General features: G+C 68.1%; 54 protein-coding genes (2 of these 54 cut by a window edge). 38 read left to right on the top strand and 16 right to left on the bottom strand.

Features of this window, described 5'->3' with window-relative positions; all coding sequences use genetic code 11:
* Positions 1-864 carry the 5' portion of a recombination directionality factor gene (locus tag C1704_RS06835; RefSeq protein ID WP_104301962.1) on the bottom strand. It extends 450 nt beyond the left edge of the window, so the window shows 864 of its 1,314 coding nt (coding positions 1-864); the start codon lies at positions 862-864; its stop codon lies beyond the left edge, outside the window.
* Positions 865-1,458: 594 nt separating this feature from the next.
* Between C1704_RS06835 and C1704_RS17560 the strand changes: the two genes are divergently transcribed.
* Positions 1,459-1,821, top strand: coding sequence for a hypothetical protein (locus tag C1704_RS17560; protein WP_170064641.1), 363 nt, complete (start codon positions 1,459-1,461; stop codon positions 1,819-1,821).
* A gap of 753 nt (positions 1,822-2,574) precedes the next feature.
* Here the strand turns inward: C1704_RS17560 and C1704_RS06825 are convergent.
* Positions 2,575-2,907, bottom strand: a complete 333-nt coding sequence (locus tag C1704_RS06825) for a DUF4148 domain-containing protein (RefSeq protein ID WP_104301961.1) — start codon at positions 2,905-2,907, stop codon at positions 2,575-2,577.
* A 149-nt stretch (positions 2,908-3,056) separates the two neighbouring features.
* Here C1704_RS06825 and C1704_RS06820 point away from each other — a divergent pair, with 149 nt between their 5' ends.
* Positions 3,057-3,743: a heavy metal response regulator transcription factor gene (locus tag C1704_RS06820; RefSeq protein ID WP_104301960.1), complete on the top strand. Its 687-nt coding sequence runs from the start codon at positions 3,057-3,059 to the stop codon at positions 3,741-3,743.
* Positions 3,740-5,068 (top strand): heavy metal sensor histidine kinase, encoded by a 1,329-nt coding sequence (locus tag C1704_RS06815; RefSeq protein WP_104301959.1) that lies wholly within the window; start codon positions 3,740-3,742, stop codon positions 5,066-5,068. Before C1704_RS06820 ends, C1704_RS06815 begins: the two co-directional genes overlap by 4 nt.
* A 3-nt stretch (positions 5,069-5,071) precedes the next feature.
* Here the strand turns inward: C1704_RS06815 and C1704_RS06810 are convergent, their stop codons facing one another.
* Positions 5,072-5,383 carry a hypothetical protein gene (locus C1704_RS06810; RefSeq protein WP_146076043.1) on the bottom strand — a complete coding sequence of 104 codons (312 nt, stop codon included), beginning with the start codon at positions 5,381-5,383 and terminating at the stop codon, positions 5,072-5,074.
* Positions 5,384-5,476: 93 nt separating this feature from the next.
* On the bottom strand, positions 5,477-7,786 hold the full coding sequence (locus tag C1704_RS06805) for a heavy metal translocating P-type ATPase (RefSeq protein ID WP_419186785.1): 2,310 nt from the start codon (positions 7,784-7,786) through the stop codon (positions 5,477-5,479).
* Between the two features lie 98 nt (positions 7,787-7,884).
* Between C1704_RS06805 and cadR the strand changes: the two genes are divergently transcribed.
* The 12 genes from cadR to C1704_RS06745 all read left to right on the top strand — a co-directional run bounded on the left by cadR (position 7,885) and on the right by C1704_RS06745 (position 18,827).
* The gene (cadR, locus tag C1704_RS06800; protein ID WP_104301956.1) at positions 7,885-8,328 is read left to right on the top strand and encodes a Cd(II)/Pb(II)-responsive transcriptional regulator; all 444 of its coding nucleotides are present in this window, start codon (positions 7,885-7,887) and stop codon (positions 8,326-8,328) included.
* A gap of 139 nt (positions 8,329-8,467) precedes the next feature.
* The gene (locus C1704_RS06795) at positions 8,468-8,812 is read left to right on the top strand and encodes a CzcE family metal-binding protein (protein WP_104301955.1); all 345 of its coding nucleotides are present in this window, start codon (positions 8,468-8,470) and stop codon (positions 8,810-8,812) included.
* A gap of 121 nt (positions 8,813-8,933) precedes the next feature.
* Entirely contained in the window at positions 8,934-9,647 is a 714-nt protein-coding gene (locus C1704_RS06790) for a transglutaminase-like domain-containing protein (protein WP_104301954.1), read from the top strand.
* A gap of 68 nt (positions 9,648-9,715) precedes the next feature.
* Entirely contained in the window at positions 9,716-10,078 is a 363-nt protein-coding gene (locus tag C1704_RS06785) for a DUF2946 family protein (RefSeq protein ID WP_104301953.1), read from the top strand.
* Between the two features lie 275 nt (positions 10,079-10,353).
* On the top strand, positions 10,354-11,577 hold the full coding sequence (locus C1704_RS06780) for a TolC family protein (RefSeq protein ID WP_245876405.1): 1,224 nt from the start codon (positions 10,354-10,356) through the stop codon (positions 11,575-11,577).
* A gap of 35 nt (positions 11,578-11,612) precedes the next feature.
* Positions 11,613-12,167, top strand: coding sequence for a hypothetical protein (locus C1704_RS06775; RefSeq protein ID WP_104302016.1), 555 nt, complete (start codon positions 11,613-11,615; stop codon positions 12,165-12,167).
* Complete coding sequence (locus C1704_RS06770) at positions 12,164-13,291, top strand: efflux RND transporter periplasmic adaptor subunit (RefSeq protein ID WP_104301951.1); 1,128 nt, start codon at positions 12,164-12,166, stop codon at positions 13,289-13,291. The genes C1704_RS06775 and C1704_RS06770 overlap by 4 nt, the downstream gene beginning before the upstream one ends.
* An 11-nt stretch (positions 13,292-13,302) precedes the next feature.
* A complete protein-coding gene (locus C1704_RS06765; RefSeq protein WP_104301950.1) occupies positions 13,303-16,422 on the top strand; it encodes an efflux RND transporter permease subunit in 3,120 nt (1,039 codons plus the stop codon).
* Between the two features lie 46 nt (positions 16,423-16,468).
* On the top strand, positions 16,469-16,855 hold the full coding sequence (locus C1704_RS06760) for a hypothetical protein (protein ID WP_104301949.1): 387 nt from the start codon (positions 16,469-16,471) through the stop codon (positions 16,853-16,855).
* Between the two features lie 5 nt (positions 16,856-16,860).
* Positions 16,861-17,397 carry a hypothetical protein gene (locus C1704_RS06755; protein ID WP_104301948.1) on the top strand — a complete coding sequence of 179 codons (537 nt, stop codon included), beginning with the start codon at positions 16,861-16,863 and terminating at the stop codon, positions 17,395-17,397.
* A gap of 19 nt (positions 17,398-17,416) precedes the next feature.
* Positions 17,417-18,487 (top strand): DMT family transporter, encoded by a 1,071-nt coding sequence (locus C1704_RS06750; protein ID WP_104301947.1) that lies wholly within the window; start codon positions 17,417-17,419, stop codon positions 18,485-18,487.
* 22 nt (positions 18,488-18,509) lie between these two features.
* Positions 18,510-18,827, top strand: coding sequence for a YnfA family protein (locus C1704_RS06745; RefSeq protein WP_104301946.1), 318 nt, complete (start codon positions 18,510-18,512; stop codon positions 18,825-18,827).
* 136 nt (positions 18,828-18,963) lie between these two features.
* On the opposite strand, the gene C1704_RS06740 is transcribed toward C1704_RS06745, so the two are convergent.
* From C1704_RS06740 to C1704_RS06725, 4 genes are all read right to left on the bottom strand, one after another.
* The gene (locus tag C1704_RS06740; RefSeq protein WP_211286879.1) at positions 18,964-20,208 is read right to left on the bottom strand and encodes a DUF1173 family protein; all 1,245 of its coding nucleotides are present in this window, start codon (positions 20,206-20,208) and stop codon (positions 18,964-18,966) included.
* A 32-nt stretch (positions 20,209-20,240) separates the two neighbouring features.
* Entirely contained in the window at positions 20,241-21,182 is a 942-nt protein-coding gene (locus tag C1704_RS06735) for a site-specific integrase (protein WP_104301945.1), read from the bottom strand.
* Between the two features lie 334 nt (positions 21,183-21,516).
* Positions 21,517-21,768, bottom strand: a complete 252-nt coding sequence (locus C1704_RS06730; protein WP_211286872.1) for a helix-turn-helix transcriptional regulator — start codon at positions 21,766-21,768, stop codon at positions 21,517-21,519.
* A gap of 595 nt (positions 21,769-22,363) precedes the next feature.
* Entirely contained in the window at positions 22,364-23,134 is a 771-nt protein-coding gene (locus C1704_RS06725; RefSeq protein ID WP_128001346.1) for an AcaB family transcriptional regulator, read from the bottom strand.
* A 692-nt stretch (positions 23,135-23,826) separates the two neighbouring features.
* Between C1704_RS06725 and C1704_RS17740 the strand changes: the two genes are divergently transcribed.
* From C1704_RS17740 to C1704_RS06685, 8 genes are all read left to right on the top strand, one after another.
* The gene (locus tag C1704_RS17740) at positions 23,827-24,465 is read left to right on the top strand and encodes a hypothetical protein (protein WP_240668591.1); all 639 of its coding nucleotides are present in this window, start codon (positions 23,827-23,829) and stop codon (positions 24,463-24,465) included.
* A gap of 92 nt (positions 24,466-24,557) precedes the next feature.
* A complete protein-coding gene (locus C1704_RS06715; protein ID WP_104301944.1) occupies positions 24,558-24,833 on the top strand; it encodes a hypothetical protein in 276 nt (91 codons plus the stop codon).
* An 11-nt stretch (positions 24,834-24,844) separates the two neighbouring features.
* Positions 24,845-25,186, top strand: coding sequence for a hypothetical protein (locus C1704_RS06710; RefSeq protein WP_104301943.1), 342 nt, complete (start codon positions 24,845-24,847; stop codon positions 25,184-25,186).
* 108 nt (positions 25,187-25,294) lie between these two features.
* Positions 25,295-26,929, top strand: a complete 1,635-nt coding sequence (locus C1704_RS06705) for an ATP-binding protein (RefSeq protein WP_104301942.1) — start codon at positions 25,295-25,297, stop codon at positions 26,927-26,929.
* Positions 26,916-27,992: a DUF7146 domain-containing protein gene (locus tag C1704_RS06700; protein WP_104301941.1), complete on the top strand. Its 1,077-nt coding sequence runs from the start codon at positions 26,916-26,918 to the stop codon at positions 27,990-27,992. The genes C1704_RS06705 and C1704_RS06700 overlap by 14 nt, the downstream gene beginning before the upstream one ends.
* A 414-nt stretch (positions 27,993-28,406) precedes the next feature.
* Positions 28,407-29,471 carry a DUF932 domain-containing protein gene (locus tag C1704_RS06695; protein ID WP_104301940.1) on the top strand — a complete coding sequence of 355 codons (1,065 nt, stop codon included), beginning with the start codon at positions 28,407-28,409 and terminating at the stop codon, positions 29,469-29,471.
* A 352-nt stretch (positions 29,472-29,823) separates the two neighbouring features.
* Positions 29,824-30,129 (top strand): hypothetical protein, encoded by a 306-nt coding sequence (locus tag C1704_RS06690; RefSeq protein WP_104301939.1) that lies wholly within the window; start codon positions 29,824-29,826, stop codon positions 30,127-30,129.
* A gap of 24 nt (positions 30,130-30,153) precedes the next feature.
* On the top strand, positions 30,154-30,813 hold the full coding sequence (locus C1704_RS06685; protein WP_104301938.1) for a FlhC family transcriptional regulator: 660 nt from the start codon (positions 30,154-30,156) through the stop codon (positions 30,811-30,813).
* 100 nt (positions 30,814-30,913) lie between these two features.
* Here the strand turns inward: C1704_RS06685 and C1704_RS06680 are convergent, their stop codons facing one another.
* On the bottom strand, positions 30,914-31,624 hold the full coding sequence (locus C1704_RS06680; RefSeq protein WP_104301937.1) for a helix-turn-helix domain-containing protein: 711 nt from the start codon (positions 31,622-31,624) through the stop codon (positions 30,914-30,916).
* A 248-nt stretch (positions 31,625-31,872) separates the two neighbouring features.
* Between C1704_RS06680 and mobH the strand changes: the two genes are divergently transcribed.
* From mobH to C1704_RS06650, 6 genes are all read left to right on the top strand, one after another.
* Positions 31,873-33,591 carry a MobH family relaxase gene (mobH, locus tag C1704_RS06675; protein ID WP_104301936.1) on the top strand — a complete coding sequence of 573 codons (1,719 nt, stop codon included), beginning with the start codon at positions 31,873-31,875 and terminating at the stop codon, positions 33,589-33,591.
* A 1-nt stretch (position 33,592) separates the two neighbouring features.
* The gene (gene traD, locus C1704_RS06670) at positions 33,593-35,542 is read left to right on the top strand and encodes a conjugative transfer system coupling protein TraD (protein WP_104301935.1); all 1,950 of its coding nucleotides are present in this window, start codon (positions 33,593-33,595) and stop codon (positions 35,540-35,542) included.
* On the top strand, positions 35,539-36,162 hold the full coding sequence (locus tag C1704_RS06665; protein ID WP_054018408.1) for an IncC plasmid conjugative DNA transfer DtrJ family protein: 624 nt from the start codon (positions 35,539-35,541) through the stop codon (positions 36,160-36,162). The genes traD and C1704_RS06665 overlap by 4 nt, the downstream gene beginning before the upstream one ends.
* A gap of 294 nt (positions 36,163-36,456) precedes the next feature.
* The gene (locus tag C1704_RS06660) at positions 36,457-37,029 is read left to right on the top strand and encodes a hypothetical protein (RefSeq protein WP_146076042.1); all 573 of its coding nucleotides are present in this window, start codon (positions 36,457-36,459) and stop codon (positions 37,027-37,029) included.
* On the top strand, positions 37,019-37,363 hold the full coding sequence (locus C1704_RS06655) for a hypothetical protein (protein WP_197284542.1): 345 nt from the start codon (positions 37,019-37,021) through the stop codon (positions 37,361-37,363). Before C1704_RS06660 ends, C1704_RS06655 begins: the two co-directional genes overlap by 11 nt.
* Before the next feature lies 1 nt (position 37,364).
* Positions 37,365-38,567 carry a DUF4417 domain-containing protein gene (locus C1704_RS06650; protein WP_054018411.1) on the top strand — a complete coding sequence of 401 codons (1,203 nt, stop codon included), beginning with the start codon at positions 37,365-37,367 and terminating at the stop codon, positions 38,565-38,567.
* Here the strand turns inward: C1704_RS06650 and C1704_RS17425 are convergent.
* The 7 genes from C1704_RS17425 to C1704_RS06620 all read right to left on the bottom strand — a co-directional run bounded on the left by C1704_RS17425 (position 38,508) and on the right by C1704_RS06620 (position 50,052).
* On the bottom strand, positions 38,508-39,275 hold the full coding sequence (locus C1704_RS17425) for a hypothetical protein (protein WP_146076041.1): 768 nt from the start codon (positions 39,273-39,275) through the stop codon (positions 38,508-38,510). The genes C1704_RS06650 and C1704_RS17425 overlap by 60 nt on opposite strands.
* An 80-nt stretch (positions 39,276-39,355) precedes the next feature.
* The gene (locus tag C1704_RS06645; RefSeq protein WP_104301933.1) at positions 39,356-42,436 is read right to left on the bottom strand and encodes a type III restriction-modification system endonuclease; all 3,081 of its coding nucleotides are present in this window, start codon (positions 42,434-42,436) and stop codon (positions 39,356-39,358) included.
* Positions 42,433-43,500, bottom strand: a complete 1,068-nt coding sequence (gene darG / locus C1704_RS06640; protein ID WP_054022753.1) for a type II toxin-antitoxin system antitoxin DNA ADP-ribosyl glycohydrolase DarG — start codon at positions 43,498-43,500, stop codon at positions 42,433-42,435. The genes C1704_RS06645 and darG overlap by 4 nt, the downstream gene beginning before the upstream one ends.
* Before the next feature lie 13 nt (positions 43,501-43,513).
* Complete coding sequence (gene darT, locus C1704_RS06635; protein ID WP_054022754.1) at positions 43,514-44,149, bottom strand: type II toxin-antitoxin system toxin DNA ADP-ribosyl transferase DarT; 636 nt, start codon at positions 44,147-44,149, stop codon at positions 43,514-43,516.
* Between the two features lie 2 nt (positions 44,150-44,151).
* Complete coding sequence (locus C1704_RS06630; RefSeq protein ID WP_104301932.1) at positions 44,152-46,173, bottom strand: site-specific DNA-methyltransferase; 2,022 nt, start codon at positions 46,171-46,173, stop codon at positions 44,152-44,154.
* A 109-nt stretch (positions 46,174-46,282) separates the two neighbouring features.
* Positions 46,283-47,047, bottom strand: coding sequence for a DUF4391 domain-containing protein (locus C1704_RS06625; RefSeq protein ID WP_104301931.1), 765 nt, complete (start codon positions 47,045-47,047; stop codon positions 46,283-46,285).
* An 8-nt stretch (positions 47,048-47,055) separates the two neighbouring features.
* The gene (locus C1704_RS06620; protein ID WP_419186784.1) at positions 47,056-50,052 is read right to left on the bottom strand and encodes a helicase-related protein; all 2,997 of its coding nucleotides are present in this window, start codon (positions 50,050-50,052) and stop codon (positions 47,056-47,058) included.
* Here C1704_RS06620 and C1704_RS17735 point away from each other — a divergent pair.
* The 9 genes from C1704_RS17735 to C1704_RS06580 all read left to right on the top strand — a co-directional run.
* Positions 49,942-50,220 (top strand): hypothetical protein, encoded by a 279-nt coding sequence (locus C1704_RS17735; RefSeq protein WP_245876403.1) that lies wholly within the window; start codon positions 49,942-49,944, stop codon positions 50,218-50,220. The genes C1704_RS06620 and C1704_RS17735 overlap by 111 nt on opposite strands.
* 301 nt (positions 50,221-50,521) lie before the next feature.
* The gene (locus tag C1704_RS06615; RefSeq protein WP_054022758.1) at positions 50,522-51,037 is read left to right on the top strand and encodes a hypothetical protein; all 516 of its coding nucleotides are present in this window, start codon (positions 50,522-50,524) and stop codon (positions 51,035-51,037) included.
* A 272-nt stretch (positions 51,038-51,309) separates the two neighbouring features.
* A complete protein-coding gene (locus C1704_RS06610; protein WP_054022759.1) occupies positions 51,310-51,855 on the top strand; it encodes a lytic transglycosylase domain-containing protein in 546 nt (181 codons plus the stop codon).
* The gene (locus C1704_RS06605; protein ID WP_082368717.1) at positions 51,852-52,622 is read left to right on the top strand and encodes an OmpA family protein; all 771 of its coding nucleotides are present in this window, start codon (positions 51,852-51,854) and stop codon (positions 52,620-52,622) included. Before C1704_RS06610 ends, C1704_RS06605 begins: the two co-directional genes overlap by 4 nt.
* 151 nt (positions 52,623-52,773) lie before the next feature.
* A complete protein-coding gene (locus tag C1704_RS17730) occupies positions 52,774-53,190 on the top strand; it encodes a hypothetical protein (RefSeq protein WP_245876402.1) in 417 nt (138 codons plus the stop codon).
* A 31-nt stretch (positions 53,191-53,221) separates the two neighbouring features.
* On the top strand, positions 53,222-53,521 hold the full coding sequence (gene traL, locus C1704_RS06595; RefSeq protein WP_054022761.1) for a type IV conjugative transfer system protein TraL: 300 nt from the start codon (positions 53,222-53,224) through the stop codon (positions 53,519-53,521).
* A 91-nt stretch (positions 53,522-53,612) separates the two neighbouring features.
* Positions 53,613-54,179: a type IV conjugative transfer system protein TraE gene (gene traE, locus C1704_RS06590; RefSeq protein ID WP_054022762.1), complete on the top strand. Its 567-nt coding sequence runs from the start codon at positions 53,613-53,615 to the stop codon at positions 54,177-54,179.
* On the top strand, positions 54,166-55,101 hold the full coding sequence (locus C1704_RS06585; protein WP_104301930.1) for a type-F conjugative transfer system secretin TraK: 936 nt from the start codon (positions 54,166-54,168) through the stop codon (positions 55,099-55,101). The genes traE and C1704_RS06585 overlap by 14 nt, the downstream gene beginning before the upstream one ends.
* On the top strand, positions 55,101-56,521 hold the 5' portion of the coding sequence (locus tag C1704_RS06580) for a TraB/TrbI/VirB10 family type IV secretion system protein (protein ID WP_104301929.1). Its footprint extends 25 nt past the window's final position; the window shows 1,421 of its 1,446 coding nt (coding positions 1-1,421); it begins with the start codon at positions 55,101-55,103; its stop codon lies beyond the right edge, outside the window. Before C1704_RS06585 ends, C1704_RS06580 begins: the two co-directional genes overlap by 1 nt.

Genomic DNA, 56,521 nt, shown 5'->3' with positions numbered 1-56,521 from the left:
GTGCGCCACCTCCATCAGCCGCTTGGTCAGGTAGAACGGCGTGCCCTGGCGGTCCAGGAAACCGGCCAGTCGACCACCCCGCAGGAACGCCACGGTCTCGAAGGTGCGGATCGCCGCATTCATCGCGTAGAAGCTTCGCGTGTGCAGCTCGAAGGCGCTGATCGATCGGATGCCGGGGATGAAGAACAGGAAGCGTCCGGTGAGGTTGCACTGCCGCTGCTGGTACTCCGGGCAGGACTCCGGCTGGCACAGCCCGCCGTTGTCCTCGCGCGGAATCGCCTTGCGGCCGCCGAACAGCCGCACCGTGCGGCGCCCCGTCGCGTCCACCGGCACCGGCGCGCGCGTCATGCAGTGGCGCCACCGTCCGTCGGTCGAATACTCGGACCAGAAGCGCTTGTCCTGCGCACCCCAGGTGGCCAGTTCATGTGGCATCACGCTCTGCCAGCGATCGGTCGGGAACACCACCGGGAAGCGGTAGAGACGCCGGCCCTCGCCGCGGTCCTCGCCATGAAGGTCGAGGATCTGCGTTGCCAGTTGGGGATTCGGGAAGTCCTGGGCGCGCACGGTGAACCACGGCACGTTGCGCGGAACGAGCGGGCTCTTGAGCTCAGGGCAGGCCTCGGCCAGCGCACGCTCGATCTGGTCGAACGACTGGCCCTGGTTCAGGCCCTGTTCGTAGATCGTCTGCGCACGCGGCACCTCGGCAGCCCGACGGGTCAGGACCTTGATGCCCGCGCGGATCTTGCCGCCCGCGGGCAGGCGGGGCGTTCCGTTTGTACCGTTACCCAGCAGGGTCGGCAGAGCGGTGGGCCCGCCGTGCAGCACGACGGCGGGCCGGGGATCGGGGGATGTTGAAGAGGCCATCGGCGTTCCTCGGTAGGCGTCGGGGGATTCCGACAAACCATCGTCTCGCCTCAGTCTCGGATTTCAACCTCGGTTGCCGCTCCGACTGACACGACCCGCAGTCCTTCGCGCGGCAGCGATATGCACCTGCTTGCGCCCCGCGAGCGGCCCGTCTCGCTTGGCGGATCATCGGCGTAAAGCCCAGCGACCAAACCGAGGCGACGGCCTCGCGCGACGAGGGCCTGAACATGTCGGCGACGTCAAACAGAGCGATGACGCGCTCAGGCGTGGCGAGCAGCGAGATCGTGCGGTCTGCCTCTTCGCTTGACGCCTTTGACCCGGTGAACCTCGAAGGCCTCATCCTCGACGCCGACTACCTGGGCAGCCTGCAGCGCCGCTTCCCCGGCGCGAAGCGCTTCTGCGGCTATGGGGCCGCCACGCCGGACCTCTCGGCCCCGACCGCGGAGTGGCGCGGGCAGGACACCTTCATTCAGAGGGACGGCATCGTCGACGACTTCGGCACCTTCGACGATCCCTACGCCTTCCACGCGCGACGCGGCTCCAACCTCGGCGGCCTGAATCCGGTCACTCCTGTAGCCGCTACACTCTACCTCCATGCGCCGTTGCCTCGCGATCCTGTTGCTGATCCTGCTGCCCACCCAGATGTCCTGGGCGGCCGTGGCGGATTACTGCATGCACGAGTCAGGTGCAGGCGCCGACCATGTCGGTCATCACGACCATGGCGACCACCGGCATGGGGCCAGCGCCAGCGACAAGTCCAAGGCCGACGGCTCGGCGTCGACCGCGGTCGACTTCGACTGCGGCCATTGCCATGGCCATTGCGCCGGCATGCTGGACTTTCCCGCCGGCCTGAAGGCGCACGCCGTGGGTAGTGCGCCGCCCAGGCTGGCCGAGGCACCCAGTGCCGAGCACCTGCCGGCCCAGCTCGAACGCCCTCAGTGGGCGTGCCTCGCCTGATCGGCGAGGCGGGCTTCTTCCCTTACTGAACCCCGTCCGCGCCTGAGCGCGCTGCCCCGACGCATCGGGCGCAGCCTGGCTCGGGTCGGCGCGACCGCCTGGTCGCCGCTTGAGCGCGCTGCCCCGACGCATCGGGCGCAGCCTGGCTCGGGTCGGCGCGACCGCCTGGTCGCCGCTCGCCGGTCTCCCGTGTCTTCCCCCCAGCACTGGAGCATCGGATGCATCCGAGAACACGAACACATCGACAGACCGGCCGGGCCTCCGGGCTCGGTGGCCTGGCAGCGGCGCTCGTCGCCGCATGGCTGCAATTCGTACCAGGTTCTGCTGCAGCGCAGACGGAGACTGCAGCGGGATTGCATGCCATCGAACCAGTGCCGGGCGAGTGCTCGCCTGACGCCCAACTGGCCGCAGACTTTGGCTGACTGCCTCTGCGACCAGGCGACTTCCGGGTGCAGAGCGACGCGCCCCTCGCGGACATGCAGGCGGCGAGATGAGATCCCGGCTGGCCGATCCAGACGTCACGCTTGGGATGACGTGGATCTGGGTCGGCATGCTGCTGGCAGCGCTCGTCGCCCTTGCTCTCCATCGCTGGCGGTGCCGGCGGCACCCGCGCAAGCCGGCTCCGGCACCACGAAGCTACTCCGCGAGTCTTGGCGAGCGACTGCGAGGGCCGAAGAAGCAACGAGCCAAGGGCCCGCGGCGCGGCAAACCGCCCAAGCGACCGCCGCGTCCTCCGCGAAAGGCCTCCGGCGATCAGCCGCCCGGATAGAGCTCGATCCGTGCACGCCGCGCCTCGGGCGACTCGGCACGCATCTCGTCGATGACCTGCTGCCGGGTCTTCGGCGGCTGGGAGCTCTTGACGGGCAGAGGTGCTCCTCGCTGCAGCAGCAGGAGCGTGCCGTCCTTGCGCGCCGCGTCGACCTCCGCCATCACCTGAGCTCGGGTCTTGGTGCTCTTGAAGTGATCGGGGTGGTAGGTGACACCGGCTTCGCCGGGCGCCGGGTGCCAGACCGAGCTGGCCTGCGCCGCCAGCGGGAAAGACATCGCGATGGCGATGACCGGCAGGGCAAGACGGAGCGTATTCATGACGGGGTCCTTTCAGGGGTTGGAGCAGGTGGTCTGCGAAGTCATGCCCGAAGGCATGTGCCCACTGTAGGAAGCGGCATCCAACGAAGAGGAAACGTGCAGATGACAGTTCGGACAGTGACGACGTGCGCCTGCCAGGAGGTCGGCCTGTGAAGCTGCTGATCGTGGAGGACGAAGCCAAGCTCGCCGACTACCTTCGCAAGGGCCTGGCGGAGGAAGGCTATGTCGTGGAGGTGGCCGGCAACGGCATCGACGGCCTGCACCTGGCCACGGAAGGCAGCCACGACCTGATCGTGCTGGATGCCATGCTGCCGGGCATCGACGGGCTGGGCCTGCTCGCCGCGCTGCGGCAGAGCAAGCAGACCCCGGTCATCATGCTGACGGCGCGCCACCGCGTGGAAGACCGGGTGCGGGGCCTGAAGGCAGGTGCCGACGACTACCTCGTCAAGCCGTTTGCGTTCTCCGAGCTGGTGGCCCGCATCGAGGTGCTGCTGCGCCGCGCATCGGGAGTCGCCCCGGCGCCCGATGCGCTCGTCCTGACGCTCGGCGAACTCGAGCTCGACATGGCGCGGCGGCGCGCGACACGGGCCGGCCAGCGCCTGGATCTCTCGGCCAAGGAATTCCAGCTGCTCACGCTGCTGATGCGCCGCAAGGGCGAGGTCCTCTCCCGCACCGAGATCGCCGAACAGGTGTGGGATGTCAACTTCGACCATGGGACGAACGTCATCGACGTCGCGATCCGGCGCCTGCGGGGCAAGCTGGATCTGCCCTTCGATCGACCCTTGCTGCACACCGTCAGGGGCATGGGCTACGTGCTGGAGGAACGCGGACCATGAAGCGGCTGCACGCGGGGTCGCTGGGTCGCCGGCTGGCACGTTGGCTTGCGCTGCTCGCGCTCGCGGGTCTGGCGATGACATGCCTGGGGATCTACACAGCCACGGCCTTGAGCTTCGGAGATCGCCAGGCGGAGACGCTGCGCCAGAAGCAGCAGCAGGTTCGCCACCTGATCGCCGAGGCGGACGGACTCGACGCCGCAATCCTGACGCACAAGCTCGAAGACGCGATGGTCGGCCGGCAGGACCTGGCGCTGACACTGTCCGACGCGCGGGGTAGGCCGATCTACGCGGGCGCACCGGTTCCGGCGGGGCGCCGGACGGTCGTCGTGCAGTTCGAGGCGGCGTCCCCATCCGGCTCCGTCCTCGCCACGCTCACACTGGACACGAGCGACGACGACCGCGTGCTGTCCCGCCTCGCGCGCACCCTGGTCGCCGCCGCGCTCGCAGGCTCGGTCGTGATCGCCCTGGGCGGTTTCGCGCTGGTGCAGTTCGGACTGCGGCCCGTTCGCGCACTGGCAGAGCAGGTCCAGGCCCTGGCAGCCGACACGTTGCATCACAGGCTCGACGGCTCCGACCAGCCCGAGGAGTTGGCGCCCCTGGTGTCACACGTCAACGACCTCCTTGAGCGGCTGCACCGGGCCTACGCTCAGCTGGAGGCCTTCAATGCCGACGTGGCCCATGAACTGTTCACGCCGCTGTCCACGCTGATCGGAGGAACCGAACTCGCGCTGCGCAAGGCGCGCGACGCCGAGACGCTGCGCGACATCCTCGGCGACCAGCTGGAGGATCTGCAGCGCATGTCGCTCATCATCCAGGACATGCTGTTTCTCTCGCAGGCGGACCGAGGCGCCCAGGCACGTCGCGAGCCCGTGCAAAGCCTGGCGGAGATTGCACGCCCGGTGGCCGATCTGCACGAGGCCGCGCTGGAGGACGCCGGGCTGCGCTGCACGATCGAGGGCGATGCTCGCTGCGAGGTCGATGTCCGCCTGGTACAGCGCGCGCTGTCGAACCTGATCGGGAACGCCACGCGCTACGCTGAACGCGGCAGTTGCGTGACCGTCCGAATCGCCAACCGCGACGACGAGGTCGCCGTCCGGGTCGAGAACCGGGGCGAGACGATTTCCGCCGACCACCTGCCCCGCCTGTTCGACCGGTTCTACCGGGCCGACGCCGCGCGCGCTGGCGGGGACCGCAACCATGGCCTGGGGCTGGCCATCGTGGCCGCTATCGCCCGCATGCACGGCGGCGCCGTCCGGGCCAGTTCGGCCGGCGGCGTCACGGCCGTTGGCCTGGTCCTGCCGGCGCGCGGGCCTGATGCGGTCTGAGGGTCAGAGGCAGCTGCCTGCGATGTCGCGTCCTCGCCCGGCGGCCGGCATGCGATCCAGCCGCTTGGCTTCGGCCAGGGTCAGTCCGCCGGACAGCGAGGCAGACGGCACGACCATGCCAGCACCATCCAGCTTCTTCGCCTGGGCCAACGTGATGCCGCTGGTGGCCGGCGCCGTGGCCGCAGCAGGCGCAGGTGCACGGTCGTCCAGGCGCTTCATGCGGGCGACATCGGCCGTGCAGGTGGGTGCAGCGAAAGCCGCGCCGGCAAAGGTCATCGAGACAAGCGCCATCGTGGCGCGCAGGGTGGACTTCATGGGGTACAGGAGTGGGTTGAGACAGCCACAGTCTCGGCCCGCCATCCCAACAGGTCCTGAACGCCTGGATGACAGTTCAGTCAGATTGGCGGCTCAGCCTTTGGGCGCCTTGCCCAACAGGCGAAGGCCGTTGAGCACGACCAGAAGACTTGCGCCCATGTCCGCGAACACGGCCATCCACATCGTCGCGCTGCCGAAGACGGCCAGGATCAGGAACACGGCCTTGATGCCCAGAGCGAGGGTGATGTTCTGCCACAGCACGGCGTGCGTGGACCGAGACAGCTCCACCGCCTCCCCGATGCGCCGCAGGTCGTCGTTCATCACAACGACGTCGGCGGCCTCCATCGCCGTGTCCGTGCCGGCGGCGCCCATCGCCACGCCGATGTCCGCCTGTGCCAGCGCCGGCGCGTCGTTGATGCCGTCGCCGGTCATCGCCGTCGGGCCCATCTCTCGCTGCAGCGCCTTGATGGCCTCAAGCTTGTGCTCCGGCAGCAGGTTGCCGCGCGCCTGCTCGATGCCGGCTTCGTGGGCCACGGCGCTGGCGGTGGCCTGGTTGTCGCCGGTCAGCATCACGGGCGTGATGCCCAGCGCCCTCAGCGACGCCACGGCTTCGCGCGACGAGGGCTTGATGGTGTCGGCGACGGCAAACAGCGCGATCACCCGCTCGGGCGTGGCCAGCAGCGTGACCGTGCGGCCCGCCTCTTCGTGTCGCTTCAGCTGTGCCTCCAACGCTGGCGAGCACTGACGGCGCTCCTCGATCAACCGGTGGTTGCCGAGGACGTAGGTCACGCCATCGACCTCGGCCTGTACCCCGCGACCGGTCAGTGCCGTGAAGTTGCGAGCCTCGACGCTGTTGGGCCTCAGACCCGCTGCGATGGCCTTGGAGACCGGGTGGTCGGAGTGGCTGGCGAGCACGACCGCGATGTGCTCGGCCACCGCCGGATCCGTGCCGGCCTCCACCACGGACCAGTCCACCAGCCGCGGCTTGCCCTCGGTGATGGTGCCGGTCTTGTCCAGGGCGATGGCCTTGAGCTTGCGCGCTTCCTCGAGGTAGATGCCGCCTTTGATCAGGATGCCGCGCCGCGCGGCGGCCGCCAGGCCGCTGACGATGGTCACCGGCGTGGAGATCACCAGCGCACACGGGCAGGCGATGACGAGCAGCACGAGTGCCTTGTAGACCGCCTGCAGCCAGGTCCAGCCGAGCAGCCACGGGCCGAGCAGAGCCACCGCCACCGCGATGACGAAGACGGCCGGCGTGTAGACGGCCGCGAATCGGTCGACGAAGCCCTGCGTCGGCGCGCGCGTGGCCTGGGCTTCCTCGACGGCATGGATGATCCGGGCGAGGGTCGAATTGGAGGCGGCTGCCGTGACCTCGAACTCGAAGGTGCCCGAGTCGTTGATGGTCCCCGCGAAGACGGGATCGCCTGCACCCTTGTCGACCGGGATGCTCTCGCCCGTCACCGGCGCCTGGTTGATGCTGGTCTGGCCGGAACGGACGATGCCGTCCATCGGCACGCGCTCTCCCGGCTTCACCCGCAGCAGCGCACCCACGGCCACCACGCCCACAGGCTGCGTGGCCCAGCTGCCGTCGGGCTGCCGGACCGAAGCCTCTTCCGGCGCCAGCGCGAGCAGTCCCTTGATGGCGTTGCGCGCTCGGTCGACCGCACGCGCCTCGATGGCCTCGGCGATGGCGTACAGCGCCATCACCATCGCGGCTTCAGGCCACTGGCCGATGACGAAGGCGCCCGTCACCGCCACCGTCATCAGCGCGTTGATGTTGAGCCGGCCATGGCGCAGCGCCGTCAGACCTTTCTTGTAGACGTCGAAGCCGGCCAGCCAGATGGCGACGGCGGCCACGGCCAGGCCGGCGCCCCGCCACACCAGCGTCTCCGGCGCGAAGTAGCCGATGACCTCGGCACAGATGGCCAGCAGCAGCGCCGCGGCCAGCTTGGGCAGCTGGCCTCGTACGACCTCATGATCGTGCCCGTCCCCCGACGAATGACCATCCGCCTTCACGGCCGGCGCGACGGGCTGCGGATCAAAGCCGACCTTTCGAATGGCCGCGAGCGCCGGCTCCACGGCGGAATCGTCGGCGTCGATGGTGAGCAGGCGCTGGCCGAGATTGAAGCGCAGGCCGCGCAGGCCGGACAGGCCATCGACGGCGCGGCGAATCTCAGCCTCCTCGGCGGCACAGTCCATCGTGGCGATCCGGTAGCTGCGCCCTGCCTCAGTGGCCCCGGGGACAGGCGATGGCACGGAGGCAGCACCAGCGGCCGGGCCGCAGGCACCGCAGCGCTCATCCGAGCGGGCCGGGTTCAGGCTGTCGCATGCCGCCGCTTGGTCATGGTCATCGCCGGGCGAGTGAGCATGGCCAGGGACTGGCTTGTTGGAAAGGCGATTCATGGCAGGGGATCCTCGTTGACCTTCCCGCCATTGCAAAGCCTGTAGCAGGTGTAGAGTCAAGCGCTTCCTTCCCTCCAGTCCGGGCAAGAGGTGAACCCATGAAGATCGGCGCCCTGGCCGAAGCGACCGGAACGCCGGTCGAGACCATCCGTTTCTACGAGCGCGAAGGCCTGCTGCCTCCACCCCTGCGCGCAGACAACAACTACCGCATGTACCTGCCGGCCCATCTGGAACGGCTCGCCTTCATCCGCCAGTGCCGCAACCTGGACATGACACTCGACGAGATCCGGGCATTGATCGCGCTGCGCGAGTCGCCTGCGCAGGATTGCGGCGAGGTCAACGCGCTGCTCGACGAACACATCGGCCACGTCGCACAGCGGATCCGCGAACTGCGGGCGCTGGAGAAGGAACTCAAGTCGCTGCGCGCGCGCTGTGCGACTCCCCATTCGCTTTCCGAGTGCGGGATCCTCACCGGCATCGACCGCGCGGCCGCAGCCCCGTTGGCGCCGACAAGGCGCCGGCACGTTCACGGTGCGCACTGAGCGCGGCCTGCCTCGGTCTGAGTGACCGAACTGTCATCTTCCGGTTCAGAAGCTGTTCCGCGCCGGTCTCTAGAGTCCTCAGCCATGCCATCGGGCATGCGGCTGCTCGGCAGCCGATCACATCCAGAAAGGGACTCTCATGCACTCCTCATCCTTCTTGCGCAGCGCCGCCGTGCTACTCGCAACGGCGGTTCCCGCCATCGGCTTCGCTGCGAGCGAGACCTTCCTCAACGGCCAGTCGATCTACGGCCAGCCGGCCGCCGCTTCGAGCGCCGCCCGTGTCGTGGACCTGGCCCAGGTAGCACGACCGAACATCGCCTACGGCGAAACGGTCATCTTCCTCGGTGACGCGGGCCAGCAGTTTGCCTGGACCTTCAATGGATTGGATCGGCGCGGGGTCGATCTGGCAAAGATCGCCCCGGCGGGCTTTGCCACGAAAGGCGCGGTCGCCTACGTCGCGCGCGATCCAGCCAATCGCAACTGAGCACCGTCCGTGCCGGCAATGCGTCCGGGCTTGGCCCGGACGGGTGCACGCGCTTGACTCCGTAGTGGCTTCAGGGTCTGGAATGCGGGACTCGTCAACCTGAATCCATCCCGACAGAGCAATGCCCAATACGTCGTCTCTCCTCCTTCGCCCGACGCCGCTTCTCAATTTCGGCAATCCCTACATCGAGCGCCTGGTCACCGATCGGAACTGGCGAGCGTTGCCGGAGCGCGAAAGAATCGGGGCTGCCTACGACTTCGTGCGCAACGAGATCGCCTTCGGCTACAACGAGGGCGACGAGTTGCCCGCCTCGCGCGTGCTGGCCGACGGCATCGGCCAGTGCAACACCAAGAGCACGCTGCTGATGGCGCTGCTCCGTGCGGCCGGAGTGCCGTGCCGCTTCCACGGTTTCACGATCGACAAGGCACTGCAGCGCGGCGCGATCTCGGGGCTGGCGTATCGCCTGGCGCCCCGACGCATCATCCACAGCTGGGTCGAGGTGTGGTACGAGGGCCGGTGGGTGAACCTCGAAGGCTTCATCCTCGATGCCGACTACCTGGGCAGCCTGCAGCGCCGCTTCCCCGGCGCCAAGCGCTTCTGCGGCTACGGGGCCGCCACGCCGGACCTCTCGGCCCCGCCCGTGGAGTGGCGCGGGCAGGACACCTTCATCCAGAAGGATGGCATCGTCGACGACTTCGGCACCTTCGACGATCCCGACGCCTTCTACGCGCGACACGGCTCCAACCTCGGCGGCCTGAAGCGCTGGCTGTTCGCGCATGTCGTACGGCACTGGATGAACGACAACGTGGCGCGCGTGCGCGCTGGCCGCTGGTGACCTGCGTCACGACAGCCCACGGCCCTGTCTCGTTCCGGTCAACCCTGTAGCCGCTACACTCCACCTCCATGCGCCGTTGGCTCGCGATCCTGTTGCTGGTCCTGCTGCCGCTCCAGTTCTCCTGGGCGGCGGTGGCCGACTACTGCATGCACGAGTCGGGCGCCGCAGCAGACCATGTCGGCCATCACGACCATGCCGATCACCGGCATGGGGCCAGCGCCGGCGACAAGGCCAAGTCCGACGGCTCGGCGTCGACCGCGGCCGACTTCGACTGCGGCCATTGCCATGGCCATTGCGCCGGCATGCTGGACGTTCCCGTCGGCCTGAAGACGAACGCCTTGGGCAGTGCGCCGCCCGGGCTGGCCGAGGCACCCAGCTCCGAGCATCTGCCGGCCCAGCCCGAACGCCCCCAGTGGGCGCGCCTCGCCTGATCGGCGAGGCGGGCTTCTTCCCATACTGAACCCCGTCCGCGCCTGAGCGCGCTGCCCCGACGCATCGGGCGCAGCCTGGCTCGGGTCGGCGCGACCGCCTGGTCGCCGCTTGAGCGCGCTGCCCCGACGCATCGGGCGCAGCCTGGCTCGGGTCGGCGCGACCGCCTGGTCGCCGCTCGCCGGTCTCCCGTGTCTTTCCCACAGCACTGGAGCATCGGATGCATCCGAGAACACGAACACAACGACAGACCCGCCGGGCCTCCGGCCGTGGCGGCATGGCGGCGGCACTCCTGGCCGCATTGGTGAACCTGGCGCCTGGCGTCGCGACGGCCCAGACGGCTGCTGCGCCGAGCCTCAAGGAACTCTTCGAAACGGCCTGGGCGCGCCAGCCCGAATCGCTCTCCCTGCAGGCACGCCGCGATGCGGTGCAAGCCCAACGGCGGGCCGCCGAGGCCTGGACGCCGGAGCCACCGGCGCTCGAGGCCAGCCACAAGACCGACCGCCTCACACGCAACGACGGCGCGCGGGAGCTCGAGGTCGGCGTCGCCGTGCCGCTGTGGCTGCCCGGCGAGCGACGCAACACCAGCGCACTCGCCGATGCCGAGGCCGCCGCCCTCGGCAGCCGGGCCGAGGCCGCGCGTCTGCGCCTGGCCGCCTCGGTGCGCGAGGCCTGGTGGAACTGGCAGCGCGCCGGCGTCGAAGCCGAGATCGCCCGCGCGCAACTCGACAGCGCCCGCCGCCTGGCGGCTGACGTGGCGCGCCGCGCGAAGGCCGGTGAACTGGCACGGGCCGACCAGCACCAGGCCGACGGCGCCGTGGCCGCGGCCGAAGCCGCCGTGGCGCAGGCCGAGGCGGGGACGACGGTGGCCCTGCAGCAGCTCAAGTCGCTGGCGGGTGGCACCTGGGCGCCCATGGCCACCGCGAGCGCCGTGGCCGAGCCCGAGCCCCCGGCCGCCGCCGAGCCACCGCAGCATCCTGCGCTGGCCGAACTGAGGGACCGTGCGACCGTCGCCGAGCGCGCCGCGGCATTGGCCTCGACACAATCGCGCGCCAACCCGGAGCTGACGCTCGCGACGACACGCGACCGCGGCGCGAGCGGGGAACGCTACGGCCAGACGGTCACGCTGGCGGTGCGCATCCCCTTCGGCGCCGGGCCGCGGCACGACGCCCGCGTGGCCAGCGCCCGTGCCGATGCGGCCGAAGCGCAGGCGCAGCTGGCCCTGGACCGCGCGCGGCTTCAGTCCGAACGCGAGTCCGCTGTCGCGCGTGTGCAGGCGGCGCGCAGCCAGCTGGCCGCCGCGGAGCGCCGCGCCACCCTGGCGCGCGAGACCCGCGGCTTCTTCGAGAAGTCGTTCCGCCTCGGCGAGACCGACCTGCCGACCCGCCTGCGCATCGACGCCGAGGCCACCGAGGCCGAGCGCCAGGCTGCGCGCAGCCGCATCGAACTGGCCGCCGCGATCTCCGCCTGGCGCCAGGCGCTGGGGCTGCTGCCGCAGTGATCGCCACCGACCTCGCCCATCACCAGAGTCCACCCATGAAAACTTCATCTCTCCTGGCCGCGTTCGCTGCAATCGCGGCCCTTCTGATGCCCCCGCTGGTTCACGCCGGCGAAGGCCACGACCACGGCGACGCTGCGCCGACGTCCACCGGCCCCGCGTTGCCCCGCTTCACGGCGGTCTCCGAGACCTTCGAACTGGTCGGCGTGCTGAACGGCAAGCAGATCACGCTGTACCTCGACCGCGCGGCCGACAACGCACCCGTCACCGACGCGCAGATCGAGCTGGAGATCGCCGGCGCGAAGCTGAAGGCTGAAAAGCACGAGGACGCCTTCGAGATCGTGCTCGCTGCCGAACCCAAGCCCGGCGTACTGCCGATCACGGCCACCGTCACCGCCGGACAGGAGGTCGACCTCCTGGCTGGCGAACTCGACCTGCACGAGGAGGCGCACGCCGACGAGGCCGCGCATGTGCACTCGTGGAAGGAGTACGCCGGCTGGGGCGCCGGCGCCCTGGCCGCCCTGATCGCCCTGATCCTCATCGGTCGCCGCATCGCCGCGGGCCGCCAGCGCACCACCGGAGCCGTCGCATGACTTCGAACATCCTCTGCACGCGCCGCTGGGCGCTCCCGGCTGTCTTCGCGCTCGCACTGGGCCTTTCGGCGCCGGCCATGTCCGGAGAAGGCCATGACCACGGCGATGCACCGGCCGCACCGAACGCCAACGGGCCGCAACGCCAACCCGACGGCAGCGTCTTCCTGCCCAAGCCGGCGCAGCGCCAGCTTGGCGTGCGCACGCTGCTCACCGAGGCCACCGAGCTGCCGCGCTCGTTCGAGCTGAACGGCAAGGTGGTCATCGACCCCAACGCAGGCGGCAAGGTGCAGCCGCTGAACGCCGGCCGCATCGAACCCGGACCGCGCGGCCTGCCCAACGCCGGTCAGGCCGTGCGCAAGGGCGAGGTGCTGGCCTACGTCGTGCCGTCCGCCGCCCCGATCGAACGCTCGAACCAGGCCGCGCAGCTGGCCGAACTGCGCGCTGCGAAGTCGCTGGCCGACAAGCGCGTCGCGCGCCTGAAGGAACTGGCCGACACCGTGCCCCGCAAGGACATCGAGGCCGCCGAGAGCGAGGCGCAGAGCCTGGCCGAGCGCATCGCCGCTGTCGGCACCGGCCTCGCGTCGCGCGAGGCGCTGGTGGCGCCGGTCTCGGGCGTGATCGCGTCGGCGCATGTCGTCGCCGGCCAGGTGGTCGATGCGCGCGAGCTGGTGTTCGAGATTGTCGACCCGGCGCGGCTGCGCGTCGAGGCGCTGGCGTTCGATGCGGCGCTGGCCGGCAACGTCGGCAGTGCCAGCCTCGCGGTGGGCAACCAGCGCGTGCCGCTCGCCTTCATCGGCGCCGCGCGCAGCCTGCGCGAGCAGGCGCTGCCGCTGGGCTTCCGTGCCGAGGGCAAGGTGCTGTCGTCGCTGGCCGTCGGCCAGCCGGTGCGCGTGTTCGTGCAGGGCAAGGACAAGGTGCAGGGCATCGCGGTGCCGGTGTCGTCGCTGATGAAGAACCCGGCCAACCAGACCATCGTGTGGGTGAAGACGGCGCCCGAGCGATTCGAGCCGCGCACCGTGACGGTCGAGCCGCTGGACGGCGTCAACGTCGCCGTGACCTCGGGCCTGAAGGCCGGTGATCGCGTGGCCACGCAGGGCGCGACGCTGATCAACCAGGTCCGCTGACAGGAGCCGCAATGTTCAAGTGGCTCCTCGACAACAGCCTGACGAACCGGCTGCTGGTGATCATCGCCAGCGTCGTGCTGATGGCCTATGGCGCGTTCACCCTGTCGCGAACACCGGTGGACGTCTTCCCCGATCTCAACAAGCCCACGGTCACGATCATGACCGAGGCCGGCGGCATGGCCGCCGAGGAGGTGGAACAGCTCATCACCTTCCCGCTCGAGACGACGATGAACGGGCTGCCCGGCGTGGAGAGCGTCCGCTCCACCTCGTCGGCAGGACTCTCCTTCCTCTACGTCACCTTCGACTGGAACACCGACATCTTCCGCGCCCGGCAGCTCGTGGCCGAGCGCCTCGCGTCGATGGAGGAAGGCATCGCCGAAGGCGTGGTGCCGCGCATGGGCCCGATCAGCTCGATCATGGGCGAGATCATGCAGATCGCGATTCCCGTCGATCCGCAGAAGATCAGCCCGATGGCGGTGCGCGAGTACGCGGACTGGGTGCTGCGGCCGCGGCTGCTGTCGGTGCCGGGCGTCGCGCAGGTCATCCCCATCGGCGGAGAGGTGCGCCAGTTCCAGGTGCAGCCGAACACGGCCCGCATGGCCGAGCTCGGCATCACGCACGACCAGCTCGAGGCCGCGCTCAAGGGCTTCTCCGCCAACACGTCCGGCGGCTTCCTGGAACTGAACGGACGCGAGTACCTGATCCGCAACCTCGGCCGAACCTCGCGCCTGGACGACCTGAGCAACCTCGCGCTCGGCGCCAACAACGGCCAGCCGATCCTGCTGCGGCAGATCGCCGAGGTCACGTTCGCGGCAGCGATCAAGCGTGGCGATGCCGGCTACGAGGGCAAGCCGGCGGTGATCCTGGGCATCCAGAAGCAGCCGACCGCGGACACGATCGCGCTCACCAGGTCGATCGAGGAAGCGCTGACGGGCCTGAAGGCGTCGCTGCCCGCGGGCATGGAGGCACCACGGGTCACCTTCCGGCAGGCCAGCTTCATCGAGACCTCGATCACCACCCTGCAGGGCAAGCTGATCGGCGCGTCGGTGTTCGTCGCGGTGATCCTGTTCTTCTTCCTCGGCACGCTGCGGCCGACCATCATCGCGCTGACGGCCATCCCGGTGTCGATCTTCATCACCGCACTGGTCTTCCGCTACTTCGGGCTGTCGATCAACACGATGACGCTGGGCGGACTTGCAATTGCCATCGGCGGCCTGGTCGACGACGCGGTCGTCGGCGTCGAGAACGTGCTGCGCCGCCTGAAGGAGGACCGCGCCAAGCACCCCAACAGCCGCCTGCACCCGATCGAGGTGGTGTCGCACGCCACGATGGAGGTGCGCTCGGCGATCCTGTACGCGACCGTGATCATCGTGCTCGTCTTCATCCCGCTGTTCGCGCTGCCGGGGCTGGAGGGCAAGCTGTTCGTGCCGCTGGGCATCGCCTTCATCGTCTCGACGCTGGCCTCGCTGGTGGTGTCGGTGACGGTCACGCCGGTGCTCAGCTTTTACCTGCTGCCGCGGATGAAGAACCTCGACCATGGCGACACCAAGGTGCTGGCCTGGCTCAAGGCCCGTTACCGAAACAGCCTGGAGGGCGTGCTGAACCGGCCGAAGGCGGCCCTGGCCGCGGCGGGCGTGGCCGTGGTTGCGGCCGCCGTGGCGGTGCCGTTCTTCCCGACCACCTTCCTGCCGCCGTTCAACGAAGGCACGCTGCTCATCGGCCTGCGCCTGAACCCGGGCGTGACGCTGACGGAGAGCTCGGCACTGGCGAGGCAGGCGGAGATCCTGGTGAGCCAGGTGCCGGAGGTCACGCACGTCGGACGGCGCAGCGGCCGGGCCGAGCTCGACGAGCACGCCGAGGGCGTGCACGTCAGCGAACTGGATGTCGGCATCGTGCCCACTGCCGAGCTGACCCGATCGATGGACGCGGTGAAGGCCGACATCCGCGCGAAGCTGGCCAACCTGCCCGCGGCCATCGAGATCGGCCAGCCCATCTCGCACCGCATCGACCACATGCTCTCGGGCGTGCGCTCGCAGATCGCGATCAAGATCTATGGCGAGGACCTCGACGCCCTGCGCGGCCAGGCCGACGCGCTGCGAGCGAAGCTGGCGTCGATTCCCGGCATCGCCGACCTGCAGATCGAGAAGCAGGTGCTGGCGCCGCAGATCAAGGTGCGGGTGGACTACGCCGCCGCGGCGCAGTACGGCCTGCCGGCACCTCAGGTGCTGGCCACGCTGCAGGCGCTGGTCGAGGGCGAGAAGGTCACGCAGATCGTCGAGGGCGGTCGGCGCTTCGCGCTGGTGGTCAAGCTGCCGGAGTCGGCGCGTTCGATCGAGGGCCTCAGCCAGATCCTGATCGAGACGCCGACAGGGCGCATCCCGCTGTCCAAGGTGGCGACCATCGAGGACGGCGACGGCCCCAACCAGATCAGCCGCGACGACGGCAAGCGGCGCATCGTGCTATCGGCCAATGCGTCGGGGCGCGCGCTGTCGGAGATCGTCACCGACATCCGCAAGGTCGTGGCGGAGACGAAGCTGCCCGAGGGCTACTTCATCACCCTGGGCGGCCAGTTCCAGGCGCAGGAGGAGGCGTCCCGCCTGGTCGGGCTGCTGTCCATCGTGTCGCTGGTGCTGATGTTCGTGGTGCTGTACAGCCGCTACAAGTCCACGACGCTGTCGGCGCTGATCATGGTGAACATCCCGCTCGCGCTGGTCGGCGCGGTGATCGGGCTGTGGCTGTCGGGCCAGCCGCTGAGCGTGGCCGCACTGGTGGGCTTCATCACGCTGGCCGGCATCTCGGTGCGCAACGGCATCCTCAAGGTCAGCCACTACATCAACCTGATGCGCTTCGAGGGCGAGACCTTCGACACGAAGATGATCGTGCGCGGCTCGCTCGAGCGGCTGAGCCCCGTGCTGATGACAGCCCTGGTGACAGCCTTCGCGCTGGCACCGCTGCTCTTCGAGGCCGAGCGCCCCGGCACCGAGGTGCTGCACCCGGTGGCCGTGGTGATCTTCTCCGGCCTGATCAGCTCGACGCTGCTCGACACCTTCCTCACGCCCGCGATGTTCTGGCTCTTCGGCCGCAAGAGCGCCGAAGCGCTGATGGACGACAAGGACGCCGAAGCGCTCTGACACCCGTTCCCCCACCCAACCCCGCACCCAACCTGAAAGGACTCCCATGAAGATGCACACCCTCATCGCCTCCGTCGCCCTGGCTGCTGCCGGCACCGTCCATGCGGCCGGCGAGAAGCACGACCATGCCCACGAGCACAAGCCGATGCACGGCGGCGTGGTCGTCGAGGTCAAGGACATGGACTACGAACTCGTCGCCAAGCCCACGGCGATCCAGCTGTACCTGCGCGACCACGGCAAGGCGGCCGACGTCTCCAAGGCCAGCGCGAAGGTGACGCTGTTGACCGGCACCGAGAAGCAGGAGGTCGAACTGAAGCCGGCCGGCGACAAGCTGGAGGCCACCGGCAGCTTCAAGGTCGGCCCGGGCACCAAGGCGGTCGCCGTGGTGACGGTCAACGGCAAGCCGGCCACCGCGCGGTTCACCTTGAAGTGACAGCCATGAGCACCCACCGACTCCTGGTGGTTTCCGCGCTCGTCGCGGCCGGCCTGCTGGCCGGCTGCGCGACGCCACCGCCACCCAACCCGACGGCCGAAGTGCCGTACTGCCACAAGACCAACAAGGGACGGATCATCGCCTGCACCAAGGCGCCAGTTCCGAGCCTCGACGCCGACGCGGCAGCCAAACGCTTCACGCCGGATTCCGACGCGCTGACCGTGTACGTGGTGCGGCGCAACTGGGCGGACGGGTCCAACTTCGTCATCGTTCAGGGCGGCAGCGCCGCGGCTGTCGAGACGCTTCCGAACACGATGGTGCGGTTCCGGTTCAAGCCGGGCCGACACCCCATCGCCTTCGAGTTCGACGGCCAGCGCCAGACGACCACCGTCGAGGGACGGGCCGGCGAGGTGCGATTCGTCAGGATCGAAGGGGTGGTCTGGTCGTGGAAGAGCAGCTACGGCTGGGTAACCGAGCCCGAGACTGCCACGCGCGAACGGGCATTCAAGTCACGCCTGGTGGCCGACGTGTCGGTTCGCTGATGGGCGCCATACTGTTCGTGTGACTTCGCCCGAGACCGATCCAGATCCCGCCGCTCGCCCGCTGCCGGCCGGCGTGGGCGCTGCGCTGCTGGCCGCAGCGCTCTTCGGCGCGAGCGCGCCGCTGGCCAAGGCACTGCTGACGGGTGTGGGGCCGTGGATGCTCGCCGGCCTGCTCTATCTGGGTTCCGGGCTGGGATTGATGCTGCTGCGGTTCGTGCGGCGCTCGCCATCGGCGCGCCTGGAGCGGGGTGAATGGCCCTGGCTGGCGGGCGCCGTGCTGGCCGGCGGCGTCGTCGGGCCGGTGCTGCTGATGTTCGGGCTGTCGGGCATGCCGGCCTCGGGCGCCTCGCTGCTGCTCAATGCCGAAGGCGTGTTCACCGCGCTGCTGGCGTGGTTCGCGTTCAAGGAGAACTTCGACCGGCGCATCGCACTCGGCATGGTGGCGATCGTGGCCGGCGCGGTCGTGCTGAGTTGGCCCGGCGAGGCGCGCATCGGCAGTGTCTGGCCGGCGCTTGCGGTCCTCGGCGCCTGCCTGGCCTGGGGCCTGGACAACAACCTGACGCGCAAGGTGTCGCTGGCCGATGCCACCTGGGTGGCGATGGTCAAGGGCCTGGCTGCGGGCAGCGTGAACCTCGTCATCGCCTTGACGCTGGGGGCGAGCCTGCCCGCGCCAGGCGCTTTGCTGGGCTCGGCGGTGCTGGGCTTCTTCGCCTACGGCATCAGCCTGACCCTGTTCGTCGTCGCGCTGCGTCACCTGGGCACGGCGCGCACAGGCGCGTACTTCTCGGTGGCGCCGTTCTTCGGGGCGTTGCTCGCCGTGGTCTGGCTCGGCGAGCCCGTGACGCCGGCCCTGCTGGTCGCGGGCGCGCTGATGGCGCTGGGCGTGTGGCTGCACCTCAGCGAGCGGCACGCCCACCCGCACACGCACGAGGCGATGGAGCATGACCACGAGCATGAGCATGACGTGCATCACCAGCACCACGCGCCCGACGAGCCGGTGCCCGCGCGCCACACGCATCGCCACCGGCACGACCCGCTGACACACCTGCACTCGCATTTCCCGGACGAGCACCACCGGCACTCCCACTGATTGCCGGCCTCACTCCAGCGCCATGAAGACCCTTGCCCTGTTCCTGGCCACCGCGCTGGCCGAGATCGTCGGCTGCTACCTGACTTACCTGTGGCTCAAGCAGGGACGCAGCATCTGGCTGCTGCTGCCGGCGGGCGCCAGCCTGGCGTTGTTCGCGTGGCTGCTGACGCTGCACGAGACCGCCGCCGGCCGCGTCTATGCCGCCTACGGTGGCGTCTACATCGCGGTAGCGCTGGCGTGGTTGTGGGCCGTGGACGGGATCCGTCCGACCCTTTGGGACGTCGCCGGCGTGGCGGTCGCGCTGACAGGCATGGGCATCATCATGTTCCAGCCGCGCTGACGGCTGGCCCTCGCCAGGCGAGCCGGCCTGCGTGCAGCGAAGGTCCGCTGCCAGGATCGGCGATGACCAACGGATCCTGGCCGTGAGGGCGTACGGTCCTCGTGAAGTCTTCGATCCAGGCCTGCGGAGCGTCGGATCAGATCTCGGACTCCACTCGCGCAGTGGCTTCAGGCAGGCGAGGCATCGGGACTTCAGTTGACCACACCCATGAGCGACCGCCCGCCTGTGCGACAGCCCTGCGCTTTTCCTGTGCCGCGATCGGCGTCATGAACGCACTCAGCACGTGCAAAGGCACCGGTTCTGCTCCCACATCCAGCAGGATGGCGTTCGCGAACCCGGCGGCCGTCCGAGCGTCGTATCGCATGGGCTTCACGAACCGCCGTCCCTGCGCCACCAGCGCTCGAACTAGCGGCGCCTCGTGCACACCCTCCAGCGGAATCCACTCCTCGCTGGTCAGCATCAGGCTGGCGAGGTCGATCTCGTAGGTGTGCTCTCGGCGTGCCCGGATCAGCGCCGCCAGCATCAGACGCAGCCCTCGCCCTCCGTCCGAGTCGAGCGCCTCGAAGAGCGGCGCGAAACCGCGCTGCACCCGCGCCCAGGTCCGCGCGTCTGCCAGCAAGGGTGCGTCCGGCATGTGGCGGATCCAGATGCGCGCGCCTGCGGGCGTCGACTCCCAGCCCTTGAACTCGCCCAGAACCACCGCCAGCGGCTGACGCCCGTCATGCGGCTGCAGCACCGACAGCCGGGCACGGCGCCGGTCGGCCTGCTCGGCCTTCGCAGACTCGCTGAAGGCTTCCGGCACGTACAGCCGGTTCGACAGCGGCTCGCCCTTCACCTGGACCGCCTCGGCGGCGTGCATCAGGTACTTGTGAAGCACCGCCTGGTTGCGCTTCCCGGCCATGCCCGGTGACCAGCGGTTGAAGCCGGCCCGCTCGAACAGGAAGTGCATCAGCGCCCGCAGGCTCATCCGGCGACGGGTGCGGCCGACCTCCGACGGCTCGGCAGGCTCGCGGCTCACCCCAGGCCGCCCGGGTACACGCGCCCACGGGAAGTCCACGTGCAGTTCCACCCGTGCCGGATCCAGCTGGACAACGGCATCGCCGACCAGTTCGCCCAGGCCCGACATCGCAGGCCCCGGCTCGTAGCTCGGGCAGGCGGGGTGGTGCCGGTCCCCGGTCTCGGGCATGCGCTTGATCTGGAAGTGGCGATGGAAGGCGACGTACATCTCGACGCCGCCTGCCACGCACAGGCAGCGCGGCCGGCCCGGCGCCTCGTAGGCCTGAGCCAGCAGGTCCTGCAGCTGCGGGTCGTCGGCGTCGACCACGCGCCCACCGATCGCAAAGCGCTGCCCGTCCACCCCCGACTCCTTCCCCGACTCCATCGCCGTTGCAGCCCTTCAGCGGGCGCGCCGTGTCATGCCAGCTCCTCGAGCACCTTGGCCAGCTCGGGTCGCGGCCTCGGCAGCTGCTCGCGCACGGCACTTCGATCGGCGATGCCCAGCACCAGCCCGACCTGGTCCTCGTCGGCGCCGCGTTCGTACATCCGCGACATCAGGGTCAGCCGCGCCGACTGCGTGCACAGACCGGGTATGTCGGCCTGGCGGAAGATCTTGCGGTAGATCTCCAGCAGGGGACGGCAGACGTAGCGGTTCTGGCCCTCGCCGCCGTTCGGCGTGATCGGATAGACCTCGCCCTCAGCGCCCAGGAACAGCGGGCCGTGCCGATCCAGGCCGCGCCACTGCTCGGCGGCGCCGAGACCATGGCCGGCACGGACCCGCTCGTCGAGATAGGCGCCGAGCGCCTCGTCGAGACGGCGGTGGTTGAAGAACAGCGGTCGGTCCCTGCCGTTGATCGCGACATCGGCGCGCACCCTCGACTCTCGCCGCACGCTGCCGTCCTCCAGCAGGTAGTCGCCCACCGTCAGGCGCGCGACCTCCAGCGGGCGCAGACCGGTCGCGAAGGGCAGGTAGTAGAGCGCCAGGTCGTGCAGCGGCCGCGTGGATCGGCTGCGCACGCGGCGCGCCCCGAGATCGACCTCATCGGGATTGAGCACACGGGCTTCGCGCTGGGAGCTCACCTGCGTCGGGTCGAAGTGCTCCAGTGCCTGGAGGATCGCGTCCCGGTGCATGCGAAGGCGCTTCACGAAGGCGGCGCCGCTCTCCTGCAGGCCATCGACGCCCACTGCCTGCGTGAGCTGCACCGCGAGCCCCTTGATGCGCCGGTCGACGGCCGAACGCGACAGCCCCCATCGCTGCGCCACGGTCGCGTAGGGATCGCCGTCGATCACCTCGCGCAGCATCTGGATCGTCTGCAAGGTCTGCCGGCGATCGCCGGCGGCTTCCGGATCGTCTTCCATTGTTGTTACTCCCTGGACGACGGAATCACCGAAGGACGCTGGCCGGGCGCGGCGGTGTGGTCGCTTCGCGCCAATCGCTTCCTCGATGTCGACGGAATGGACCACGCACGGCCCGAGCACATGCATGGCATCCCCACGTCTAACGCGCGAACCTGCGACTCCCGTGTGACCAGTCGTTTCGCGGCCGATACACGCCAGGCCCTGTCGCGTTCACGGCCGCGGCGAGACCTCGCCCGACCGCGTTGCGGCTTCAATGTGCCCGGGCATGCGTGCCGCCTTGTTGCCGAGGCGTTACCGCGTGCAGCGCGATGCGTCCGTCGCCTTTCCAGGTGCGTCATGACGCAACCCCCTGCTGCTCGATCCAGCGGCGGATGTCCTCGGCGCGCCAGACGGTCACGCGCTCGGAGAGCTTCACGGGCTCCGGAAACGTTCGCGCATGCACGCGCCGCCACAGGGTGGACTTGGAGATGGGGACGAAGGACAGCACCTGCGGCTGGCGCAGGAAGCCGGTGTCCGGCAGCGCGGCGCTGGGCGGCGCGGCCGGGGAATCCGCCGACGGGGCGGCGGGAACAGGAACGCGGGGCATGATCGGCCTCTCATCGGCATGCAGCCGGCAAAGGTCATGACCTGCTCTGCGACGACGGCGCTCGGTCAGGAAACGCGCCAGCCGCCCGGGAACGCTCGACTCCTGGACCACCGCGGGCGTTCCGTTCGCGCGGTGGATGAAGATGCCTTCCGAAGAGGGCCCCTGCCGAGGGCCCCCTTCGGTGTGATTCGATCGCCACCCCCTTGGGGGTGCATGCCGGCCGCCATGCGGTGCGGGTCCGCGCGTTCGATGCCGCGGAGGGCCGAGTCCGGCACCGGGGGCGTTCGGTCGCCGAGCCGGGCGCGGCGGGTCCGCCGGAACTGGCCGGCACGCCGGAGGCAGCGTGCCGACGTTGGACGAGGCAGGTATCGACTGCGACGCCACCCGATGCGGGTGGAGGCCCGGGGCGATTCGCCCGTTGAACGGGTGATCGGCGCTACGGTGGCGCCGACTTGCCTCTGCGGGCAGCCCATGGCCTGGACACACGGTAGCGTCCGCACCGCTCAAGGGCAACACGCCCGCGCCGATTGCCCGCGCAAGCGTCGGTGGGTGCCGCCGCTTGGGAGAGACATGGGACGGCCTGCAATTCCACCGCCTACTCCGCCACCGCAGCGACTGCCGTTGGCGCAGGCAGCAACTCCACGTCGCGGCCCGCTGTCGTTGGGGGATCTGCGGGTCCGTCCGGTGCCGTGGTCGTCGAATCGACGGCTTCGCCGGCGGCGGTACCGAGCGCGTCGTCAGGAACTTCGGCATCGTCGGGCGACGTGGCGCGGGCATCGAGCGCGTTCATGCGCCGCCGCAGGCCCGTCGCAAAGCTGCGCGCACCATTGGCGATGTCGCGCACCTGGCGCTTGAGGCCCGCACGCTGCGTGTCCACCGCCTGCGCCGACACCACCTCGTGGATCTCCAGCGTCTGCAGCAGCGGCATCAGCTGGTCGAGCTTGACCAGCACCTCCAGGAATCGGCGGCTGATCGACGACAGCACGCGCACGTCCACGTCCAGCGGCACCGTGTCGTAGGACGCCAGGCTGGTGATGCCATGGGCCTTGAACAGCGCCTCGGCGCCGTCGATAGCCTCGTTCAGGCTGGCGGTCGCGGCATCGATCCTGCCGCGCAACGCCGTCTCGATCCGGCCGATGTCCTCGTGGTCGAGCCGGGTGCGGGCGATGACCGAGATGAAGTGCATGTTCAGCTGCAGGGTGTTGAACATGCGCACGAACATGCGCTTGCCCTCGGCACTGCTGAACCGCGTGGCGATCTTGAGGCTGGCCGCCTCGACGCGACGGAAGTCGACCTTGGCTTCGCGGGCCAGGATGCGGGCGTTGGCGCCGCCCTGGTCCACCTTCACGATCTCGACATTGGCCATGCCCGCGGCTCCTTGTGCTGACAACGGGGTCGATGGCATCTTCCGAACGTGCACGGCCCTTTGCCACACGAAAGCCCCGGCACCTCGGGGCGCTTTCGCGATCAGTTGCTTGGCGACGGGCGTCGGCCCATTGACCGGGCCGAAACGGCGACCTACCTTTGCGCCATGCAGCAGCTGGCCCTGCATCCAGACCCGGCAAGCCTTGGAGATGTCCTGAACTGATCCCCCGCTTGGGTGCCCGTGCAGGTCGCACAGGCACCCGTGGGGACGATCGACTCGCGGTGATGCACGCCCCACCGATGGGGGACACCCGTTGCGGTGTCGCTCCGTCGGGTGCCCCTGTGCATCGCCGTGCCGAGGACCGCGCAAGCAATCAGGCACGCCGGGGCATTCGCTCTCAGGCCGGGCCTTCGAGGCAAGGGCTGCGACCCGGTGCCGAGCGCATCAGCTCGAGCGCCGCACCGACCGCGCCCTTGCCTCCCGGGCTCGTCCCGTTCTCGCCGATGTCCCCCCGATCGGACGCTGACACCGATCACCGCGCTCGCGCGCGCCACTGAACCCTGTCAGCCCTGGAGTTCCAGGCTTCGCCCGCAAGGCGGCCGGAGCCACATCACCCAACCGTCACCCGCATGGGGGCCCACGCCCCCGCCACGGGGTGCACGTGGTCTCTCTTCCCATCCAAGGAGTCCACGATGCACAGCAACAACGCCTGCCGTCAGGCCGGCGCCCCTGTCGGCTCGCCACACACGGCAAGCCTCGACGCACACCGAGCCCGACTCGGCTCGACGACGACCCCGTTCGTCATCGACGCCTCGTTCGACATCCCGGCCGGCCTGGATCTCCAGGACGATGCCGGCGCAGACAGCGCCGCCAGCGCCACCGGCGCACCGGGCAGCACCTGCGAAGAGTGGGTGGAGGAGTGGAGCGAGGACGACATCGTCCTGCTGCACTGGCGCCTGCTGCAGGAGATCCGGCACCTGGCCGACCCGGCCACGCCGCTGGAGGAGAAGCTCGACACCCTGCGCTGGGTGTTCACCGAACGCGAGAAGGACGGCCTGCCGTTCTCGTTCGTGAACTGCCTGCGCGTGGTCGGCTGCAGCCCGCTGTCGCCGATCCCGTACTGCGGACTCGTCGACGCCGAGGAGGTTCGCGAGCGCATCCGTCTTGGGCTGCGGCCCTGGCTGCACGCGACGCTGGCCCGCTACCCCGACTGGGTGCGCGAGGCCGTGGCGACCCACCCCGAATGGGTCGAGGCCCGGCTGACCCGCAATCCCCAGTGGATCAACGAGCAGCTCAAGCAGATGTCCGTGCAGGGCGACCTGTTCGCGTGATCACGCCCACCCCGGGCGCCGTGCCTCGGGCCGCGCCGACCGATCCGGTCAGGCCGCGCCGGCACGCGCCCATCCGTTCGAAGGAACTCACCATGCTCACATTCAAGGAAGCCCTCTGCCTGCTGGCGATAGCCCTCGCCTACGGCATCACCGGGCGCATGGACTACGAAGACGCCCTGCTGATGGAGCAAGTCCGGCCGCAGGTCGGCGCCGACTGCATCCTGCCGCTCGCAGGCGACGACACCCTCCCGGAAGGGGGACCCACCGGGCGCCCGCCGGTGGCCCGCCCCATCGAGGGCACCCGTCCGGAGGCGCCCTGCGTCCCGGACGCTGCGTCGGACCAGCCCATGCGGCTGACCCGGCACTGAGGGGAGCCGCCATGCACACCGATGCACGCCTGGTTCCCGGCCGCGTGCGCCTGCTGTCCGTGCAGGCGCCCGAGGACATCGAGTACCTCGTCAAGGAGAGCGAAGTGCTGACCGGTCGGTCCGGCCGCACCTTCGTCATCGCCGGTGCCGACCGGCTCGTCTACCGCGTCCACTGGCAGCCGCTCACCGAATCCGGTGGCCATGCCGCCGGGCCGGTGGTCGAGCGCCTCGGCCACGACGGCGAGGTCCTGAGTCGCCAGCACCTGCAGCTCTGGGAGTTCCTGGAGCACAGCCTCGTCGAGGCGCAGGCCGCCGGCCAGTTGTTCACCCCTCCGGTCCGCACGACGCCCTGATGGGCACCGATCCGCGCTGACCGGCCCACACACCCCGGCGGGTGCATCCCGCCAGGGGTGCGTCCGCCGGTTCTTCCCCCGATCGGGATGCCCCCGAAGGAGTCAACGATGAAGATCCAAGTCCGAATCAACGAAGAAGGCGCGCTGCGCAACCAGCGCCATGCCTTCAGCAACCGGTTCACCCTGCTGTCCGAGCTGCTGCAGAACGCGCGCCGTGCCGGCGCCCGCCTGATCCGGATCGACCACGATCCGCAGGCACGGATCCTGACCGTGCAGGACGACGGCCACGGCCTGGACGACTTCCAGAAGCTGCTCAGCTTCCACGAGTCGGGCTGGGACGCCGACACCTGCACGCAGGAGCGCCCCTTCGGCGTCGGGTTCTCGAAGTGCCTGTACGCTGCCTCGCGCTGCGTGGTGGCCTCGGGCCGACGCCGCGTCGACATCGACACCGCGGCCGCACTGGCCAAGGCAATGGTCGAGGTCGAGGAGCGCCCCCTGGATGACGCGGTGACAGGCACCCGGGTCGAGCTGCACGGCGTCGACCTGCCGGACCTTGCGCAGCGCGTCGAGGAACTGTGCGCCGGATTTCCGGTGCCGGTGTGGTTCAACGGCGAGCCGCTCAAGCGCGCCATGGCCGAGGCCCACCTGGCCACCCAGGCCAGCGCCATCGGCGCCGTGCACCTCGCGGGCACCCGCGACGGCCGGTACACCCACGACACCTGGGTGTTCCTGCAGGGCTTCTGCGTGCTGCGGCCGGCCTGGTCAACACGCGAGGACGTGAACGTCGTGCACCTGGACTCGCGCCAGTTCATGGCGCGCCTGCCGGACCGCGACCGCCTGATCGACGAGGACGTGCAGCGCCAGCGCATCGACACCGAGCTGAAGGCCTGCTGGCGGCGCACGCTGGAGATCGCCAAGGCCGAACTGCCGCCGCGGCACTTCATCGACACCTACTACCGCGTCATGCGCGGCTGGGGGCACCTCGACCTGCTGAACGACCTCGGCACCCTGCCGGCCGAGCTGTGCAGCCTGGTGTCGGGCTACCCGGTGCAGGTGGAGCATGGCGAGCGCCGCCATCTGACGCCGGTGCCGACCGCGCCCTCGCGCGAGGCCATCGAGTCGGGGGCCGTGCAGCTGGTGGCCCTGGACGACGTGGGCGACGACAACGCGCCGCGCTGGATGATGGCGCGCGCCCGCGACTGGCTGGTGTTCGACTGGATCGGCGTGCATGCCGACCACTGGGTGATGCGCCACGTCCGCTTCCTCGAGGAAGAGGGTCAGCGCGTGACGCCGGTGGGCGAGAAGCTGCGCACGGCGCTGGAGGGCCGCTGGGTCTGGCCCACGGTCATCCTCTGCGAGAAGGTTCGCCTGCGCGTCGGCGACGACGAGACGCTGGTCAGCGACGCCGGGGTCTGCCACGACGGCAATCTGTACATCCCCGACGGCGAGACGACGGGCGCGCCGGTGGAACAGCTGTCCTCGTTCACCGACGAGCACGACCAGTTCCTCGATGCCGACCGCGACGCCGACCGTGACGCGCTGGCCGATCTGCTGCGCCTGCTGCGGGCGGTGGACCCGGTGCAGACGCTGGACTCGCTGCTGCAGTCCCTGCGGCTGGGCAAGTACCCGCTGCTGCACGGCAAGACCTTCCAGCTGACGGTGGGCGTGGGTCTCGCGCCCGGGCACACCGTCGATCTGGTCGACCACGCAGCGGCGGGCGGAGGATCGCATGCAGGACGCTGACTACGCGGCACGCATCGACGCCGTGAAGCAGCGCGCGCACGGCCGCTGGAGCGAGGTGCTGGCTGCGGCCGGCATCGAGGAGCGCATCCTCCGGCATCGCAACGGGCCCTGCCCGTCCTGCGGCGGGACCGACCGCTTCCAGTACACCGACAAGTTCGGCGAGGGCAACTACCACTGCCGGCAATGCGGCCCGGGTGGCGGCTTCAAGCTGCTCCAGGCTGTGCGGGGCGTGGACTTCCATGCCGCCCTGTGCGAGGTGGAACGTTGCCTGGGCATGCTGCCGGCGGCGGCCGCCTGCGAAGCCGGTGCCCCAGCGGCATCGGGGGAGCGCATGCGCCGGCTGGTGCAGCGCATCTGGGACGAGGCGCGGCCGGTGGTGGCCGGCGACGAAGTCGACCGCTACCTGCGCGGACGCGGGCTGACCCTGCATCGGCATCCGCCGGTGCTGCGGTTCCACCCGTCGCTCGGCTACTTCGAGAAGGGTGCTGACGGCAAGTCGCGGCAGATCGCGGCCTACCCGGCCATGCTGGCGCTGATCCAGGCGCCGGACGGTCAGGCCGTGACGCTGCACCGGACCTACCTGCGCGATGGCCGAAAGCTCGACGCCGCCGACGCGAAGAAGGTGCTCTCCGCGGGCATCCACGGTGCTGCCGTGCGGCTGTTCGACGCCGGCGCGCAGCTCGCGCTGTGCGAAGGCATCGAGACCGCCCTGGCGGTGCACCTGGCCACCGGCAAGCCCGTGTGGGCCGGCATCAGCGCGGGCAACCTGGAGAAGCTCTGGGTGCCGGACACCGTGTGCGAGGTCTGCATCTACGCGGACAACGACGCCGGTGGTGACTTCGCTGGCCAGTGCTTCGCCTACGCGCTCGCGCGGCGGCTGAAGCGGGAAGAGAGGACCACCGGCCCGCGCCAGGTGCGGGTGTTCGTGCCGCGCCATGCGGGCACGGACTGGGCCGATGTGTGGTGCCAGCGTGCCACCGGCCCCGACCAGGGCCGGGGGCAAGCGACCGCATCGTCGTCGGCCGACCAGGCCTCGGGCAACCGGGTGGCCCTCGGTGGCTGAGGCAGAGGTCATGAAGCTTGGGGTGCGGCGAGCCACGGCGGGCCGCACCCGCTTTTTCAGCGGCACTGGACGGGTCGGCGCATGCCCTGCGCCACGACCTGCCGGTGCCGGCGAAAAGGTCAGGCGCCGTCGGCCCTGCGGCCGACGCGCTCCCCTCGTCGTTTCCCGACTGGTAGCTGCCAGACCAGGTGACGCCTCCCGGCGCCACGAAGGCAGCCCTGGAGATCCCGCGCGACCGATGGCGACACCCGTGTCACCGAAGTCGCGCCCCTGCCTCGCCGATGCATCGCCAATCCGCCCAGGACACGCTGCATGCGGCGAGTTGTCGTCGTCAACCCACTGCGGGGACCCGTGCCCCGACGTGGGCCGTGCCGTCCCCGCTTCTCACCCACCCCAACCCGACTGGAGAAAGTCATGAAGAGCGGACGTACCCTCGTGAGCCTGGCCCAGGAACTGGAGCGCCAGCTGCACTCGAAGAAGGACCTGATCGTGCCGTCGCAGCTGGTGCATCACAGCACCGGCGACGACGGCCGGACGCACATCATCGTCAACGAAGCCGGCAACCCGGTGCGCTACGGCGTCACGCCGCTGGCGCGCCGCCAGCTGGCCGACAAGCTGAAGATCCCGCACGCGTACTTCGAGCGCATGCGCGAGGAGCAACCGGTGCTTCTGGACCGCAACGTCAACACCTGGCTGCAGAGCGAGGACGACCGGCGCATGCTGCGCACCCTGGACGGCCAGGTGCGCGCGGTGCTGTCGGACCGCTACCGCCGGCTCGACAACTTCGACCTCGCCGAGAGCGTGCTGCCCATCCTGCAGCAGCTGCCCGACGTGCGTTTCGAGTCGGTCGAGCTGACCGAGACGCGCATGTACCTGAAGTGCATCACCTCCCGCCTGACCTACGAGATGGCGCCGGGCGACGTGGTCCAGGCCGGCGTGGTGATCTCGAACTCCGAGGTCGGCCAGGGCACGCTGTCGGTGCAGCCGCTGCTGTACCGGCTGGTCTGCCGCAACGGCCTGATCGCGGCCGACCGGTCGCTGCGCAAGACGCATGTGGGCCGTTCGCTCGGAACCGAGGACGAGGGCCTGCAGGTCTACCAGGACGACACCCTGCGTGCCGACGACAAGGCCTTCTTCCTGAAGGTGCGCGACGTGGTGCAGGCGGCGGTGTCGGAAGCGAGCTTCCGGCAGACGGCGCAGAAGCTGCAGAAGACGCTGAAGATCCCCCTCGTCGGCGACCCGGTGAAGACGGTCGAGGTGCTGGCCCAGCGCTACACGCTCAACGATGTCGAGCGCTCGGGCGTGCTGCGGCACCTGATCACCGAGGGCGAGCTCTCGGGCTACGGGCTGGTCAATGCGGTGACGCACTACAGCCAGGAGATCGACGACTACGACCGCGCCACGGAGTTCGAGGCGCTGGGCGGCAAGCTGATCGAGCTCGGCACCGCCGAGTGGAAGGGCCTGGCCGAAGCGATCTGAGCACGGCCTGAGCAGGCAGTCCGGCACGGCGGCGAGCGGGGGCAACCCCGTTCGCCGACCGTGCCGGCGCCGACGTTGCACGGCGCCCCGACAAGGGCGTCGTTCACGCCGCATATCGCTTCATGCGGTCGCGCTCACGCATTCGCCGGAATTCGCCAGGGCTTGCGAGTGGCAATTCGGTAAGCAGATGCACAGGCCCGCGCCGCCCATTGAAGTCGACCCGTCGCCCACCCTATGCTGGCCGCACAGCGCCAGAGCCACTACTTCAGACACTGCAACACGACCCGCATCCACCGACCAACCCCTCCACCCTGCCCTGCACGGGCTCGTGGTCCCCACGCGAGGACGCACCATGAACCAGGTCCAGCTCTCCGATGTGCAGATCGCCAACCTGACCCTGCTGCTCACCATCCGCGACGGCATCCTCCACGACCGCACGGCGGCGTGCTGCCGCTTCGCGCTCGACGCGATCCAGGCCGAGCGGCTCGGCACGATGAGCGTCCAGCAGCTGATGGCCATCGTGGCCAACCTGGGCGACGCCACGCTCTTCCCGCCGCGCCGCGACCTGGTCAGCCTGCTCGACATACCGCTGCCGCTGGTTCGACCGCTGGCCGCGGTCCACGCCCCCCGCCATGTGACGGCCAGTTCGGCCGCCTGACGCTCAGTTGCCGGGTCATTGGCCATGCAGTCGCGGGTCGATCGCCAACTGCGCGCCCTGGCGCTGGCCAAGGCCTGTGCGGCCTGCGGTGCACGCGTGCGCACCATCGGTCATCTGACGGGCCTGCCGCCCCGCGAGGCGCTGCGCCTGCTCTTCCCGGACCGCATGGCCGTACCTCGAGGGCGCTCGCCGGACTCCCCGGAGTGGTACCACGGCGCCAACCTGCTCCACCGCGCCGAGGCATCGATCATCGTGGCCCTGTACCGCCGTCTGCGAGACGCCGACTTCCCTGCGGGTGAAGCGCTCGTCGGTGCCTACCGCCACTACATCGGCATCTGCCAGCCGCCGCATCGCATCAGCTTCGACCGCGCCTTCGATCTGGCCGCGCACACGGACGGCCTGTGGCTCACCGACACGAGGAGCTTCTCGCTCGTCACCTGCCCGACCTGCCACAGCGAGTTCCTGGCGGCCTTCGGCTCCGTGGCGCGGTCGAACGACCACTGCCCCTTCTGCAAGCTGGTGCAGCGGTACGGCACGGACCCGCGGGTGCAGGGGGCGTTTCCGGTGCAGCCGCTGGCCGCGCCGAGGGCGGAGCAACTGGGGATGCTCGTCCTGCTGCAGTGTTCCTTTGGCTCGTCGACGGGGCAGGTTGGAACCTCCTCCGCGAGCGAATGCCAGCCGTGAGCCAATCGGTTCGCAGCAGGACCTTCACTGTCGGATGGCGATGCGAGATACAGAAGAAGCAACTCGGATCTGGTGTGGACGGCACAGCGTCCCACTTGCATCAGAAGCGAATGCCGCCGGACTTCGGTGTCGCAAACTGGTCCGGCTCCTTGCCCAGCGGGAAAGCGACAACGTACAGAACGCTCACCGGCATCGGCTTGGCATCGGGGTCGGCTCCCCACTTCACCTGCATTTTGCGTTCGGCATAGCGCAATGACACGCCGAGCGCCTTCAGGCCATCGATGCGGGACTGCAGTTCGTCGTACACCTCGAACTTCGTCGACTCGGTGTATAGGTCCGCGCAGTCACGGTACTCCCTGAAGTAGTCCACCAGTCCGGCGAACGCGTCGTCTGCCTCCCGCTCGAGTTCGAACCCAGGCTCCGACAGATCCATCATGTGAGCTTCGGCGAGCTTGGCCAACTGCTTCCCCGTCGTCAGCGGGAGTGCAGTCAAGGTGACGTGTTCGCGATCGAACTTTGCCTTCTGTGCCTTGAGTTCCTCTTCCGTCGGGATCGCGAAAGGCTTGTTCAGTACATCCAGATCCTCGAACTCGAACGCACCGGCCAGAGCCCTTCGCGTGTCCAGGCTGGCCGCCAGGCCCTGTTCGACCCGCTGGATCGTGCGGACGTTGAGCCCGGAGATTTCAGCCAACTGCTCCTGAGACCACTGGCGCATCTCCCGGAAGAGCCGCACGCACAGGCCGAGTTCGGCAGGGGTCAGCAGGCGAGCGGTCGTCACACTTTCGGCGGTGTCAATCACAAGGTTCTCCATGGTAGGACATCGATGGCACGCAGTATCGAAAGCACCGACGGCGCTGACCACGACAGCAGCCCGACAGCAGCCCGCCATGGCGGCGCATGAGCGCGGGCGACGACCGCCCGATGTCGACCGCCAGCGATGTCGGATCAGGCTTGCCGCCGAAGCCTGGTGTCGAAAGCCGCGCCCGAGAGTGATCCTTTCGGGTGTCGGCGTTCAACCGTGTCCATCAACATGGCCGCGGGTGCTCGCCTGCAATCGCCATGCTTTCGTCAGCTTCCCACGAAGCCTTTCCAGCGTCCGACCCGGGCTTCGCCGCCCTGCCCGTCCCTGACGTGCTAGCAGCGGCCGACGGCCTCGTCAGCCGCATCCGCCTGTGCTTCGGTCTGTCCCGCGACACCTTCGACGCGGAGGTGCAGCCGCTGCTTCAGCGCTATGCCAGCTACGTCCACCTGCTGCCGGCCACCGCCGACAACTACTTCAGCACACCTGCCGGCCTGCTGAACCTGGGGCTGGAGGTCGCGTTCTACAGCCTGCAAGGCACCGACGCGCACATCTTCTCCGGACGGTCGACGATCTCGGCGCGCCGCCAGCTTGAACCGCGCTGGCGCCTGGCCACCTTCATCGGCGGCCTGTGCTGCGAACTGCACCGGGTACTCAGCCACCTGATCGTGACCGACGAGGCGGGTGGCGAGTGGCCGCAGTTCCTCGTGCCCCTGGGCGACTGGCTGGCATCGCGCAGTGCCACTCGCTACTTCGTTCGCTGGCGGCCGAACGCCACCGAGTCGCGGGGCCTGGGCGTGTTCGCACTGCCCCTGGTCATCCCGGGAGCCACGCTTCAGTACCTGGCGCAGGACAACAGCGTCATCGTCCCGCACCTCCTGTCCAGCATCAGCGGGCAGCCGGTCTACCGGGACCACAACGTCCTCGACGCTCTGGTCCGCCGTTCGCTTGCGCTGGTGATCGACCGGAACCTGCAGGCCAACGCCGATCGCTATGGCGTGCCGCAGTTCGGCTCGCACCTCGAGCGCTACCTGGTCGACGCGATGCGCCGGCTGGCATCCAGCAGCCCGAGCTGGCTCCCGAACCGAGAGAAGTCGCGGTCCTGGCTGGGGCCCGACGGGCTGTTCCTTCTGTGGCCGCAGGCGGCCCACGATGTTCAGGCACTCCTCGAAGCCGATCAGTTGGCCGGCATCCCGAAGGCGCCTGAGACGATGCTCGATCTGCTTCTGGAGGCCGGGGTCTTCGTGCGGCAGCCGGACGGCGCCTCGACCTGGTTCGTCCTGCCGCCGGAGTTGAAGACCGCTGCGGAGGCGGTGAAGCTGGCATCGCCGGCGATCCTGCTAACCGGCGTCGCGCCGCCGGCCGAGCCACTGGCCATCTCGTTGGTCTGCCCACCTGGCGCCACGCGGACCACCCAGAAGGCGCCAACGACTGCACCGGCGCCAGCTCCCGCACCGCCGCCCGGCACCCAGTTCTCATTGCTCGACGCCACCGAGGTGGCCACATCACCGGCAGCTCGCACATCCCCGCCGCCGCCGGTGTCACAGACCCCGGCACCGCCACCTGCTGCCGTTGCCGACCTGGAAGTCCCGTCGCCGCCCCCTCCGCCCAACCCGCCACCGGCCGCGGCGCCGACCTTCAAGCTGAACGCACCCATGCGCCTAAACCCGGCCGTGCGCGATGCCCTCGCGGCCATCGTCGGCACCCTCAACGGGCCGGGCAGCGCAGCAGCCGCCGCACCCATCGCGGCCGGCCTGTTCGTGCCGCTGGCTGAACTGGAGGTCCGGGGCGTGCAGCCAGCGCTGGCGAGTCGGGCGCTGGCCGATGTCGGCCTGCTGGTGCATGCCAGGGGGGATGGCCCGGCCACCGTCACGGCCGACTTCCGCGGCGAGCCGAAGATCGGGCTGGTAGTTGCCCCAGCCTGCATCGATGGTTTCGACCTTGCCGCCTTCGAGCCGGCCGCGCACGAGGAACCCTGACATGCTGATGCGCCGCTATGAGATGCCCTGGCGGCGCGCCTACGAGGTGTACGCCGCCGCCGTCTGGGCGTCCGCCCTGCTGTTCTTCGCGGTGACCGGCGGGCTGGGCCTGCTCCCGCGACAGCTCGCACTCCCGCTTGCCGCGTTCTGCCTGGCGATGGGCGTCCTGCGGCTGGCGCAGGGCGTTCACACCCTGGTGCTGCGCGCCTCGCTCTCCGGCCGCGGCATCCAGGTGCTGAGCACACGGGCCGTCGCCCGCTGGACGGAAAAGCCTGACGCGGTGTTCCTGGGCTTCGGCTTCGAGTGGCGGCCCGTCCACTCGCAGCGTCTCTACGAACTGGCCAAGGTCGACTACCGGGAGTTCACCGTGGCGCCCCGCCTGCTGCAGGTGCTGGGCTACGACGCGCGCCCGCAACCCGATGCCGAGATCGGCCTGCCCTACATCCATGGCGTCGAGCCGCGCGAGGTGCCCCTGCACCGGCCGCTGCAGAACTTCGAAGGCGGCACCCTGCTGGTCGGCACCACCCAGTCGGGCAAGGGGGTGGCGCTGGCCAACCTGGTGACGCAGGCCGTACGTCGCGGCGACGTAGTCATCGTCATCGACCCCAAGAACAGCCGCCGCCTGAAGCGCGTCACGCAGCGCGCCTGCGAGGACTGGCGCGAGCCCGACACCTTCCTCGAGTTCCACCCCGCCTTCCCTGAAGCCGGCGTGCGCCTGGACTTCACCTTCAACTGGCAGAAGCCCACCGAGATCGCCTCGCGGATCCAGTCAATCATGCCGCCGGACACGGCCGGCGCCTTCTCCGCCTTCGGCTGGGACGCCGTGAATGTGGTCGTGCAGGGCTTGGTCGAACTGGAGGAGCGGCCGAATCTGGTCAAGCTCACCAAGTACATCGAGGGCGGTATCGAGCCCGTGCTGGAAGCGACGCTGCGCCGCTTCTACGAGCGGCTGCTCGGCGCCAGCTGGCGCGACCAGCCGGAAATGAAGAAGCTGCTGCACGATGCGCACCGCGGCAACATGAAGCGTCCGTCGGAGGCAGCCAGTGCGGACCTGCTGGCCCTGGTCGCCTTCTACGAACATCACGTCCCGCAGTCGCAGCGCAACAAGGTGCTTGACGCCCAGGTGCGCACCTTCCGCCACAACCGCGAGCACTACCAGAAGATCACAGCCAACCTGCTGCCGGTGCTCTCGATGCTGACCTCGGGCGACCTCGGCCGCAGTCTGTCGCCCGACCCCTTCGACGCTGGCGATGCACGGCCGATCATGAACTTCGAGAAGATCGAGCGCGCCGGGCATGTGCTGTACATGTGCCTGGATTCCCTGCCCGACCCGTCGGTCGCCACCGCCATCGGCGCACTGGCCCTGGCCGACCTGGCCGCCCGTGCGGGCATGCGCTACAACCTGGGCGGCTACCGGCGCATCTCGCTGTTCGTGGACGAGGTGTCGAACGTCATCAACCAGCCGCTGATCGAGATCCTGAACAAGGGCGCCGAGGGTGGCATCTTCACCACCTGCGCGATGCAGACGCTGGCCGACCTGGCCAAGCGCCTGGGCAGCGAAGACGCGGCGCGCATGGCGCTGGGCAACCTGAACAACCTGATCGCGCTACGGTCCAAGGACCGTCCGACGCAGGACTTCGTGGTCGAGACCTTCGGCAAGACCGCGATCCACTCGGTGCGCGTGGGCCTGAGCAGCGGTGCTGACGCTCACCTGGGCGACTTCTCGTCGAGCTACTCGACGCAGCTCACCGAGAGCTTCGAGGAGATGGTGCCCGCCGACGTGCTGGGCAAGCTGCCCAACCTGCAGTACTTCGCCTCGGTGTCGGGCGGGCGGATCATCAAGGGGCGGTTTCCGATCCTTGACCCGGATGCGGACGAACCCAGAGCAACACGTGCGGCACCGCCCAAGCCGAACCGGACTCCAGCCGCAATAGCGGGACATCCGTCGTGATCCGCATCGTCAGCATCGCCGCCCTGCTCTGCCTGCTGGTGCTGGTGCTCTACCTGCCATCGGCGCATCCGCCAGAACGGTTCCTGGCGCAGATTCGAAGCGAGCACCAGGCGATGGAAGAGATTTGGGGCGAGACGCCCGCGCTGCGTATCCTCGACCGAGCGCTGGGCCTACAGGGCGCGGCACGCGACTCAACATCCATTCCCCCGACCGCCGGCGAGTCGGCGGCCAGCGGCGTGGACGGCGCCGTGGCGCGGGAGATGGCTTCCGTCAACCAGCGGCTGTTCGGGAACAGCTACTTCCGTGCGATCGACGCGCTCGTGCTGCTGGCCGCCTTCAGGTTGTCGGCAATGCTGGAGTGGCTGCCTTGGATGGCGGCCTTCCTTGTCGCAGCGGTCGCGGACGGCGCGATCAGCAGAGTGATCAAGTCGAAGGAGTTTCTTCACCACGATCCTGAGCGCTTCGCGCTGTACACCTCGGTGGCGATCGTGCTGGCCTGTGCGTTCGTGGTTTCGATGGTCGTGCCCATCGGCGTGCATCCGGTCGTTGGGCCGTGCGTCATGGCTATGCTGGGCATCTTGGCGGGACGTAGCCTCGCGCACTTCCACCGGAGGGGATAACCGCCCGCTGGTGGTCCGTGATCTCGCGCCGCGCCTCGAAGCCGGCGCGATCCCGCTCTACGCCGCAAGGCGCACAGCAAGCGTCGGCCGGCTCCGATTGGGACCCTTGGCCAGCACGGTCGAAGTACTCGTCACAGCTGGCGGCAGACACCACTCGCTGTCGTCTCTGTGCCGTGCGTAGGCATCAAGTCAGGGCGGATCACCAGGGGCAGGCCGCAGCGCCCACCACCACCCGGAACCTGACTATTCCGCTCGGGATTGCGTCGTACCTGAAACGCGGCTACATTCTCACTCATGCAAGTGAGTGAACGAAATGTGTTGTCGGTTCGATCGACCATCGGAAGGTCGACGCTGGCAGGCGCGGCGGCGGGTCGCGAGGCCGCTGCCAAGCTTCAGGCCGGGGCAGCGACGCTCGAACATCCCTGGGTCCTGGACTTCGCCGACATGGAGCTTGTGACGGCGAGCGCGTTCCGTGAAGCCGTCTTGCCCATCGTCCGCTGGGCCGCGCAGGATGGCCAGCCCTGCCTTGTCGCCAACCTGAACGAGGTATCCCGAGAAGAGGCACTTCTGGCCGCTTCGACATCCGAAGTGGTCTTGCTCTTCTGCTCGTTGAACGACGGCGCCATTGCCGGAGCGTATGCCCAAGGCCCGTTGGACGCCAAGCTCTCCCTCACCCTCGAACTGACGCTGCGCCTCGGCGAGGCCGACGCGCGTGCGATCAGCGAGGTCTCAGGCGAGAACACCGTCATCACCGCTTGGAACAACCGCCTGGTTGCACTTACCCGAATGGGTCTGCTCACCGAGCGCAAAGTCGGCAAGACGAAGTTCTACTCTCCTGCAGTGAAGGGCATGTCGTATGGGAAATGAGTTTCTGCGAAAGCAGCGTGAAGGCCGGGCGAAAGGCTGGAATCGTCAGCTGCGCGCCAGTGAGCACGACATGCTCGCTTCGCTCGCACCCGGCCAGGAACTTGGGTGCCGCGCGACCGTCTCGGGCGACCTGCCGCCGGTTGGCAGCAAGCTGATGCTGCAGCTGATGCAGGGCGAGATCAAGGTTCGCGACCAAAACGTCTGCATCGGGGAAGTCAGCAATCCCAAAGAAGAACTTCTTCGGGGTCTCGAACGCGGCGCCGGACTCATGGTCGCCGAGGTGCGCTCACAACTGCAATCCTCCGGTTGCATCGATCTGGTCGTGGAGCGTTGACTTGCTGCCGCTGAATGCTGTCCGATTCGCATCGACTTTCAAGGACGTCGGCACCAGCCAGCCACTGCTTGGCTGCGGAAGCTGCATCGACCGCCCCGTCTGCGGCGGACTGCATCTGCGCGACACCGGCGCACTGCTGGTGGACTGCCTGTCGTTCTGCCACTGCGAGGACCGCAGCAAGTGCGACATGGTCTGCCCCAACAAGCCCGCTGAGTACGTGAGGCGTCATGAGGAGGTGGACGGCTGGGACCTCAGCACGATCCCATTGGCACGCGATGTCGACATGCCCCGACTGCCCGAATGGATCCCCCTGCTCCAGGGCAACCTCGTCGGTCCTCGCATCACATCGGTGGACGACTGCGTGGCACTACCGCTGACATACGCCCTCAAAGGTCGCAAGCACGCCACTCGGGCCAGGACTCAGCAGGAACTGGCAAGCGCCTACGGCGTGCGACCGCGGCATGGCTGGGTGCTGTCCGGCGTCCAGGAAGATCCCGCCGTTGAACGGGTCTGGCCGCTGCCCGACATCGGCAGGATCGCGAGACAGATGGTCCACGCGGGTGCGATCTTCGCGACATCGCCGGACTTCAGCACGGTGATTGACTGCCCTCGACAGGACAACCTTCACGCAATGAAGCGCATCGCCTGGGTCTGGTACCACATGACCCAAGGCGGGCTCTGCACGGCCCTTCATGTCAACGGCCGCACCGATCACGACTTTGTGCGCTGGGCGGCTTTCATCCGCAACCAGACTGCCGTCAAGGCCATCGCCTATGAGTTCCTGACCGGCACAGCCACCAAGTTGAGCATCGGACAACACTGTCAGCGGCTGACCGAGCTTGCCAAGCAAGTCGGGCGCGACCTAACACTCGTGGTGCGCGGCAACGCTGAAGCTGCTCGGTCCCTACGCGGAACCTTCAAGCAGGTGGTCATCATCGACTCCACGCCGTACATGCGTGCGATGAAACGCCGCAAGGCCTATGTGAACCCGGGTGGCAAGGCGTCCTATGTGTCGGTACAGGCCGATTCCAGACGCGAGACGCGCGCGCTTCTGAAGCACAACATCCGTGTGCTGCGCTTGGCCGCCACGGCGCCGTTCGAACGTCCGGTCGAAGATCGCCAGGCAAGCTTCGACTTTCGGTCATCACCAGCGCAACAGGACACTGACGACGAATCCCCGCAAATGCCCTTGTTCACGGACTAGGAATTTGGGCCGGTCGGCGGCCTGCACCAGCTCAAGGCTGGCCGAGTCACTGCGAACGCGAACGCAACCGTCCAGCGACCGCACCGACTGGATCACCGACCGGAAGCCCAGCCCTCGGTGCGGATCTCCGGTACGCGACCGATTCTCGATCACGGCCCAGGTCAGCGCCTCCTCGGCGGTGGCTGGTTTTACCGGCAGTGGCGACTCGGCATAGCCAGCCCGAACGCCTCTTCCGCTGTCTGCCACCACCATCCAAGCTTCGCGGTCCATGACCTCGAATGCGCCCAGCCCATCCACTGCATCGCCCGCGTGCTCGTCGATGTTGGTCAGAAGTTCATGCAGAGCCGCCGAGAGCCGGCCCGCAGCGGTCGCTTGCACGCCAACTGCCACAAGCTGCGCCTGAAACGTCTTCGCGAAGTCGTTCGACGCGGCATCCGCCGCGGCTTCGCCGCCGGCGGGTCGGTGGATCGCTCCACAGGATCCTTCGCTCACGAAGAGTCGCGATGAAGCCAACAGCCGACGCAGCAGGCGCCCGCGTGGTGTCGAATCAGCAACAGCGATCCGACGATCGGCCGTGCGGCGCAGCATCAGCAGCTCTACCAGCGCACCCAGGCTCGCACCGGAGGCATCGACCCGCACGGCCTCGCGGGCACGGGTCATCATCTGCGCGGCGTCGTCAGACTGTGCAAATCGCTGCTGGAATGTCACCCGTCAACAGCCTCCGACGCCGAATCGACACCCACGTTCCGAAGCCTCACAGCCCGATCATGGTCGCCGGGCCCAAACCATCATCCCCCCGACTGCGCCCGCTCCAGCAGCCCCGCCACGTCCTTGAACTTGTCGTAGATCACGGGTTTCTCACCCACTGACAGCGCCTTGAAGTGCGCACGGCCACATTCGATCTTGGCGCTCTCGGCGTTTCGCAGATCACTGACGAACAGGCTGCTCTTGGTCTCCACGACGAAGTAGAGCCGATCGCCGTCGGGCGTCGCCACCAGTACGGCCCAGTCGGGGTTGTAGCTGCCCAGGGGCGTCGGCACCTTGAACCAGCCCGGCAGCTTGGCGTAGACCTTGATCGATTCGTTCTTCGACAGTTGGTCCGCGAAGTCGCGCTCGGTGTCGGAGTCGTAGATGACGTGCTGGTAGACCGAACGCTCGGCATCGAGCAGCATGTTCTTCAGGTAGCCCGTCAGCTCCTCGGTCTCGAACAGCTCCTGCGCATAGTACGCCTCGTCGCCAAGCCGCTGGTAGCGGATGCCATCCACGAGGACGGCACGCTTGCAGCGGTTGATGGCGTCGGCCACCGTCTCGATGAACTGCTGCGGGTTGCGCTTGAAGTCGTTGAGCCGATGGCTGTCGACCAGGATGCGGCCGATGCTGCGCCTCGTCAGCTGAGTGCGGTTCTGCAGCTCGGTGAGGATGTCCGGTAGTTCGATGTCGTCCTCGTTGAGCACCACCATGTCGGCGCCTTTGCGTTCCACCGCCGTCACCCCGGCCTCACCGATCTCCATGCCCGCCTTTCGCCACTGCAGGCGAGTCTTGCTGACCGGCGGCGCCTGGATCACGGCGGTAATGCAGTCGCGGATGAGACGTTCATTGTCGAACTGAACCCGGTATGTCGTCTTGTACTTGATGCGGTCCCACAGCGCCTTGAACTCCGGGCTGTCCAGTACCGCACGACGCACAGGCACCTGCCGGCGCTCGTCCGCGTTCTTGATCTCGAGCTTGCCCGACACCCGACGCAACAACTCGAGGATCTGCGCTCGCTGCGCCTCCACCTCCGGCGGTAGCGGCAGATTGCCGTCCTTGATTGCGCGGCGCAGCTCGTCTTTGACCTTGCCGCGCGCATCCACCAGGCCAGTCGCGCGCAGATGCTCGGCGACCACCTTGGAGAGCTCGAAGCCCAAGGGCCTTTGCGTGCCATCAGGCTGCGCCACTGAGACGCCGGCGAACAGATGCTCGGGCACGACGCCGAACTGATAGCCGTCCGCCTCGATCTCCTTCTGCAGGCTGTCGGCGAACTGCTGGTAGCTCTCGTTCGCCACCACGGTGAGCGTGTTCACCTCGAAGCCGCGCACGCGGTGGCCCTGTTGGTTGACGCAAAGCCGCAGGCCTCGTCCGATGGTCTGCCGCCGCCAGCGCTCGGTCTCGCGCGTGCTGAAGTTGCAGATCTGAAAGACGTTCGGGTTGTCCCAGCCTTCCTTCAGCGCGGAGTGGCTGAAGATGAACTTCAGCGGCGAGTCGAAGCTCAGCAGCTTCTCCTTGTCGCGCATGATCAGGTTGTAGGTGTCGTCGTCGGCCGCCGTGCTTCCGCTGGTGTCCTTCACCATCTCAACGGTCTTGCCGGCGATCTTCTTCTTGTCGATCGAGAAGTAGCCGTTGTGCACGTCGGCCGCTGCGGCGCTCAAGTCCACCGAGCCGAACAGGTCGCGGTAGTCCGGGTGCCCGGCCCAGCGCTTGTATTCCTCTTCGAAAATGGTGGCGTAAACGCCCTTCTGGGCGTTGCCCTGGGCGTCGTAGATGCGGTACTTCTCCACCGCATCGATGAAGAACAGGCTCAGCACCTTGATGCCCATCGGGCGGAAGCGTCGTTCCTTGTCCAGGTGCTCCTTGATCGTGCGGCGGATCATCTCCCGTTCGATCGCCAGGGGTTCCACGCCACCCCAGGTCTCGTTGACGCGCAGGTAGTGCTGCGCGCCCGGCACATGCAGTTCCAGCAGCTCATCCTTCTTGGCTGCGCGAATGGTGCCGATCCGCAGATCAGCGTACACGGCCCGTCCCGTCTCCTGCTGCAGATCGAATCCGTCCTGCACCTCGACCTCCTGGCGCTTCACCGTGCCGGCCTTGGTCCGCACGTCCAGCTCCACCGTGGCCACCACGGTGCCGCGCTTGGCCTTTGCACCGAGGAACTTCACATAGGGCTTGTTGTGCGCCTGCTCGACCGTGGCCGCGGCAACCTCGATCTGCTTAACCAGCTTCTGCTCGTAGGCGTCCACGGCGTCCAGCCGATAGACCATGTTGTGCTTGTCGACGTGGGTCGCCGAGTAGCGCAGCGTGCACAGCGGGTGCATGCGGGACAGCGCTTTGCGGCCCCGGCCGTCGATGCCGCCGTCAACGCTTTGCGGCTCGTCCACGATGAGGATCGGACGGGTCTGGCGAACCAGATCGATCGGCTTCTCACCGCCAGTCTTCTCACTGGCGCGGTACATCACGTTCTTGCTCTTCTCGCGGCGCAACGCCTCGTCGGCTTCCTCGGCAGCAGCTTCCTGCTCGTCGCCGAACTTGTTGATGGCGCCGACCGTGATCACCATGATCTGGATGTTCGGGCTGGTGGCGAAGTTGCGCACCTGGCCCAGCTTCGCCGAGTCGTACTGGAAGAACTCGTACCCCTTGGCTCCCGGGTACAGCGCCTCGAAGTGTTCGCGGGTGATCTGCAGCGTCTTGTTCACGCCTTCCTTGATGGCAACCGACGGCACTACGACCACGAACTTGGTGAAGCCGTACCGCCGGTTCAGCTCGAACACCGTGCGCAGGTAGACGTAGGTCTTGCCGGTGCCCGTTTCCATCTCCACCGTGAAGTCCGGGGACAGCTTCGTCGTCGGCGGCAGACCATTCCGCAGCTGCACCTCGCGCAGGTTGGCCTCGATCTCGTCGTCGAGCAGGGTCAGCCGATTGCCGATGCCGCCCTGTTCGGTTGCCAGCATCCCCTCAAGTGCTCCTTGCGCGGCGGCAGAGTCGCTGTCTGGTCGGGCGGCACGCACGGTCACCGTGAACTCGGTCCGGCAGACCTCCTGGCCCCGGAACAGGTCACACACCGACTCGATCGCCGCCGACTGATAGGGCAGGTCCGCCTCAAAGTGCAACCTCACGTGGCCGCCTCCCCGGCCTGTGCGGCTTCCAGCCACCCCTGCTTGGTGAGCACATTCAACGCGATGCCGATCTGCCGCGGCGTGAACTGGCGCTTCCGGTCATTCCAGGCGTAGGTGCGCTCTACCACCTCGGCCGGGGTTCTTCCAGCACTCTCGTGCCTCGCCACCCAATGCACCGTGGCCAGCAACTCCAGGCCGAACGGCGTCTCGAAGCCTTCGACGAGACGTCCCACGCGGTCAAAGCGCTCACGCGTCAGAACATTTGCCTCCAAGAATGCGTTGGCGTCGTCCACCGCACCCGGCACCAGCGTCAAGGGCTTGTCCGGCGCATCGCCGCCGTCGGCATAGCCGGCCACCAGGTGCCCCTCGATCGCCCGCAGCACGTGGCGCAGGTTCTCGGCATAGGGCCCGTAGGGCGCCTTCACGTACTTCAACCGAAGGGGCTCGCCCGCTTCCTGCATGAAGTACATCAGTTTGTGAACCTCCAGCAGGGTGATCGTGGGGTCGAGCAAACCACGGATGTAGCGGCCCATCAGCTCCACCAGTGCCGCTCGTCCGGCCGTCATGGTGGGCACCTCGCGGCTGTGGTGCATCACATCGGACGCCGGCGCCCCCTTCGGCTCGAAGATGCGCACACGAACGTCAGGCAACTCCCTCATCGCGGCTTCGATGCGCGGTCGCACGTCGTTCCAGTCCAGACCGCCCAGCCCGCTGCCCAGCGGCGGAATCGCGATCGACCGAATCCCGCGCTGGCGGATCTCGCGCACCAGCGCCTCGAGACCCGACTCGATGTCCTCGATGCGGCTCTTTCCGCGCCAATGCCGCTTGGTCGGAAAGTTGATGATGTAGCGTGGCGTGGTCAGCTGACCGATTTCGTAGACGAACATGCGGCCGGGTTGCACCTCTTCGCGCTTGCAGGCTGCCTCGTAGGCCTTGAAGTTCTCCGGCCAGGCGTTCTTGAACTGCAGCGCGATGCCTCGGCCCATGATGCCAACGCAGTTCACGGTGTTGACGATGGCGTCCACATCGTCCTTGAGAATGTCGCCGCTGGTGAATTCGATCATCGCGGTCTCCTTGTCAGTAGTACCAGGCCGGCAGCACGGCCACTGGCGGCCGGTGCCCGCCCACGGGCAAGGCGTGCGCCACCTGGGCATTGATTGCCGCAGAGTACACGCCGATGCGCTCGATCAAGTGCCACGGGAAGCTGTGCTCCATGAGGAACTCGGCCTGTTTGCGCTCCTTGACGGCGGGCCACTGCGTGCTGGCCACCGCGCTCCAGTCGATCTCGCCCAACTGAGCCAGGTCGGCCCGGTCTTCGAAGTAGTACGAGCCCGCGTTGGACAGCGTGAAGGCCCACCGCCTGCCGTTGGCCTGAGCCCAAGCGACGGCGTTGAACAAGTCGGCCTCCAGGTGCACGATCGGCTCCTGCCCGCCCTTGTAGGCCAACTCGGGGTTGCGCTTGTGGATCAGGTACAGCATCACCGAGCGCGGGCAGAAGTAGAACGGCGCGCATTGGCCAACGTACAGGCCCGGGTGGCTGTCCAGTGTCAGCTCCGTCAGCCTGCGCTGCTTGATGTTGCTCATGCCGATGACGGTGCCGGGCGGCGCCAGGCGCTGCACTTCGGCGTCGGAAAGCAGCCCTCCAACCACGATGGACGGCAACCGGTCCACATGGCAGATGTGATAAATCTTGGGCCGCGCCGGTACCGGCATGGTCAGAGGCTCCGCACCTTGGCGATGCCGTGCTGTTCGAGGATGGCCGCCAGATTGGTCTTGGCCACGTCGTTCTCGAACGCGCTGTCGCGGAAGACGCAAGTCACGTCGCCCGCTGGGTCAAGTTCCTTCCGCCACTCCACTACCCCGAGGGCAAGTGGCTCGGACTCTCCGGCTGTAATGAGCTTGTCCAGACATGCAATCAGTACGCCGCCTCCAATGGCATGGATTGGCTTGTTCGCGACGACGCGGGTCTGGATTGGGACACACAGATCAAGCCCCAGCTTGAGAAGCAGTTCGTACAGCAAATCGGCATCAGTCCGGTCGGGGTCGATGTGATCTAGATGGTCAAGCAGTGATTGCTCCAAGCCCGCGCTTGTAGAAGCCCAATTCTTCAAGTTCGAGCTATCAAGCTTGAATACACGGAATCCTACGTCGCCGACCAGCGCTGGCTCAAGTTCACGTAGCCTCTGCCCAGCCCTGCGCAATCTCTCCTTCGTAAGCTCTGCAATGGTCAGCGGCTTACCAATCTGGGAGCAGAAAGCAGCACCAACTTTTTGATCCTTATCCTCGGGGCTTAGCCTCTCTGGAAGCTGAACCAATACATATCGACGGTTTTTCCCATCCGCACGATTCAATTCCATCACGGCCTGTGCCGTAGTTCCACTACCCGCAAAGAAGTCCAGGACAAGGTCGCCTGGCTTCGCAATGAATTCAAACAGCGAGCGCAACAGTGCGACCGGTTTCGGGTTCGAAAACAGCTTCTGCACGCCAAACATCGCATTGAGTTCGTTCGATCCTGTTCGGCTATCGAGGTGAACGACACTGGAGAGCTTGCCCTCGTAGTCCTCGAGGTACTCCTTGATCTGAACGATTTGACTGTCATCTTCGCCGAAGAGGATGCGCTTGGCTTCGATGAGTTCGAGCATTCGCGGCTCAGGGTATCGATACCCATTTACGGGAGGAACGCAGGGCCTTTTTGTCGTCGGATGGGGGACGTCATACACATAGCCGCCCGGCTTGGGGTTATGGACCTTTCTACTACCTGTGTAGACCCCGTTCTCATCAACTCGGTCGTAGTGTGTTACCGCAGCAAGCGCTTCACGGTGTACCTTGATGAAGCCGCGAAGCTCGGCCTGAATCGATTCAACGTCAGACCCAAGCATGGCTTTAAGTCGGACGTATTCCTTCAATAGGGCTTCTTTGGCGTCCTCAGATGAGTTCTTCCACACGCCGTCGACAGAATCCTTGTCCCTAGAGTAGCAAAGCAAATACTCGTGCTCAATTGCGATTCGAGTTGGATTGTTGTCGGTAGCTCCCTTCCAAATGATGGTGCCGACGAAGTTCTCTTCGCCGAACACCTCATTGCATGCGAACTTAAGGCTGGCCTTCTCACGATCATCGATGCTGATAAGTACCACACCGTCTGCCCGGAGAAGGTTCCGAGCGATTAGCAGACGCGGGTAGATCATGCTGAGCCAGTCGGTATGAAACCGACCACTCGCCTCGGTGTTGCTGGCAATCTTTCGGCCGCCCTCGACCTGCCCCGTCAGCTCCAAGTAGTTCTTGATGCTGTCCTGAAAGTTGTCCGGGTAGACGAAGTCCTTCCCGGTGTTGTACGGAGGGTCGATGTAGATCAGCTTCACCTTCCCGGCGTAGCTCTTCTGCAGCAGCTTCAGCACCTCGAGGTTGTCGCCCTCGATCATCAGGTTCTGGGTGGTGTCCCAGTCCACGCTCTCGTCGCGGCAGGGGCGCAGCGTCCCGGTGCTGGGCGTCAACGCCAGTTGGCGCGCGGCACGCTTGCCGTGCCAGTTCAGTCCGTACTTTTCGTCGGCGTCGGTCACCGTGGAATCGCCGACCAGGCTCTTGAGCACGTCGACGTTGACAGCCGGCACAGTGCGTCCATCTAGCTGACGCTCGGTCACCAGTTCCGGGAACAGTGCCTTCAGCCGGGCCAGATTCTCGGCACGCAGGTCTGCACTCTGCGATTCGGGCGCGCCGGGTTCGATCTTCTCTACAGCCATCGTTCGGTTCTCATAGGGTCTTCAGTTGCAGGGGCCCACCGATGAGGACCCGCAAAGCTCACATCATCGCAGCCCACGGCGGCTCACCCGCGCGCTCGCCGCTGCCGATTCATCCGCCGCCGACCATCAGCTTCTGGCGCAGCGACTCCATCAGCGCGCTGATGCTGCGCAGTTCCTCGTTCAGCGCCACCTGGCGGGCCAGCTGGCGCTCCTTCATCGCCCGGGCGCGCAGCTCGGCGGCTTGCGCCCGCAGGCCACGAAATTGCTGCAGCGCAGCATGCCTGGCCTCGGCCTGCGCCCGGCTGGTGCTGGGCACGAAGGACCCCGTCTCCTGCGCTGCGTCAAGGGCGGCGATGGTGTCCATCCATCCCTGAACAAGGGCAAACAGGTCGGTACGGGGTTGGTTGGCGAGCGCCAGTGCGGTCCTGAAGGCAGCGCCTCCACCTTCCGGCGGCACTTGCACCGACATCAGGGGGCCATCCAGGACCACTTGCTCCGCTTCCGTCTGCGACCGGCGCAGGTGGGCCACCGACAGGCCTAGGCTGTCATCCACCGTGGTGGCCAGCAGTACCGGATGCGGCACGGCGCGATGCAGCAGTTCCACCAACCGTGCAGGCCGCGTACCAGGGCGGAGCGAGAGGCTCAGAACCGCGGCCTCGCGGTAGTGACGGTGCTCGTCTTCGTGCTCGGGTACCCCGATGAGGTGAGGCTTCAGCGACGCCAGCCAGGTGATCTCGTCGATGCCATCCTGGATGAGCCGCTTGTCTTGCGCCGTGGCGGCGCCATGTTCGACCAACAGCTTCTTGGGCACCCGCTGCTGCACCCGGGTGGAGTCGGGCAGCGCCAGCGCCTGAAGCAGTTGGTCGACCGTCATGCCGCCCGTCAGGCCGTTCCAGCGGAGCCCGCATGATCGGCGGGAGCCTCCGTGCCCGGCAAAACCACGAGGTAGGCCAGCACTTCGAAGTCGTTCATGCCGGCGAACTCACCCTTCAAGGCGTGTGTACCGGCTGGGTCGAACAGGCTGGCCACCGCGCGCTCCGCACTCTTGCCGGCCACCGACGACACGGCTGCAGCGAGCAGCCCTTGAGCTTGTCGCATGTCGGCGCCCTGCCGAGTTTGCTTGCCATAACGCGCCACGGCTAGCGCGTCAGGCAGTTCCCGGCCCATGCACAGCCGCTTGAAGCGATCCAGCGCGTGCTTGGCCTGGGTGTAGGGCAGCAGTACGTTGCCGCCTTCGGACACGTGCACCAGGTAAACCGGCGCCAGCGGATAGCCTGGGTCGACAGCTCGCTCGGCCGCTTGCCCCTCTGCCCGCAGGCAGAAGAGGATGCCTGGCGGAAGGTCCGCCTCGGTCGTCGTCACCACGGCACTGGCGCCCAGGGGCATCGACTCCAGCTTCCCAGGGTGCGCCTTCAAGTAGCGCGCCAGGTCGATGCGGAAATCCGTCAAGGTCAGGTCGGTGATGGACACGCCGCTGGAGAGATCCTCCAGGTCGATCACCGCGTCCTGCAGCTTCAGCAGTTGCTTGCGCCGGTACTCCAGGTCATTCATCGGGTCGCCGGACTGCTGCTCGATCAGGTTCTCTTCGCCGGTGGCCGAGACGTCGAGCAACACCATGCGCCCGCTGACGCGCTGCTCGAGGTTGATGTACTCCTCCAACTCCATGTTCGGCCAGAAGTTCACCAGCTGGATGCTGGTGTTGGGCGAACCGATGCGGTCGATGCGGCCGAAGCGCTGGATGATGCGCACCGGGTTCCAGTGGATGTCGTAGTTGACGAGCCAGTCGCAGTCCTGCAGGTTCTGCCCCTCGCTGATGCAGTCGGTGGCGATCAACAGGTCGATCTCGCCCTCGTCGGCCAGGCTCGCCGGCCGCTCCTTCGATCTCGGCGAAAACGCCGTGAGGATGCTGCCGAGGTCGCGCCGAAGACCGGGCAGCGTGGTCTGGTTGCCGCCGGAACCCGTGACGAGCGCGCCATCCACGCCCAGCTGGTCGCGCGCCCAGCCAGCCAAGTGCTCGTAGAGGTATACGGCCGTATCGGCAAACGCGGTGAAGATGATCAGCTTGCGATTGCCGGCGTTGATCGGATTGCGAACCTTCTCGGCGATGAGTTCTCGCAGCTTCAGCAACTTGTCGTCGCGGCCTGCGTCCACCTGGCGCGCTGCAGCGTGCAGCGTGGCGAGCCGGTTGCGATCCTCGGTGAGATCCTGGCGCCAGCGGGCCAGGTCCAGGTCGCCCAGCAACACCTTGACCTTGCGGCCGACCAGCAGCGGTTCGAACAGCGGATCGTCGACATCGACGTCTGCGATGTCGAGTTCCTCGAACTCGCTGGCCTCACCTTCAGTTCCCGCCTTGTAGGCCGCCAAGCGCGCCAGCGTGGCGTCCACGTCCTTCAACTGCCGGCCGACCGTCAGCGCGAAGGAATAGACCGAGCTCTCCATGCGCTTGAGCAGGTTCACCCGCATCAGGTGGATCAGGCTCTCTTCCCGGTCGACTTGGCGGAAGATGCTCTCGCCACCGCGGATGGCCGTGCTGTACTTCTGGTCGTAGGCGGCAAGCCGCCCTTCCTTCACGTACCGCAGCGGCGCATAGCTTGCGAGCTTCAACCGCCGGATCTCGAGGTTGATCTCCTTGATCGGCCGGAACTCGCCCGCACGGTCGACATCGGCCTTGATGTTCACCGGGGGCAACCGGCTGGGAAACCGGCCCGTCTCTTCAGTGCCGTAGTACTTCTCAATGTGGCGCCGCGAGCGGGCGATCGTCAGGTGGTCCAGCAGCGTGAAGTAGTCGAAGCCGAGCATGTCCACCAGCAGCGACGGGGTCTTCTCATCCTCCGGTAACTCGAGCCATCGGTTGAAGGCCTTTTGCGCCCGGCGGGTGGTGCTGTCGATGCTGGCAATGCCGTGGTCGAAGAGCGCCGTGTCGTCACCCTCCGTGACGAAGGCAATCTGGTTGCGGAGGTCGGCCAGCCGGTTGTTGACGGGGGTGGCCGACAGCATCAGCACGCGGGTCTTGACACCCTCGCGGATGATTCGGCGCATCAAGCGGTCGTAGCGGGTCTCATTGCCCTGCTTGGGCGACTTCTTGTTCCGGAAGTTGTGCGACTCGTCGATGACCACCAGGTCGTAGTTGCCCCAGTTCACGTGGCTGAGGTCGATGTCACCCGATAGCCCGCCCTCGCGGGACAGGTCGGTGTGGTTCAGGACGTCGTAGTTGAACCGGTCAGACGCCAGGACGTTGCGCTGATCATTGGCCTTGTACAGCGTCCAGTTGTCGCGCAGGCGCTTGGGCGCCAGCACCAGGACACGGTCATTTCGAAGCTCGTGGTACTTGATGATCGCCAGTGCTTCGAATGTCTTACCCAGGCCCACGCTGTCGGCAATGATGCAGCCGCCGAAACGGTCCAACTTGTCGATCGCGCCCACGACGCCGTCGCGCTGGAACTTGTAGAGCTTCTTCCAGACCACCGTGTTGCGAATGCCGGTGGCGGCCTTGACGATCCGGTCTTCGTCCAACTCCTGCCCGTCACGCTGCAGGAGGTGAAACAGCACGGCCGCGTACACGCTCGCCGGGTCACGCGGGCTGGCGAGCCCTTCGAGTTCGGCGAGCAAGCGCGCCTTGGCCTCAGCGCGTGCGCCCAGCGCCGCCCACTGCGCATCGAACCACTGCGCGAGCATTTGGCTCTCAGCGGGCGACTCCGACGCCTGAATGAAGGACAGCGGATTGCCTGGGGTCAAACCGAGACCGTCTGTGGACAGGCCGAACGACCCGTGGACCGCTTGAACGGGCTCTCCGGCTGCGTCGCGAATGACCGCGAGGCCTTGGGGAATCTGGCCGGCCGCAGCGCGCACCTCGGCCACGGAACGCAGCCAGTCGGCCATTTGTCGAGCCAGAAAGGCGGTCTGCAGGCGGTTGCGCGCCGGTCGATCCGCCTCGCCTCCGACGAGTGCCAGATCGGCGCCCGCGCCCGGAAAGATGCACCTGCCACTCCCAAGCTGGGTCGCCTGGGACTGAAGCGCTTCGAAGGCAAACAACGACGCGGTGCCTGACATCAAGTCAAGCGACACGCCGCGCGCCGCGTGGGCCAGGATCAGGTCGAGAACTCGGTCGGTGCCTGCGTTTTGAACCAGCCGCATTGGTTTCAAATCTCCCTCTGCGCCACTCTACCCAACTTGAACGGAGACCCCAGAACATCAGACCTCGGACACAAGGGTCGGCTCGGCGTCGAAACCCCCCTCGCAAACGCGCCATTCCGCGGCGCCGCGGCGGCAGCCGGCTCCTACCCTTTCGGTCACGCGCTCGACAGAGCACGGCCTTCAGATCCTGAAGCCACCGAACGAGGACCGCGCCATGTACTCTGCATTGCCCGCTGCCCGCTGCGACGTCGCCACCCAGGCTGGCCAGGCCGGCTCCGGCACCCACGACAGCGAACACCCGGAGACCATCGAGACCCGGCTCTGGCTCGAGGAGCACGACTGGCTGTTCACGGTGCTGCGCAGCGAGGGCAACGTCTCGCCGACCTTCCGCTTCCCGGACCTCATCAGCGCCTGCGTGTCGCTGGTCTTCCTGCACGATGACGCGCCAGCGCGGATCTTCGATTTCCTGGGCACGCAGTTGGTGCTGCGCCCGCCGCTGACGCCCAGGCGCCGCGAGTCGATGTGGCGCCCGCAGTACGAGCTGCTGCTGGCCGTGCAGCGCTCGCCGGCCAACCGCCACCCCAACCCCAAGTTCCAGCTCGACCAGCTGACCACGGCCTGCGTGGCCCTGTGCCGCCAGCACGAGGGCGCCGACGCGCTGGTGCTGCGCCAGGCCCGGCTGAACATGGCCGACCGAGCCGCGCGCGGGCGCCCATTCCGCCCCGGATGAGGCGAAAGGTGACGGCGCGGTGGTGCAGGGGTTTCGCACCTCACGCGCCGCAGGTCGCCTCCCCGTAGACCCGCTCTCGATACCCGCTCCATACCCGCTCCACACCCGCTTCCGACCCTGGCCGCTTCGCCGGGCCTCACCCGTCGCTCGACGCCCTGCAGTCGGCCAGGCCTGGCCGACTGGAACGGCGTCGCCCTGTCCACCAATACGTCACGGGTCGATCCATGCAGGTGCCGCTGTTGTTCCCCGCGCGACGGTCGCCGATCAGGCCGATGCCTGGACCCTGGCTGCTGGCAGCGCTCGCCACCGGCTGGGCGCCGTTGCAGGCCCAGGCCTGCTGGGAGCAGGCGGCGCAGCGCTTCGGGCTGTCGCCCCACCTGCTGGTCGCTGTGGCGCGTGTCGAGTCCAACCTCGACCCACGCGCCGTCAACCGATCGCATCTGCAGCGCACGGGCTCCTACGACATCGGGCTCATGCAGATCAACAGCTCCCACCTTCCCAAGCTGGCGCGGCATGGCATCAGCGAGGCACAGCTCTACGACCCTTGCACGAACATCCACGTCGGCGCGTGGCTACTGGCCGACGCGTTCGCTCGGCACGGTGCCTCCTGGAACGCCGTCGGCGCCTACAACGCCGCCTGCAGCCAGCTCAAGGGCGAGGCCTGCACGGCGGCGCGTTCCAGCTACGCCTGGAAGGTCTACCGCCGGCTGCCTTCCGCCAGCGGCGCGGCTGCACGTCCCGTTGCGGCGACTTCACAGCGGTCTGTGCAGGCGGCGCAACCGGCGCCCATCCTCCTGGCTGCGAGGGTGGCGCCATGACGCGACGTGCGCTTCGGCTCTTGGCCGCGCCTGTGCTCGCGGTGACGGCCATTGGCGCCGCGTCGTCGTGCAGCGCACCCCGAACTGGCGCCCTCCCTTCGCGGCCAGAGGCCGCTCAACCGCCCCCCACTTCGGCGCGCGCCGCAGCTGGGCTGTCGATCGCCCAGCTGGACCACGGCCGCCAGGCTCGGTTCGCCACGTGCGCACCGCCCGCCTGCCCCGCCGTCACGCCGAAGACGCTGGCCGTCGATCCAGCGCGCGCAGCAACGGCTGAAGCGCGAGCCGATCCCACCCCGCGCTCGGATGCAGTCATTGCACAGTCGCTGAGCCCCGGTGAGACCTTGGTGATCGCCGGACCCCAGGCAAAGCTGCCAACTGCGCACCGAACCGCGATCGGGCCCGAGGACGCGGGCGAACCGCTGGTGTCCGAGATCGCCGTGGGCTTTCCGTTCGGGAGCGCGGTGCTCACGGCCGCCGCCCGTGCCTTGATCGATGCCGCGGCCACGGGCGACGGCATCCGGCGCGTCGATATCCGGGGCCGCACCGACAACGTCGGACCTACGGCTGCGAACGACCTGTTGGCCCGCCGGCGCGCTGCTGCGGTCGCGCAGTACCTGCGGGCGCGCCACCCGCACCTGGCTGGCGCGGAGGTGAAGGTCGATGGGCGCGGCGTCTGCTGCTACGCCACGGAGAACGACACCCCAGAGGGCCGTGCGCGCAACCGGCGGGTCGAGATCGCTTTCGAACGTGTTCCCACCGATCTGTAGTGCGCCCTCAGTCGCTCGTCCCTCATCTGCACACCCGGCCCTGCCCGCACTTACCTGAACCCTCTCACCGACCCGCCGATCACCCGCACCCGACCCGACCGCCACCGCCATCCACCTTCGTCTCCCAGCACTGAACCCTCGGAGGACTCCCATGAACACCGCTCTCGCCTCTGTGCATCCCGCCCGTGCCACGGGCTCCCTGACAACCGACGGCGCCGACGACCCCGGTACGGCCCACTTCGCCGGCAACCGCCGCTCGAAGCGCCTGCTGTCGCCGGTCTCGCTCTTCGTGCTGATGGCGCTCGGCCTGTGCGTCGCCTTTCCCGGCTACGCCCTCGACCTGGTCGCCTTCACCGGCATCACCGGCCCGCTCACCTCGGCGCTGACGCAGATCGCGAGCCTGGGTCCCGGCATCAAGGCCCTGGTCGGCTTCGTCGGCTTCGTGGTCGCACTGATCTCGCTGGCCGCACTGCGCAACTTCGGCCCGGTGCTGTTCTATGTCGGGCTGGCCATCTTCGCCGCGGTCGGCCTCGTGATCGCGGGCGCGATCATGGGTGCGGTGATCTGACGCGCGCGCAGCCGACGAGCAGGAGGCCCGCATGCACGCCGACACCTACATCCCGCGCCGCCTGGACGACCAGTGGAAGATCGGCTTCTGGGACGTCGACGTCGCCGCGCCCCTGCTCTTCGGGCTGTTCATGGGCTACATGTCCGGCTCGAAGTTCTCCTTCGCGCTGTGCCTGGCCGCCGGCGCCCTCACCTCGCGCGCCATCGCCCGCATCAAGGCCGACAAGCACCCGGCCTTCGCGGTGCACTGGCTGTACTGGCACCTGCCCACCAGCCCGCTGACGGCGATGCGCGCCACGCCGCCGTCGCACATCCGGCGCATGGTCGGTTGACCCCAAGGCCAAGAGATGAAGCCCCAAGCTCACTTCGTTCGCAGCCCCCGAGGGGCTGCTCAGTCCCTTCGGACGGCCGGGCGGGACTGACATGGACTTCGAACGCCTGAACGGGGACATCAAGGAGATGCGCCGCCGCAACCGCGGCCTGGCGCTCACCGTGGGCCTGCTGGCCGCCGCCCATGTGCTGGCCTTGGTGGTGATCCTCAACCTGCTGGGCACGGTGCGCACCGTTGTCGTGCCGCCGTCCATCAACAAGTCCTTCTGGGTCTCGCGCGACAAGGCCAGCGGCGAGTACCTCGAGCAGATGGGCGCCTTCATCGCCTGGCTGGTGCTGGACGTGACGCCGGCCTCCATCGACTGGAAGAAGGACATCCTGCTCGGCTATGTCGAGCCCGACCAGCACGGCGAGCTCAAGACCCGCCAGGAGCTGGAGGCGGCGCGGCTGAAGCGCATCAACGCCAGCACCTTCTTCATGCCGCAGCAGCTGGTGCCCAGCGAGGACACACAGACCGTCGTCGTCCGCGGCCGGCTGCGCACGCTGGTCAACGGCCTGGAAACGGCCAACGACGCCAAGGCCTACGAGGTGGGCTTCGCGTACAGCGGCGGCCGGATGCACCTGAAGACCTTCAAGGAGGTGACCCATGCCGCGCCGTGACTCCCGGCCGCTGCGCCGTCGCCTCGCTGCACCGGCAGCGACGGTGACGATGGCGCCAGGTTCCCAGACACCCCGCTGGTTCCGCCCGGTCGCCGCATGGACGGCCGTGACATGCCTGCTCGCAGCCGCAGCGCCGGCAACCGCGCTGCAGGTGCTGGACGCCCGCGACGGCGTGGCCGTCGAGGCCGTGCTGTCGATCAAGGAGCCCACACGCATCCGCATCGACGGCGCCGCGATCACGGACGTGTTCGGCAACATCCATTCCAGCAATTGCGGTGGTGCTGCGCCGTCTTCCAGCGGCAGCAACGGCGCACCGCCCGCTGCCGCATTGCCGGCCGTGAACCCCGCGGGGGAGATCGTGCTGGAGTGCGACCGCGACAAGGGCGAGATCTACATCCGCCCGGTCGGCGACTCGCCCAAGCCGGTCAACCTGTTCATCTCGTCGGCGCACGCCACCTACACGCTGGTGCTGCGCAAGGCAGACACCCCGGCCGACACCATCGTCATCCGCGACCCCGGCCAACGGGCACTGCAGGCGATGCAGTCCCCGACCAGCGCCGCGGGCTCGCAGACACCGCTGGGCACCGCCCCCAACCACATCCGGGGGATGAAGACGCTGCTCCTGGCGATGGCGTCCGACCGCGTGCCGCCCGACATCCGTATGGACGAGCTCAACCAGCCCATCCAGCTCTGGGCGGAAGCCAGGTTCTCGCTGATGCGGCGCTACGAGGGCCGGGGTCTGGTGGGTGAGAAGTACCTGCTGCAGAACGTGAGCCAGGCCTTGATGGTGCTGGCGGAGCAGGAGTTCGACCGACCCGACAGCCCGTCGGGTGGGCAGGTGCTGGCTGTGGCTGTTGAGCACCACAACCTGCGTCCGGGCGAGACCACCAACGTCTTCGTCATCCGCCGCGGAGGCCAGTGATGGTGTCGCCCCTGCCCCCCTCCGCAGCCGCCCTTCGCCAGTCGGCCACCCGCCTCGGCGCGCAACTGGCCGAGCGGATGACGCCGCGCCAGCGCCAGTTCGCGCTGCTGGGTGTGATCGTGGCCGCCGGCGTGGGCCTGCTGTGGCTGATCTTCGCGTCCACGGACACCGGCTCGTCATCCGGTGCGCGCAAGCCCGCCGCCGGCGCGCCAGGGCCGGTCACCAACATCGGCGTCATGCCGCCGGGCCAGCAGGTCAACCCGGTGGACCAGTGGGTCGGCACCGCAGGCAGCAAGCTCGCCCAGTACGAGAGCGAGCGCGAGGAGCAGACCCGGCTCAACCGCGACCGCCAGGCCTTCGAGGCCCGCACGATGCAGCGATTCGCGGAACTGGAACAGCGCCTGACCTCGGCGACGCAGGCGGCCCAGGGCGCCGCTGCTCCGGCGCCTGCTGCAGCCCCGGTTCCGCCCGTGCCTGCACCACTCCCACCCGCCTTGCCGTCGGTCTCGGCCGGCACGACGCCGACCGGGCTGCCGCCGGCGGCCAGCCTGCCGCTCCCTTCGACCTACGGCCCGGGCATGGCCGGCCGACAGTTGCCAGCGGGCATGCCGGGGCTGCCGACGGCCGACCCAGCACCGGCGGCGCCAGCCATCAGCCGCGTCACGCTGGTCGATCGCAGCATGCAAGGCAACCCCGGCTCGAGCGGCAGCGCTTCGGAGCGTGCCGGCACACCGGCGGCCGAGCCTCGGACGGTGTCGACCTGGCTGCCGGTGAGCTTCACGCGCGGCACGCTGCTCGGCGGACTGGACGCACCCACCGGCGGACAGGCGCAGTCCAACCCACACCCTGTGCTGATCCGCCTGTCGGACAACGCGGTGCTACCCAACCGCTTCCGTGGCGAGTACCGCGAGTGCTTCGTCATCGCGGCTGGCTATGGCGACATCAGCTCCGAACGGGCCTACCTCCGCACCGAGAACCTCTCGTGTGTCCGCGCCGACGGCGCGACCCTGGAAGTGAAGATCCAGGGCAGCGTCTACGGCGAGGACGGCAAGGTCGGCATGCGCGGGCGGCTGGTCACCAAGCAGGGCCAGATGCTGGCCAACGCCCTGCTGGCCGGCGTGGTCAGCGGCATCGGCCAGGGCCTGGCCACCTCGTCCACCAACGTCAGCACCTCGCCGCTGGGAACGATCACCAGCGCCTCGGGCGCCGATGCCTACCGGGCCGGGCTCGGCACGGGTGTCGGCCGCGCCCTCGACCGGCTCGCCCAGTACTACATCAAGCTGGCCGAGAACACCTTCCCTGTGATCGAGGTCGACGCCGGCCGCGAGATCGATGTCGTCATCACCAAGGGCGTCCGCATCGACGTGCCGATGAGCGCCGCTGCCGCCGCGCCCCTTGCAGTCCGCCCGAGCAACCCGGA

The sequence above is a fragment of the Caldimonas caldifontis genome (assembly GCF_002930615.1).
Lineage (GTDB): Bacteria > Pseudomonadota > Gammaproteobacteria > Burkholderiales > Burkholderiaceae_C > Caldimonas > Caldimonas caldifontis.
Note: the sequence above shows the minus strand (reverse complement) of the source record. Positions and strands in the feature narration are given on the sequence as shown.

Excerpts from the sequence above, each read along its gene's own strand:
- C1704_RS06685 (WP_104301938.1), top strand. The coding sequence starts at position 30,154 with ATGCAGTCGCGGGTCGATCGCCAACTGCGCGCCCTGGCGCTGGCCAAG.
- C1704_RS06805 (WP_419186785.1), bottom strand. The coding sequence starts at position 7,786 with ATGAATCGCCTTTCCAACAAGCCAGTCCCTGGCCATGCTCACTCGCCC.
- C1704_RS06760 (WP_104301949.1), top strand. The coding sequence starts at position 16,469 with ATGAAGATGCACACCCTCATCGCCTCCGTCGCCCTGGCTGCTGCCGGC.
- traD (WP_104301935.1), top strand. The coding sequence starts at position 33,593 with ATGCTGATGCGCCGCTATGAGATGCCCTGGCGGCGCGCCTACGAGGTG.
- C1704_RS06630 (WP_104301932.1), bottom strand. The coding sequence starts at position 46,173 with ATGGCTGTAGAGAAGATCGAACCCGGCGCGCCCGAATCGCAGAGTGCA.
- C1704_RS06700 (WP_104301941.1), top strand. The coding sequence starts at position 26,916 with ATGCAGGACGCTGACTACGCGGCACGCATCGACGCCGTGAAGCAGCGC.
- C1704_RS06690 (WP_104301939.1), top strand. The coding sequence starts at position 29,824 with ATGAACCAGGTCCAGCTCTCCGATGTGCAGATCGCCAACCTGACCCTG.
- C1704_RS06795 (WP_104301955.1), top strand. The coding sequence starts at position 8,468 with ATGCACTCCTCATCCTTCTTGCGCAGCGCCGCCGTGCTACTCGCAACG.
- C1704_RS06790 (WP_104301954.1), top strand. The coding sequence starts at position 8,934 with ATGCCCAATACGTCGTCTCTCCTCCTTCGCCCGACGCCGCTTCTCAAT.
- C1704_RS06825 (WP_104301961.1), bottom strand. The coding sequence starts at position 2,907 with ATGAATACGCTCCGTCTTGCCCTGCCGGTCATCGCCATCGCGATGTCT.
- C1704_RS06785 (WP_104301953.1), top strand. The coding sequence starts at position 9,716 with ATGCGCCGTTGGCTCGCGATCCTGTTGCTGGTCCTGCTGCCGCTCCAG.
- C1704_RS06780 (WP_245876405.1), top strand. The coding sequence starts at position 10,354 with ATGGCGGCGGCACTCCTGGCCGCATTGGTGAACCTGGCGCCTGGCGTC.
- C1704_RS06740 (WP_211286879.1), bottom strand. The coding sequence starts at position 20,208 with ATGGAGTCGGGGAAGGAGTCGGGGGTGGACGGGCAGCGCTTTGCGATC.
- traL (WP_054022761.1), top strand. The coding sequence starts at position 53,222 with ATGCACGCCGACACCTACATCCCGCGCCGCCTGGACGACCAGTGGAAG.
- C1704_RS06620 (WP_419186784.1), bottom strand. The coding sequence starts at position 50,052 with ATGGCCGACTGGCTGCGTTCCGTGGCCGAGGTGCGCGCTGCGGCCGGC.
- C1704_RS06655 (WP_197284542.1), top strand. The coding sequence starts at position 37,019 with ATGGGAAATGAGTTTCTGCGAAAGCAGCGTGAAGGCCGGGCGAAAGGC.
- C1704_RS06585 (WP_104301930.1), top strand. The coding sequence starts at position 54,166 with ATGCCGCGCCGTGACTCCCGGCCGCTGCGCCGTCGCCTCGCTGCACCG.
- darG (WP_054022753.1), bottom strand. The coding sequence starts at position 43,500 with ATGATCGAATTCACCAGCGGCGACATTCTCAAGGACGATGTGGACGCC.
- darT (WP_054022754.1), bottom strand. The coding sequence starts at position 44,149 with ATGCCGGTACCGGCGCGGCCCAAGATTTATCACATCTGCCATGTGGAC.
- C1704_RS06680 (WP_104301937.1), bottom strand. The coding sequence starts at position 31,624 with ATGGAGAACCTTGTGATTGACACCGCCGAAAGTGTGACGACCGCTCGC.
- C1704_RS06705 (WP_104301942.1), top strand. The coding sequence starts at position 25,295 with ATGAAGATCCAAGTCCGAATCAACGAAGAAGGCGCGCTGCGCAACCAG.
- C1704_RS06615 (WP_054022758.1), top strand. The coding sequence starts at position 50,522 with ATGTACTCTGCATTGCCCGCTGCCCGCTGCGACGTCGCCACCCAGGCT.
- traE (WP_054022762.1), top strand. The coding sequence starts at position 53,613 with ATGGACTTCGAACGCCTGAACGGGGACATCAAGGAGATGCGCCGCCGC.
- C1704_RS06625 (WP_104301931.1), bottom strand. The coding sequence starts at position 47,047 with ATGACGGTCGACCAACTGCTTCAGGCGCTGGCGCTGCCCGACTCCACC.
- C1704_RS06725 (WP_128001346.1), bottom strand. The coding sequence starts at position 23,134 with ATGGCCAATGTCGAGATCGTGAAGGTGGACCAGGGCGGCGCCAACGCC.
- C1704_RS06660 (WP_146076042.1), top strand. The coding sequence starts at position 36,457 with ATGCAAGTGAGTGAACGAAATGTGTTGTCGGTTCGATCGACCATCGGA.
- C1704_RS06605 (WP_082368717.1), top strand. The coding sequence starts at position 51,852 with ATGACGCGACGTGCGCTTCGGCTCTTGGCCGCGCCTGTGCTCGCGGTG.
- C1704_RS17730 (WP_245876402.1), top strand. The coding sequence starts at position 52,774 with ATGAACACCGCTCTCGCCTCTGTGCATCCCGCCCGTGCCACGGGCTCC.
- C1704_RS06765 (WP_104301950.1), top strand. The coding sequence starts at position 13,303 with ATGTTCAAGTGGCTCCTCGACAACAGCCTGACGAACCGGCTGCTGGTG.
- C1704_RS06695 (WP_104301940.1), top strand. The coding sequence starts at position 28,407 with ATGAAGAGCGGACGTACCCTCGTGAGCCTGGCCCAGGAACTGGAGCGC.
- C1704_RS06735 (WP_104301945.1), bottom strand. The coding sequence starts at position 21,182 with ATGGAAGACGATCCGGAAGCCGCCGGCGATCGCCGGCAGACCTTGCAG.
- C1704_RS06815 (WP_104301959.1), top strand. The coding sequence starts at position 3,740 with ATGAAGCGGCTGCACGCGGGGTCGCTGGGTCGCCGGCTGGCACGTTGG.
- C1704_RS06745 (WP_104301946.1), top strand. The coding sequence starts at position 18,510 with ATGAAGACCCTTGCCCTGTTCCTGGCCACCGCGCTGGCCGAGATCGTC.
- C1704_RS06715 (WP_104301944.1), top strand. The coding sequence starts at position 24,558 with ATGCTCACATTCAAGGAAGCCCTCTGCCTGCTGGCGATAGCCCTCGCC.
- C1704_RS06770 (WP_104301951.1), top strand. The coding sequence starts at position 12,164 with ATGACTTCGAACATCCTCTGCACGCGCCGCTGGGCGCTCCCGGCTGTC.
- mobH (WP_104301936.1), top strand. The coding sequence starts at position 31,873 with ATGCTTTCGTCAGCTTCCCACGAAGCCTTTCCAGCGTCCGACCCGGGC.
- C1704_RS06755 (WP_104301948.1), top strand. The coding sequence starts at position 16,861 with ATGAGCACCCACCGACTCCTGGTGGTTTCCGCGCTCGTCGCGGCCGGC.
- C1704_RS06730 (WP_211286872.1), bottom strand. The coding sequence starts at position 21,768 with ATGCCCCGCGTTCCTGTTCCCGCCGCCCCGTCGGCGGATTCCCCGGCC.
- C1704_RS17740 (WP_240668591.1), top strand. The coding sequence starts at position 23,827 with ATGCACAGCAACAACGCCTGCCGTCAGGCCGGCGCCCCTGTCGGCTCG.
- cadR (WP_104301956.1), top strand. The coding sequence starts at position 7,885 with ATGAAGATCGGCGCCCTGGCCGAAGCGACCGGAACGCCGGTCGAGACC.
- C1704_RS06710 (WP_104301943.1), top strand. The coding sequence starts at position 24,845 with ATGCACACCGATGCACGCCTGGTTCCCGGCCGCGTGCGCCTGCTGTCC.
- C1704_RS06610 (WP_054022759.1), top strand. The coding sequence starts at position 51,310 with ATGCCTGGACCCTGGCTGCTGGCAGCGCTCGCCACCGGCTGGGCGCCG.
- C1704_RS06810 (WP_146076043.1), bottom strand. The coding sequence starts at position 5,383 with ATGAAGTCCACCCTGCGCGCCACGATGGCGCTTGTCTCGATGACCTTT.
- C1704_RS06775 (WP_104302016.1), top strand. The coding sequence starts at position 11,613 with ATGAAAACTTCATCTCTCCTGGCCGCGTTCGCTGCAATCGCGGCCCTT.
- C1704_RS17560 (WP_170064641.1), top strand. The coding sequence starts at position 1,459 with ATGCGCCGTTGCCTCGCGATCCTGTTGCTGATCCTGCTGCCCACCCAG.